This is a genomic window from Paraglaciecola chathamensis S18K6, from assembly GCA_000314955.1.
In the GTDB taxonomy this organism is placed as follows: Bacteria; Pseudomonadota; Gammaproteobacteria; order Enterobacterales; family Alteromonadaceae; genus Paraglaciecola; species Paraglaciecola chathamensis.
The window spans coordinates 1-57,671 of sequence record BAEM01000020.1 but is presented as its reverse complement, the minus strand read 5'-3'; the positions used below and the strand labels follow the sequence as shown (position 1 = coordinate 57,671).

At 43.7% G+C, this 57,671-nt stretch carries 57 protein-coding genes and 2 pseudogenes (1 of these 59 running past the window's edge); 37 read left to right on the top strand and 22 right to left on the bottom strand.

Annotation, left to right across the window (positions count from 1 at the left end; all coding sequences use genetic code 11):
* Nucleotides 1–712: the start of an anthranilate synthase component 1 gene (locus GCHA_RS05840; RefSeq protein WP_007986095.1), read on the bottom strand. 923 nt of this gene lie to the left of the window's left edge; only the first 712 of its 1,635 coding nucleotides appear in the window; it begins with the start codon at nucleotides 710–712; its stop codon lies off the left edge, out of view.
* Between the two features lie 440 nt (nucleotides 713–1,152).
* On the opposite strand from GCHA_RS05840, the gene GCHA_RS05835 reads away from it, so the two are divergent.
* From GCHA_RS05835 to rluB, 5 genes are read left to right on the top strand one after another with little or no spacing between them, the layout of a single operon-like run.
* Nucleotides 1,153–2,019 (top strand): PHP domain-containing protein, encoded by an 867-nt coding sequence (locus GCHA_RS05835; RefSeq protein WP_007986092.1) that lies wholly within the window; start codon nucleotides 1,153–1,155, stop codon nucleotides 2,017–2,019.
* 32 nt (nucleotides 2,020–2,051) lie between these two features.
* On the top strand, nucleotides 2,052–2,672 hold the full coding sequence (locus tag GCHA_RS05830) for an L-threonylcarbamoyladenylate synthase (protein ID WP_007986090.1): 621 nt from the start codon (nucleotides 2,052–2,054) through the stop codon (nucleotides 2,670–2,672).
* Between the two features lie 18 nt (nucleotides 2,673–2,690).
* A complete protein-coding gene (locus GCHA_RS05825; protein WP_007986088.1) occupies nucleotides 2,691–3,548 on the top strand; it encodes a segregation and condensation protein A in 858 nt (285 codons plus the stop codon).
* A complete protein-coding gene (gene scpB / locus GCHA_RS05820) occupies nucleotides 3,549–4,298 on the top strand; it encodes an SMC-Scp complex subunit ScpB (RefSeq protein ID WP_007986086.1) in 750 nt (249 codons plus the stop codon).
* A complete protein-coding gene (gene rluB, locus GCHA_RS05815) occupies nucleotides 4,298–5,167 on the top strand; it encodes a 23S rRNA pseudouridine(2605) synthase RluB (RefSeq protein WP_007986084.1) in 870 nt (289 codons plus the stop codon). Before scpB ends, rluB begins: the two co-directional genes overlap by 1 nt.
* Nucleotides 5,168–5,223: 56 nt before the next feature.
* Here rluB and GCHA_RS05810 read toward each other — a convergent pair whose 3' ends face one another.
* Complete coding sequence (locus tag GCHA_RS05810) at nucleotides 5,224–5,826, bottom strand: LysE/ArgO family amino acid transporter (RefSeq protein ID WP_039992158.1); 603 nt, start codon at nucleotides 5,824–5,826, stop codon at nucleotides 5,224–5,226.
* Between the two features lie 94 nt (nucleotides 5,827–5,920).
* On the opposite strand from GCHA_RS05810, the gene GCHA_RS05805 reads away from it, so the two are divergent.
* Complete coding sequence (locus GCHA_RS05805; RefSeq protein WP_039992156.1) at nucleotides 5,921–6,805, top strand: ArgP/LysG family DNA-binding transcriptional regulator; 885 nt, start codon at nucleotides 5,921–5,923, stop codon at nucleotides 6,803–6,805.
* 295 nt (nucleotides 6,806–7,100) lie between these two features.
* Here the strand turns inward: GCHA_RS05805 and GCHA_RS05800 are convergent, their stop codons facing one another.
* The 4 genes and pseudogenes from GCHA_RS05800 to GCHA_RS05785 form a co-directional block, all read right to left on the bottom strand.
* Nucleotides 7,101–8,084 (bottom strand): hypothetical protein, encoded by a 984-nt coding sequence (locus tag GCHA_RS05800; RefSeq protein WP_007986076.1) that lies wholly within the window; start codon nucleotides 8,082–8,084, stop codon nucleotides 7,101–7,103.
* An 82-nt stretch (nucleotides 8,085–8,166) separates the two neighbouring features.
* Nucleotides 8,167–9,063 (bottom strand): annotated as a pseudogene (locus GCHA_RS05795) (nucleotidyltransferase family protein).
* 56 nt (nucleotides 9,064–9,119) lie between these two features.
* Nucleotides 9,120–9,509: a hypothetical protein gene (locus GCHA_RS05790; protein ID WP_318248940.1), complete on the bottom strand. Its 390-nt coding sequence runs from the start codon at nucleotides 9,507–9,509 to the stop codon at nucleotides 9,120–9,122.
* 245 nt (nucleotides 9,510–9,754) lie between these two features.
* Nucleotides 9,755–10,402 (bottom strand): annotated as a pseudogene (locus tag GCHA_RS05785) (heparin lyase I family protein); the annotation flags it as partial.
* A 273-nt stretch (nucleotides 10,403–10,675) separates the two neighbouring features.
* Between GCHA_RS05785 and GCHA_RS05780 the strand changes: the two are divergent.
* The 3 genes from GCHA_RS05780 (at nucleotide 10,676) to GCHA_RS05770 (ending at nucleotide 11,839) form a co-directional block, all read left to right on the top strand.
* On the top strand, nucleotides 10,676–11,044 hold the full coding sequence (locus tag GCHA_RS05780; protein WP_007986069.1) for a SpoIIAA family protein: 369 nt from the start codon (nucleotides 10,676–10,678) through the stop codon (nucleotides 11,042–11,044).
* Nucleotides 11,045–11,126: 82 nt separating this feature from the next.
* A complete protein-coding gene (locus tag GCHA_RS05775; RefSeq protein ID WP_007986067.1) occupies nucleotides 11,127–11,372 on the top strand; it encodes a DUF6868 family protein in 246 nt (81 codons plus the stop codon).
* Nucleotides 11,373–11,503: 131 nt separating this feature from the next.
* On the top strand, nucleotides 11,504–11,839 hold the full coding sequence (locus tag GCHA_RS05770) for a YceK/YidQ family lipoprotein (protein ID WP_039986872.1): 336 nt from the start codon (nucleotides 11,504–11,506) through the stop codon (nucleotides 11,837–11,839).
* A gap of 55 nt (nucleotides 11,840–11,894) precedes the next feature.
* On the opposite strand, the gene GCHA_RS05765 is transcribed toward GCHA_RS05770, so the two are convergent.
* The gene (locus tag GCHA_RS05765) at nucleotides 11,895–12,368 is read right to left on the bottom strand and encodes a DUF6491 family protein (protein ID WP_007986064.1); all 474 of its coding nucleotides are present in this window, start codon (nucleotides 12,366–12,368) and stop codon (nucleotides 11,895–11,897) included.
* Between the two features lie 211 nt (nucleotides 12,369–12,579).
* On the opposite strand from GCHA_RS05765, the gene GCHA_RS05760 reads away from it, so the two are divergent.
* Nucleotides 12,580–13,164: an outer membrane beta-barrel protein gene (locus GCHA_RS05760; RefSeq protein WP_007986062.1), complete on the top strand. Its 585-nt coding sequence runs from the start codon at nucleotides 12,580–12,582 to the stop codon at nucleotides 13,162–13,164.
* 96 nt (nucleotides 13,165–13,260) lie between these two features.
* Here the strand turns inward: GCHA_RS05760 and GCHA_RS05755 are convergent, their stop codons facing one another.
* Both GCHA_RS05755 and GCHA_RS05750 read right to left on the bottom strand, forming a co-directional pair.
* Complete coding sequence (locus GCHA_RS05755) at nucleotides 13,261–15,423, bottom strand: response regulator (protein ID WP_007986060.1); 2,163 nt, start codon at nucleotides 15,421–15,423, stop codon at nucleotides 13,261–13,263.
* Nucleotides 15,424–15,979: 556 nt separating this feature from the next.
* A complete protein-coding gene (locus GCHA_RS05750; RefSeq protein WP_039992152.1) occupies nucleotides 15,980–18,076 on the bottom strand; it encodes a collagen-like protein in 2,097 nt (698 codons plus the stop codon).
* 528 nt (nucleotides 18,077–18,604) lie between these two features.
* Between GCHA_RS05750 and GCHA_RS05745 the strand changes: the two genes are divergently transcribed.
* Complete coding sequence (locus tag GCHA_RS05745) at nucleotides 18,605–18,964, top strand: cysteine-rich CWC family protein (RefSeq protein WP_007986055.1); 360 nt, start codon at nucleotides 18,605–18,607, stop codon at nucleotides 18,962–18,964.
* 91 nt (nucleotides 18,965–19,055) lie between these two features.
* On the opposite strand, the gene GCHA_RS05740 is transcribed toward GCHA_RS05745, so the two are convergent.
* The gene (locus GCHA_RS05740; RefSeq protein ID WP_039992151.1) at nucleotides 19,056–19,946 is read right to left on the bottom strand and encodes a homocysteine S-methyltransferase family protein; all 891 of its coding nucleotides are present in this window, start codon (nucleotides 19,944–19,946) and stop codon (nucleotides 19,056–19,058) included.
* Between the two features lie 324 nt (nucleotides 19,947–20,270).
* Here GCHA_RS05740 and GCHA_RS05735 point away from each other — a divergent pair, with 324 nt between their 5' ends.
* The 4 genes from GCHA_RS05735 (at nucleotide 20,271) to GCHA_RS05725 (ending at nucleotide 22,919) form a co-directional block, all read left to right on the top strand.
* Nucleotides 20,271–20,477 carry a ParD-like family protein gene (locus GCHA_RS05735; protein ID WP_007986053.1) on the top strand — a complete coding sequence of 69 codons (207 nt, stop codon included), beginning with the start codon at nucleotides 20,271–20,273 and terminating at the stop codon, nucleotides 20,475–20,477.
* A 1-nt stretch (nucleotide 20,478) separates the two neighbouring features.
* Nucleotides 20,479–21,255, top strand: coding sequence for a type I methionyl aminopeptidase (gene map, locus GCHA_RS05730; protein WP_007986052.1), 777 nt, complete (start codon nucleotides 20,479–20,481; stop codon nucleotides 21,253–21,255).
* 527 nt (nucleotides 21,256–21,782) lie between these two features.
* Nucleotides 21,783–21,959, top strand: a complete 177-nt coding sequence (locus GCHA_RS23005; RefSeq protein ID WP_007986050.1) for a hypothetical protein — start codon at nucleotides 21,783–21,785, stop codon at nucleotides 21,957–21,959.
* Between the two features lie 60 nt (nucleotides 21,960–22,019).
* Nucleotides 22,020–22,919 carry an SDR family oxidoreductase gene (locus GCHA_RS05725; RefSeq protein ID WP_007986049.1) on the top strand — a complete coding sequence of 300 codons (900 nt, stop codon included), beginning with the start codon at nucleotides 22,020–22,022 and terminating at the stop codon, nucleotides 22,917–22,919.
* 156 nt (nucleotides 22,920–23,075) lie between these two features.
* On the opposite strand, the gene GCHA_RS23000 is transcribed toward GCHA_RS05725, so the two are convergent.
* From GCHA_RS23000 to GCHA_RS05685, 8 genes are all read right to left on the bottom strand, one after another.
* Nucleotides 23,076–23,279 carry a hypothetical protein gene (locus tag GCHA_RS23000; protein ID WP_013754194.1) on the bottom strand — a complete coding sequence of 68 codons (204 nt, stop codon included), beginning with the start codon at nucleotides 23,277–23,279 and terminating at the stop codon, nucleotides 23,076–23,078.
* 169 nt (nucleotides 23,280–23,448) lie between these two features.
* On the bottom strand, nucleotides 23,449–23,640 hold the full coding sequence (locus GCHA_RS05715; protein WP_007986047.1) for a hypothetical protein: 192 nt from the start codon (nucleotides 23,638–23,640) through the stop codon (nucleotides 23,449–23,451).
* A gap of 100 nt (nucleotides 23,641–23,740) precedes the next feature.
* A complete protein-coding gene (locus GCHA_RS05710) occupies nucleotides 23,741–24,310 on the bottom strand; it encodes a hypothetical protein (RefSeq protein WP_007986045.1) in 570 nt (189 codons plus the stop codon).
* A gap of 65 nt (nucleotides 24,311–24,375) precedes the next feature.
* Complete coding sequence (locus GCHA_RS05705; protein ID WP_007986043.1) at nucleotides 24,376–24,957, bottom strand: DUF1989 domain-containing protein; 582 nt, start codon at nucleotides 24,955–24,957, stop codon at nucleotides 24,376–24,378.
* Nucleotides 24,954–25,622, bottom strand: coding sequence for a guanitoxin biosynthesis heme-dependent pre-guanitoxin N-hydroxylase GntA (gntA, locus tag GCHA_RS05700; protein WP_007986041.1), 669 nt, complete (start codon nucleotides 25,620–25,622; stop codon nucleotides 24,954–24,956). The genes GCHA_RS05705 and gntA overlap by 4 nt, the downstream gene beginning before the upstream one ends.
* 611 nt (nucleotides 25,623–26,233) lie before the next feature.
* Nucleotides 26,234–26,437, bottom strand: a complete 204-nt coding sequence (locus GCHA_RS05695) for a hypothetical protein (RefSeq protein WP_007986039.1) — start codon at nucleotides 26,435–26,437, stop codon at nucleotides 26,234–26,236.
* 188 nt (nucleotides 26,438–26,625) lie between these two features.
* Nucleotides 26,626–27,816, bottom strand: coding sequence for a flagellar assembly protein T N-terminal domain-containing protein (locus GCHA_RS05690; RefSeq protein ID WP_007986037.1), 1,191 nt, complete (start codon nucleotides 27,814–27,816; stop codon nucleotides 26,626–26,628).
* Nucleotides 27,817–28,560: a flagellar basal body L-ring protein FlgH gene (locus tag GCHA_RS05685; protein ID WP_007986035.1), complete on the bottom strand. Its 744-nt coding sequence runs from the start codon at nucleotides 28,558–28,560 to the stop codon at nucleotides 27,817–27,819.
* Between the two features lie 195 nt (nucleotides 28,561–28,755).
* On the opposite strand from GCHA_RS05685, the gene GCHA_RS05680 reads away from it, so the two are divergent.
* The 15 genes from GCHA_RS05680 (at nucleotide 28,756) to GCHA_RS05610 (ending at nucleotide 43,361) form a co-directional block, all read left to right on the top strand.
* Entirely contained in the window at nucleotides 28,756–29,832 is a 1,077-nt protein-coding gene (locus tag GCHA_RS05680) for a hypothetical protein (protein WP_007986033.1), read from the top strand.
* A gap of 105 nt (nucleotides 29,833–29,937) precedes the next feature.
* Nucleotides 29,938–31,278: an alpha-amylase family glycosyl hydrolase gene (locus GCHA_RS05675; RefSeq protein ID WP_007986031.1), complete on the top strand. Its 1,341-nt coding sequence runs from the start codon at nucleotides 29,938–29,940 to the stop codon at nucleotides 31,276–31,278.
* 628 nt (nucleotides 31,279–31,906) lie between these two features.
* Nucleotides 31,907–33,982, top strand: a complete 2,076-nt coding sequence (yoaA, locus tag GCHA_RS05670; RefSeq protein ID WP_007986029.1) for a DNA repair helicase YoaA — start codon at nucleotides 31,907–31,909, stop codon at nucleotides 33,980–33,982.
* Nucleotides 33,979–34,683, top strand: a complete 705-nt coding sequence (tsaB, locus tag GCHA_RS05665; RefSeq protein WP_007986027.1) for a tRNA (adenosine(37)-N6)-threonylcarbamoyltransferase complex dimerization subunit type 1 TsaB — start codon at nucleotides 33,979–33,981, stop codon at nucleotides 34,681–34,683. The genes yoaA and tsaB overlap by 4 nt, the downstream gene beginning before the upstream one ends.
* A 144-nt stretch (nucleotides 34,684–34,827) precedes the next feature.
* Nucleotides 34,828–35,139, top strand: a complete 312-nt coding sequence (locus tag GCHA_RS05660) for a hypothetical protein (RefSeq protein WP_007986025.1) — start codon at nucleotides 34,828–34,830, stop codon at nucleotides 35,137–35,139.
* Between the two features lie 187 nt (nucleotides 35,140–35,326).
* Nucleotides 35,327–35,923 (top strand): Slp family lipoprotein, encoded by a 597-nt coding sequence (locus GCHA_RS05655; protein WP_007986024.1) that lies wholly within the window; start codon nucleotides 35,327–35,329, stop codon nucleotides 35,921–35,923.
* Between the two features lie 94 nt (nucleotides 35,924–36,017).
* Entirely contained in the window at nucleotides 36,018–36,890 is an 873-nt protein-coding gene (locus GCHA_RS05650) for an alpha/beta fold hydrolase (protein WP_007986022.1), read from the top strand.
* Between the two features lie 151 nt (nucleotides 36,891–37,041).
* Nucleotides 37,042–38,700: a long-chain-fatty-acid--CoA ligase FadD gene (gene fadD / locus GCHA_RS05645; protein ID WP_007986020.1), complete on the top strand. Its 1,659-nt coding sequence runs from the start codon at nucleotides 37,042–37,044 to the stop codon at nucleotides 38,698–38,700.
* A 79-nt stretch (nucleotides 38,701–38,779) separates the two neighbouring features.
* Nucleotides 38,780–39,955: a ribonuclease D gene (gene rnd, locus GCHA_RS05640; RefSeq protein WP_007986016.1), complete on the top strand. Its 1,176-nt coding sequence runs from the start codon at nucleotides 38,780–38,782 to the stop codon at nucleotides 39,953–39,955.
* Nucleotides 39,948–40,235 carry a YcgL domain-containing protein gene (locus GCHA_RS05635; RefSeq protein WP_007986015.1) on the top strand — a complete coding sequence of 96 codons (288 nt, stop codon included), beginning with the start codon at nucleotides 39,948–39,950 and terminating at the stop codon, nucleotides 40,233–40,235. Before rnd ends, GCHA_RS05635 begins: the two co-directional genes overlap by 8 nt.
* A 68-nt stretch (nucleotides 40,236–40,303) precedes the next feature.
* Nucleotides 40,304–41,299, top strand: coding sequence for a lytic murein transglycosylase (locus tag GCHA_RS05630; protein WP_007986013.1), 996 nt, complete (start codon nucleotides 40,304–40,306; stop codon nucleotides 41,297–41,299).
* On the top strand, nucleotides 41,300–41,959 hold the full coding sequence (locus tag GCHA_RS05625; protein ID WP_007986011.1) for a fumarylacetoacetate hydrolase family protein: 660 nt from the start codon (nucleotides 41,300–41,302) through the stop codon (nucleotides 41,957–41,959).
* Nucleotides 41,960–42,023: 64 nt separating this feature from the next.
* Nucleotides 42,024–42,410, top strand: a complete 387-nt coding sequence (locus GCHA_RS05620) for a hypothetical protein (RefSeq protein WP_007986009.1) — start codon at nucleotides 42,024–42,026, stop codon at nucleotides 42,408–42,410.
* Nucleotides 42,403–42,897, top strand: a complete 495-nt coding sequence (locus tag GCHA_RS05615) for a YcgN family cysteine cluster protein (protein WP_007986007.1) — start codon at nucleotides 42,403–42,405, stop codon at nucleotides 42,895–42,897. Before GCHA_RS05620 ends, GCHA_RS05615 begins: the two co-directional genes overlap by 8 nt.
* 56 nt (nucleotides 42,898–42,953) lie before the next feature.
* Nucleotides 42,954–43,361 carry a hypothetical protein gene (locus GCHA_RS05610; RefSeq protein ID WP_007986006.1) on the top strand — a complete coding sequence of 136 codons (408 nt, stop codon included), beginning with the start codon at nucleotides 42,954–42,956 and terminating at the stop codon, nucleotides 43,359–43,361.
* Nucleotides 43,362–43,379: 18 nt separating this feature from the next.
* Here the strand turns inward: GCHA_RS05610 and GCHA_RS05605 are convergent, their stop codons facing one another.
* Together GCHA_RS05605 and GCHA_RS05600 are read right to left on the bottom strand one after the other, a co-directional pair.
* Nucleotides 43,380–44,870, bottom strand: coding sequence for a cryptochrome/photolyase family protein (locus GCHA_RS05605; protein WP_007986004.1), 1,491 nt, complete (start codon nucleotides 44,868–44,870; stop codon nucleotides 43,380–43,382).
* Nucleotides 44,871–45,008: 138 nt separating this feature from the next.
* Entirely contained in the window at nucleotides 45,009–45,443 is a 435-nt protein-coding gene (locus GCHA_RS05600; RefSeq protein ID WP_007986002.1) for an Lrp/AsnC family transcriptional regulator, read from the bottom strand.
* A gap of 174 nt (nucleotides 45,444–45,617) precedes the next feature.
* On the opposite strand from GCHA_RS05600, the gene ocd reads away from it, so the two are divergent.
* Nucleotides 45,618–46,709 (top strand): ornithine cyclodeaminase, encoded by a 1,092-nt coding sequence (gene ocd / locus GCHA_RS05595; protein ID WP_007986000.1) that lies wholly within the window; start codon nucleotides 45,618–45,620, stop codon nucleotides 46,707–46,709.
* A 4-nt stretch (nucleotides 46,710–46,713) separates the two neighbouring features.
* Nucleotides 46,714–47,682, top strand: a complete 969-nt coding sequence (gene ctlX, locus GCHA_RS05590; protein WP_007985998.1) for a citrulline utilization hydrolase CtlX — start codon at nucleotides 46,714–46,716, stop codon at nucleotides 47,680–47,682.
* Between the two features lie 506 nt (nucleotides 47,683–48,188).
* On the opposite strand, the gene dsbB is transcribed toward ctlX, so the two are convergent.
* A complete protein-coding gene (dsbB, locus tag GCHA_RS05585; protein WP_007985996.1) occupies nucleotides 48,189–48,704 on the bottom strand; it encodes a disulfide bond formation protein DsbB in 516 nt (171 codons plus the stop codon).
* 72 nt (nucleotides 48,705–48,776) lie between these two features.
* Nucleotides 48,777–50,357: a sodium/proton antiporter NhaB gene (gene nhaB / locus GCHA_RS05580; RefSeq protein ID WP_007985994.1), complete on the bottom strand. Its 1,581-nt coding sequence runs from the start codon at nucleotides 50,355–50,357 to the stop codon at nucleotides 48,777–48,779.
* A 248-nt stretch (nucleotides 50,358–50,605) separates the two neighbouring features.
* On the opposite strand from nhaB, the gene fadR reads away from it, so the two are divergent.
* From fadR to GCHA_RS05555, 5 genes are all read left to right on the top strand, one after another.
* Nucleotides 50,606–51,316 carry a fatty acid metabolism transcriptional regulator FadR gene (gene fadR / locus GCHA_RS05575; protein ID WP_013754172.1) on the top strand — a complete coding sequence of 237 codons (711 nt, stop codon included), beginning with the start codon at nucleotides 50,606–50,608 and terminating at the stop codon, nucleotides 51,314–51,316.
* Nucleotides 51,317–52,139: 823 nt separating this feature from the next.
* The gene (locus GCHA_RS05570) at nucleotides 52,140–53,900 is read left to right on the top strand and encodes an OpgD/OpgG family glucan biosynthesis protein (RefSeq protein ID WP_007985991.1); all 1,761 of its coding nucleotides are present in this window, start codon (nucleotides 52,140–52,142) and stop codon (nucleotides 53,898–53,900) included.
* A 43-nt stretch (nucleotides 53,901–53,943) separates the two neighbouring features.
* On the top strand, nucleotides 53,944–55,869 hold the full coding sequence (mdoH, locus tag GCHA_RS05565; RefSeq protein WP_083881832.1) for a glucans biosynthesis glucosyltransferase MdoH: 1,926 nt from the start codon (nucleotides 53,944–53,946) through the stop codon (nucleotides 55,867–55,869).
* Between the two features lie 480 nt (nucleotides 55,870–56,349).
* Nucleotides 56,350–56,880 (top strand): sigma-70 family RNA polymerase sigma factor, encoded by a 531-nt coding sequence (locus tag GCHA_RS05560; RefSeq protein WP_013754169.1) that lies wholly within the window; start codon nucleotides 56,350–56,352, stop codon nucleotides 56,878–56,880.
* On the top strand, nucleotides 56,877–57,617 hold the full coding sequence (locus GCHA_RS05555; protein WP_007985986.1) for an anti-sigma factor: 741 nt from the start codon (nucleotides 56,877–56,879) through the stop codon (nucleotides 57,615–57,617). The genes GCHA_RS05560 and GCHA_RS05555 overlap by 4 nt, the downstream gene beginning before the upstream one ends.
* Nucleotides 57,618–57,671: the final 54 nt, after the last annotated feature.

Genomic DNA, 57,671 nt, shown 5'->3' with positions numbered 1-57,671 from the left:
GCTCTGGCACGGGCATGTCTTTACCCAGCTTGTGTTTTATTTGCTCTAAACGCTGGCTGATGGCGAAATAGTTATTACCAACATTTTTACCGCTAAATACGCTACCAATTAATTCTGTTTTCTTGGCTTGATGGTCAATTAGCAATAACGTTTCGGCCAAATAGAAAACAAAGTCAGGGCAGGTATTCTCGCTGTCGCCCACTTGAGGCAATTGCTCAAAGGTGGCGAGTAAGTCATAAGCAAATGCGCCGCCTAAGAACAGCGCTTCAGGATGCGGTCGAATAGCCACAACTTGGTTGATCAGTAGGCGCAGAGCATCAAATACCGCAGGGGCTTTCAAACGGCTGTCTTCGTCTAATTCGCTGTCGCTGAAGGTAAACGTTAAAGTTACTGTGCGTGCGGCTTCATCAAAAGCGTGCTCGACACCTTGCGGGCAATACTCGATAAACAAGGGTAATGCCGCTGCGCCGTTATCGGTCAGGGCTTGACAGGTAACGACGGGGCCGTCGCACTGCAATTTTATCGCGGCGTCGACCAGTATTAAGCTTTTTAAATCGTCTTTACTGTCAATCTCAGCTGATTCGAGCAGTAAGTTGTGGGGCTTACCCTGACATAAATATTGATACGCTTGGAGTGGATCTGCCACGTAATCAGCACTGAGAAGTAGAGTTTCTACTTTTCCGGCTTGTTCTGTTAATTGCGCTAAGCTCATGATTTTTCTCTATAACCTTGTTTATAACCTGTTCTAGGCGTTGGCTTTGTTGGGCATTAATCGGGTCGTAATTTTCAATCGGGCATAAAAAAAGCCCGTATTATACGGGCTTTTCTTGTTCAATCGCACAAATACATACGCTCACAGCCCGCTAGTTAGGGATGTGCCACCACCAAATTAAGTTAGTTGAAACGCGTAATACTGTATTCATGGGTATAAAATCTCGTTTTGTTGCACGCGTAAATCACTGTCGGGCGTGCGATAATCTATCGTTTGATAACAAACATGGTCTTTTTTCAGGTTTTGTCTGCTATTCATCACCAAATGCGTATAATACACACTTCAGGCGTATAGAAGAAAACAATTTTGCTTCTCTGTCAACAGTCAATTTTGTAAATGTATCTTTCGGGTACATGTTAAAAGGGTTTATTTAGGGTTTCATGAAAATCGATTTGCACTGCCATACATACTACTCTGACGGTCAACTTTCTCCTGTTGAGCTGGTGGATCGCGCGAACAATATGCAAGTAGACGTATTGGCCATTACTGACCACGATACCGTGCAAGCGTTAGATGAAGCTCGGGCCCATCAAGCTAAACAAAAGCGCCTGATGCACATCGTTGACGGCATAGAGCTTTCCACTTCTTGGCATAACTTCGACATTCATATTTTAGGCCTGAATGTGAACAAGGATGATGAGCTGTTTCAACAGCGCTTAGTTGAGCAGAAAAACGAGCGCGGTGAGCGTGCGCAAAAAATGGCAGATAAACTCGCAAAAGCTGGGGTTGAAAATGTGCTAGACGATGCAAAGTTATTAGCAGGGGAAGGGCAGCTAACCCGTGCCCACTTTGCTCGTGTGTTGGTTGAGCGCAAAGAAGTACGTGACTTCGAAAGCGCCTTTAAAAAATATCTAGGTAAGGGCAAACGCGCACACGTTAAGCCACGTTGGATTTCAATTGAAGAGGCCGTACAGTGGATCCATGACGCTGGTGGCAAAGCGGTTATCGCTCATCCTGGTCATTATGATATGACGGCCAAGTGGCTTCGTCGATTAGTGGCACAATTCAAAGAAGCAGGGGGAGATGGAATAGAAACCACTCACGCACGTATTAACCCCGAGAAACGCAAGTTGATTGTTGAATTAGCCACTGAATACAATTTACAAGCATCAGCCGGCTCCGATTTTCATTTTGTGAGTCGTTGGACCGAATTAGGTAGAAACTTGGGGGTGCCAGAACATCTCACCCCTATTTGGCATGACTGGTCATTCATTGACCCGTCAGTTGACGCAACATCTAACGCGTAACATCGCGTTTAACTTACTGGGAAGTAACGATTATGAGCCAATTTTTTTATATTCATCCTGATAACCCGCAAACGCGTTTGATTAAACAAGCGTGTGAGTTAATTCATAGCGGCGAAGTGGTGGTTTACCCAACAGATTCTGGTTATTCCATTGGTTGTCATATGGACGATAAAAACGCCCTCGAACAAATTTGCCGTATTCGTCAAATCGGTAAAGATCACAATTTCACGCTGATGTGCCGTGATATGTCCGAATTGTCTGAATATGCTCGGGTGGATAACGCGGCATTTCGCATGATTAAGAATAACACTCCAGGTCCTTACACCTTTATTTTAAAGGCGACCAAGGAAGTACCTAAGCGTTTGCAGAACCCGAAACGACGCACCATAGGTATTCGTGTTCCTGATAACGCCATTGCGTTGGCATTATTGGAAGAGCTGGGTGAGCCGATGATGTCCACTACGCTTATTTTACCAAATGAGATAGTGGCTGAATCTGATCCTGATGAAATTCGCGATAAACTTGAAAAGCAGGTGGGACTGATCATTCACGGTGGTTTCTTGGGTGAGCAACCCACCACAGTGGTTGATTTATCAGAAGGTGAGCCTGTCATTATTCGCCAGGGCAGCGGCGACGCAAGCCCGTTTAATTAACCGCGCTGTGACTCACAAATGAATATTGATAAAGCGCTTCAAACTGCACAGCAGCAAGAAGCTACAAACCAAGGTCAGGGCGTACAACAGCCTTTGCCCTTGGCGTTTATCAATGGTCAGGCCTTTACAGAGCACCCTGAAGATTTATATATACCACCGGATGCACTAGAGCTGATCTTAGATGCTTTTGAAGGCCCGCTAGATTTGCTGTTGTACTTAATCCGCAAGCAAAAGTTCGACTTAATTAATTTGCCTGTGTATGAAATCACCAAGCAATACATGCTGTACGTTGACATGATGAAAGATTTAAAGCTAGAGCTTGCGGCTGAGTACCTGTTAATGGCTGCAATTTTAGCTGAAATTAAGTCGCGATTATTGCTGCCAAAAAGACCGGATGCAGAAGAAGACGAAGACGACCCAAGAGCAGAGTTGATTAGGCGTTTACAGGAATATGAACTGATAAAAAGTGCCGCGCAAGAAATGGATGCGTTGCCACGCTTAGAGCGAGACGTATTCTGTGCCCAGGCGCAAACCAGTGAGTCTGTTACGCCTATCAAGATTCTGCCAAAGGTGAACTTGCAAGATTTGGTGGTGAGTTTTCAAAATGTCCTGCAACGAGCAAGTGCGTTTGAGCATCATTCCATTGCCCCTGAGGCGTTATCAACTCGGGAGCGTATGGCACTGATTTTAGAGAAGCTCAACAGCCATGACTTTACCGGGTTTGATTGTTTGTTTCAGGCCAGTGAAGGCAGGGCAGGGGTGGTGGTGACATTCCTTGCTGTACTTGAGTTATGCAAAGAGCAGTTAGTTGAGTTGGTGCAAAGTGAGCCAATGGCAAATATTCACGTAAAGCTGCACGCAGGAGAACCCCAGTAAATGGCAAAAATATCCCCAGTGCAGTTAAAGCAGTTAGTTGAAGCGGCGGTGTTTGTATCTGACGCTCCGGTTAGCCAAGAGCAGTTACAAGATACTGTTTTAAGTGGCCTTAAGGTCGGTAAAAAAGCGTTAAAACAAGCCATAGATGAATTGCAGCTTGAGTACCAATCTCGTGGCGTACAGCTGGTTGAAGTCGCAAGCGGTTATCGTTTTCAATCAATGGATAGTTTAGGCCCATGGCTCAGTAAACTGTGGCAGGAGCAAGCGCCTAGGTATTCAAGAGCACTTTTGGAAACCTTGTCTATGGTGGCCTATCGTCAACCCATCACCCGTGGGGAAATTGAGGATGTGCGAGGTGTTGCAGTGAGTAGCAACATCATGAAGACCCTAATCGAAAGAGATTGGGTTAAAGTGGTCGGGCACAAAGAAGTACCGGGTCGTCCAGCTTTATATGCAACAACCAAAGGATTTTTAAACTATTTTTCGTTAAAGAGCCTGAAAGACTTACCCAGTCAAGATGCCTTTGATGCGAGTAATAGCCAAGATGAGCGCCGAGTCATTACTGAGTCAGCCCAAACGACTGAGCAAAAGACTGAGCAAAAGACTGAGCAAAATGACGGACCAATAAAAGCAGGCGAGCAATCATCCGATAAAAATGTATCGGCAGAAGAGCAAATACCGTCAGAGCAAGCACAAGAGACTAAGCTTGATAATACTGACAACCCTAATCAAAGAGAGCAGTTACACTAATGAGTGAAAAATTACAAAAAGTTCTAGCCAATGCTGGTGTGGGCTCCCGTCGTGAGATGGAAAAATGGATAGCCTCTGGGCGCATTTCGGTTAACGGAAAAGTCGCCACCTTGGGTGATCGCGTTGAGCCTGTGGATCAACTTCGTGTCGACGGAAACCTGATTACTTCGGCAGCGAAAAGCGCCATGTGCCGGGTGTTGATGTACAACAAACCCGAAGGCGAACTATGTAGCCGTAAAGATCCTCAGGGTCGCCCCACTGTGTTTGACCGGTTACCTAAAATTCAAAATGGCCGTTGGATTGCCGTAGGGCGTTTAGACATCAACACCAGCGGTTTACTATTGTTTACCAATGATGGTGAATTAGCTAATCGCTTAATGCATCCCAAGCACGAAATTGAGCGTGAATACGCGGTACGTGTATTCGGTGAAGTGGAAGACGACATGATAAAACGCCTGAAAAAAGGTGTTGAACTTGAAGATGGTGTGTCGAAATTTACCGAAATTCGTAAGCGTCCTGGTGATGACGAAAGTTTGAACTCTTGGTACAACGTGAGCCTATCTGAAGGTAAAAACCGTGAAGTTCGCCGATTATGGGAGTCTCAGGGTTTACAAGTAAGCCGCCTAATTCGTGTACGTTATGGCACGCTGAATTTGCAAAACCGCTTGCCGCAAGGTGGCTGGATTGAGTTGCCACTGACTGATTTGAATACCTTGCGTAAAAGTGTGCAACTAGACTTAGAGCAAGAATCATTAGTTGAAGATAAACAAACCAAGCTCGATCACGTGCGCCTAAGTCGCATGCGCCGCTCTGTGCAAAAGCACAAGGTAAATCAAGGTCGCGCTAAGCCAAGACCGAAAAAGAAATAACCTCATGTTATAGGTCGTAAGCTATGACTTACGACCTGCTTCTTAAAAAACATGTATTACAAAGTGGCGAGCTGCACGCCAATTGCACCTAAAACCAAGGCATTGATACGATTGAACCAGCGCCAAAATTTAGGTCGCTCCATCCACTTGGCGCACTTCGACGTTAAGCCACTTAACCCTATGAACCATACCACAGAGGCTAAAATTCCCCCGATAACAAACCACCACTTCTCTTGTTGCCATTGCCCAGCGAGATTACCCATGAGTAATACTGTGTCGATGTAAAAATGTGGGTTTAACCATGTCACACCTAACGCGGTTAACAAAGCACGATGAAACGGTATTTTGTTATTAGAAAGCGCGACGATCATTGCATCATTCGCCATTGACGCTTTGAGTTTATTAAATGCAAGCCACAGTAAAAAAATGACCCCAGACCATTTTGTTACAGATACCAGCGTAGGCTGCTGCTGTAACAAAAGGCCAAACCCCATCGCACCAAAACTTATCGCGATAGCGTCGCTGAGGATAAACAGGGCCACAAATAACCCCGCCCACTGGCGCTTTAACGATTGCTCGATGAGAAAACTATTTTGTGCTCCTACTGCAATGATGAGAGTGCCGCCCATCAAAAATCCACTTATTGCCGCTGTCATCATTGTTTTATCGCTTCATGTTTTGAATAACCTTGATATTAACGAAGTAAGCGGTTTAAATTAAATTAATAATATTTTTTACTGATTAATTTTATTTATGTTGGATTATGACGCGCTACATTGTTTAAGCGAGGTACTCCTTTATGGTAGCTTCGATAAGGGCGCCCAAGCTTTGCACCTTACTCAGTCCGCCGTGTCTCAAAAAATTAAGCGGCTTGAGTTGCACCTCGGCAGCCCTGTATTGGTGCGCACAAAACCACTAAAAGCTACGCCCTTAGGTCAACAGTTGCTTGCTCATATACAAAGAGTCAATGTATTGGAAGACGAGCTTAGTGCTCGTACAGGCATCTCTGATGAAGCATCACCCCTTAGCATAGCGATTAACAATGACGTGCTGGCTACTTGGTTTAGTGATGTTATGGCGCGCTTTAGTTTTAGGCGCTCAAACCCAGTGCATATATTTAATGCGGATCAAACTCAGACGCGAACCCTACTTCAACAGGGAAAGGTGATGGGCTGCATTAGCCAAACGGGCACGCCGATAACAGGTGGCGAGTCTGCTCGATTAGGAAATATGAATTATCAGCTTTACGCGTCTCCTGCGTACATAGCGCGATACCTGACCAAGGGCCTATCGCCAAATGAAGTGTTTTCGGCTCCTGGATTACTCTATGACGAATTCGACGTTGCGCTATTGACGCAATACCAGAGTGAGTGCCTAGGCGTTGCCCCGACACTTAAGCATTGCCATTGGTATCCGTCTTCCTATGGCTTTTTGCAAATGGCCGTAGCAGGTGTTGCGTGGGCATTATTGCCTGTACTGCAAGTGAAACATGAAGTCGCTTCAGGGCAGTTGGTGCCCCTCTTTCCAGATAAACACCTTGCTGTCTCGCTGTTTTGGCACTGGATTGAACTTGAATCGGATGCGCTCGGGGAGCTTAGTCAATGCATAAAGGACGTCGCGAAGAAACAATTGTCTTAATAAGCTAGCCGGAATATCTGCACTAAAACTTATAGAGACACCCAAGTTAACTTATAGAGACACCCATGTTTAAAATTTTGATCCGCAATTGAACTAAAATTTATTGAGACAGCCATTCTAAAAATTATATTTGTAAAAACACGCCTCAAGATGTATTGATTCAGGTTTCTGTTATTTGAAAAGGAACTTTTACTTGGATTTCAGGTGTTGATAAGGGAAAACAGCGACGATTGCGCAGCTTTTGACAAGCGCCGGCTTCACAAGCTGTGCATTAAGTGTATTTGTTGAAATTGATTTAAGCGCGCTTTAGCAGCTCTTTTGCTTTGCCCATCCCGCGTATTCGTTGATGATGAGTGTGACGCTTGAACGCATTCATCATTTGCTCTGCACCTGCTGCGTAGCAGAAGTGTTTTTCAAATTCAGTGGTTAAGGCTAACCACTGTGCTGAGTCTAACCCTAGTCTTTCTAGAATAGGGCTTTGAGTGTTATAGATATAGCCAGGCTTGTCATCACGAATACAGCGACCTGTGGTATCGATAAGCTCACAGTAGTCTTTGAGGAAGTAAGCTATTCCTTTGGGCATATTTTCCCTTGAGCTTCCCACAAAGGGCATTAGCGTACTTGGTTGAGCGTGATGATGTTTAGCGGCGTGAAGACGCTTTTTGATGCTGGTGTGTTTTGCTGTTTCAGGTGTTTTGGCTATCTTCGCTCTAATCGGGTTTAAATCCACATAGGCCATACACGCTAGTACTGCACTTTCTTCTAATAGGGCTTGTGATTTAAATCGCCCTTCCCAAAACCGGCCTGTGCAGTCATCTTCTTTATTGGCTTGACGGGCAATGTGCTCATTCAAGTCACGCATGAACCAGCTGATGTCGTATAAACGTTTTCTGTAAATTTCAACGGTGTCATCAAGGGTGATTAACTCTCCTTGGGTTAGGGTATCCCCGTTTATAAATTTTTGAGTCAGTAACGTACCTTTATGAAGCGTGTGATAACGCTTTAGCACCGATTCGGTATCCCATTTATCAGCTAAGGCTTTATCCACACAAAGCACCACATGGGTATGATTACTCATCACTGCGTAAGCGCAGATATCAATTGCGAACACGGTAGATAAAAACAACAAACGCGCTTCTACCCAGCCACGACGATGTTCATAGCTCTGCCCTGTCAGCGTGTTTGTACCACATAAGAAAGACTGGCGAACACAACGGGACACACAGTGATAATAAGGCGTATCAATTAAGCTGACTTGGCTTTTTCGTGACTGAGGCATAACAGTCGACCCAATAATGTAGAACACGCATCAAGTGTAGTTGAGGGATGAAAATTAACCATTTTTAACATGGGTGTCTTCATTATGTTCTGGAGGCTAAGAGGGCTTTTATATGCGGGGAGGAGGGGTGTTTTTCGTAGTGGTGTGGTCCCATTACGAGCATTACAAGAGCTCTATTAAATTTAACCCAAATATGTGGCACTAGCACTTTCAAAGGCTTCTTAAGATAGTGGCCTCGCAAAAACATTATCGTGCGCGCAAAGTTATTCCAAGGTGTATTGATGAGATCGTGATGGGGCATTATTGCGGGCAATATAATATTTTTGATAAAGAAGTTCGTTGTCGTTACGTGAGTATAGCGCGCACTTTGGCCTGTTAAATTCTTCACTCTTTGCGTTTTGAAAATAGCATCAGTTAGCGCGCAGGCATAATATATCTCTTTGCTAAAGCCTAATTCATCCGCTAGTTGACAGATAGAAGTTAGTTGATATTTCTCTTGATAATCAGTTAATAACAGGTGAATATCAAATATATCGCGAAAGCTCTTTTCGTAATCTTTATTGTAGAATAAATGAATGATGCAGTGGATTACCATCATGGGGTCGCTAAGGGTAGTTTTGCCACTCTCAGTGTGTTTAGTGGTACCAAATAGCAAACGTTCACGGATTTCTATGCCTGAAATTGGAGGGATAATCGTATGATGAATATCTAATGTCACGCCACGCTCGGGATGATTGAAAGGGGGGAGTTCATGAGCCTATTTACGATAATATTGTTGGTCGTAATCATCTAATTTCTTTTCAACCCAACCGTAGCGTTTTAAGGTTGTTTCTACCAGAGCTAAATCGTCTTTGTAAACTAATATATCGATGTCAGTCATCACTCTCCCTTCGTGATTGCTGGTTTTATCAAGTACATATGCCGCGCCTTTTAAAAAGGTAGGCTGGCAATTAATAGTTTGTAAATGCTTGTCCTTGATATAGCGTTAAAACAACTTTGATGAGCAATGTTTTCAGGCTCATGGAAGTATTTTATTTAATTTCCAGCAGTGCCTTTTTCTACTACAAAATCAGCAAAACGGACTTGTTCTTCTTCTGAGCGCAAACTGTCGCCATCTGCTAACGAGCGATAAATTCCCCATTTAGGTCTCACAAAGTCTTCACTTGATACACCGCGCCACATATCGATAACGGGCTCATTAATATCAACTAAAATAGCATTGTCTTGCATGCGAGATATTTGCATGTAAAAAGCACCTTCTTCGGCAAAGGTCGCTTGTACTGTGATATTTAGCCACTCGTCAGTGATGGATGACCAGTCGGCTTTTATTAAGTAAATGTCGCTGGTACTTGTGCCATCAGCGTTAAACCCTTTGCTGTAGCGAACTTGTAGTTCATTGCCGGTACTGTCTTTATACCATTCCACGTTAATAAGTGATCACTCAGCGAGAGTTTAAAAGGGCTTAAACAAGGCGCATGACTGAATGAATAGTTGTTCTCTTTCGAAGTCATGCAACGCAGTGTAAGCCCTTTTAAAACTCGCCTGAAAGGAATGCCCCAGCAGCTTTTGCTCTGCGTTCTCACTACTCGAAAGGGAACAACCATTACTTTATAGCGACGCCTTAATCAAAAACCGCTGGACGCATTCTGAGGGGGCACTTATTAATGCGGATTGGTATTATCCACCCCTGAAAGCGTAATCATTGGCTGGTCGTCATTGCCGTTGCTATTGTCTTGGCTAACGTTTTTGGCTTTAAGCTGGAAAAAGTGGCTGAATTTTTTCGATAATTCTAGTTCATTTGATATTTTAAATTTCCAACTAAACTGCATCGTTTCGCCTTGGTAACCTTTGAGTGCGGTAGGCGACTTGTCATAGGTTTTTATTTCATTGCGTTGTCGGTCAGACTCAACGCCTTTATTGAAATCTAATGCTTTGTGCGCCAGAAACACGAAGTGAGGACCCACCATGTTATCGCTATCTTCAACAATATGCGCAACCTCTGTGTGGTCGGTCGGGTACATATCAGGCGCCTCTATCGACCCTGCAGCAAAAACATTCTCAATTAGGTCATAAGCACTCAAGCCTGCGTTTGGCCCATCAGCAGATAGGGTGACACTCGATACGCTGTCAAAGGAATTAAACGGCGAGGTGACGCTTTGATCATCAGGTGAGCCTTCCTCGTTTGTGTTGCTGGTTATGGTTTGATCTTGTGTTGTAGCAGTTGTTGTGGAAAGTGAGTCCCCAGAGCCACCGCAACCCCATAACGCAGACGCGCATACCGCGCTTAAACATAAGTGAACTAAGTGCTTTGTTATCATTATTTTCCACATAGTAGAGTAATACCGTGCTGTTGTTTATTTCGTCAAGACAGTATGTTATTTAAGCACGAAGAGCGCAACATGACGCTCGAGCCATACAGGGATACTTGGTCGCAGCTCGCAGCCGTATAGGGCAAATAACGCTGGGCCGTTTGGCGCCCAGCTTGGTTAATGCTATGGTGCAAATCATCAGAATTGGGCAGCAAGGGGCTTGAATTAGCTGGGTTACTCCGCATGTTTATTGTAGGCGAAAATATAAACGGGAGGGGCTTTATGATAACGCAGTTACCTGAGAGCGAAGGTGCCACCATTGGGATTATGGTGACAGGTAAAGTTGATCAGGCTGAAGAGGAAAAGTGGATCAGCACTTTTAATGCATTGATCGCGCAGCACGATAAAATCAATGTCTTAGTCTTAATTGATGATAACTTTGATATAGGTTTAAAGGCCGCTTATGAAGACCTTAAGTGGACGTTCGGTCATCTTAAGCATATAGATAAACTTGCCATTGTATCAACTCGTAGAGTGATAAAGTGGCTGGTAGAAATTGACAGCCCTTTTGCCAAAGTGGTTAATATCGAGGAAAAGTATTTCGATGTAAACGAGCTAAACAAAGCATGGGCTTGGGTTAAAAGTGAATAGGGCTAACACGCCATATGTATCGGTAGTGGGGTCGAAAGGCCAAGTATTATGCAATAAAACAGGGTAAATAAAGGAAATCAATATGCAAAATTCCATACTGTTAAGTGAAATATTTGGCTGGATGTCATTGATCAATGTTGGTGTGTTGAGTGCAGCCTCGTTGGCTTTGATATGGTGGGGAGACAAAATCACTTCCATTCATAGCAGGCTGTTTGGCGTTCCGGTACCTCGATTAAAAAGCATGTACATGAATTATTTGGCACAGTATAAATTGCTTATTTTTGTCTTTAACTTGATTCCTTATATTGCATTAAAAATCATATATTGAACAAACATGCGCTACAAAGGTACGGGGCATGTTTTATATGAGTGAAATACCAGCCAACCTGAAGGTAAGAAATGTTCGCTTTTACATTCACTGTATGGTAAAAAAATCTTTTACTAAGAATAGATTCACTCATGAGTAATAAAAGGACGCTGGCTGTATTATTTTTACTTTTCCTATGCCACGCATGCGCTACGGTGAAAACGCTCGCCCCCAAAGGAAATCACGTCGACATCGCCTACTATGATAAAAAGAGCTACTGTAATAGTATTCCGCGGGTATACAGCGGGCTCAGCCACAACGTTTGTTTAATGTACGGCGAGCCAAGTCAAACGCTAAATATGGGGGATTCCTTTAATGGGGTGCCTTATTTACTGATTGATAGCGCATTTTCTGCCGCTACAGACACACTTTTACTGCCCTACACCATCTACTCCCAAGCTACAAAAGGCTCGATTAAGGTTAATTAAACACTTTTGATTGCTACCAAATTTTAGGCTATTGAGCGTTCGATTTTTCTTGTTCTTATTCTTTGCTGTCTTCTGCCTCTTCCTGGGCTTTTTGTAATGATTTGTGTTTTCCTTTTGGATTTACAGCTGAAATTAGGCTTTTATTTTGTGCTTTGCTAAGCGGATAAATTCGGCTGATATTACATTTGAATCTGTGGTTATCTGGGGTAAATACGCTATCAAACCCAGTACTTAAGGTATTAGGGATGCGGGAATAAACCAGAAGAGCAGGTGAGTAGTTTATATCGTTACAACGCATAGTGAGTTTGACCAGATACGAGCGAAACGGAGATGTCCTCAATATGAGGTATTGATCGCTTAATGATGTCCAACTGTCTAAATCGAATGCGCTGATGGTATTGCGCGCTTCAAGCTGTTCCGTGGTAATGAATTTTTCGATAATGGCAGTCTTTTCAGGATCAGATAATCGATTCGATGCACAGCCGGCTAATGCTAGCAACATAGCCATCAGGATCACGACACGTTTCATAGCAGCTCCTTTTCTATTGAAGTTAATTACTCCAATTAAGAGTGTCAGATTAATCTTAAGTTTCAGGTAAAACGCTTAAATTACAAGTTGTTACACTTTATGGTGACGAGCCTTTATTAAAAGTAAGGGTTAAAAATTTGACCTTTCTGTGTGCGGATTGTAGGCTGGCTAAGGTTAAAAAAGTGTCAGTATTAATTTAAGGAAAAATAAAATGAAAACAAAGGCAGTTACACTTATCTGTGCATTATTCTCGACAAGTTCAGCGCTCGCTGCTTCTCCTAACTGGGATTATATTCAAGGGGGATATTACATTGTTAATATTTCCGATATTGATGGCTTAGATCCTCATGGCTTTGGGATCGGCGGGGCAAAATCACTTGGCAAAAATGTATTTGTCAGAGGTAGTTATAGCATGACAAATGACGACATATTTGACGGTGATGTCGATTTTGACCAAGGTAGCGCAGAAGTGGGTTATCGTTACAAGATGACGGGATCAACTGATATATATGGCACGCTTGCTTATCAGTATGCTGAAATCTCTGCTAATGGGTCAAGTGGGAATTTAACTTCTGATACCGACGGTTTTGGCGCAAATATAGGTATTCGCTCTATGCTAACCAATAAAATTGATTTAGAAGCATCAGCAGGTTTTCTTCGTTTTGATGGAGACAGTGAAGCAGTCGCGATGCTGGCGGCAAACTACCACTTTCACCCAAATGTATCCGTTGGGTTAAACTTCACCAACATAGCAGATGTTAGCACCTTAGGTGCGCTTGTCCGGTATTCGTTTTAGCTTTGAGCAGCTTTCGCTGTTCAGTGCGTGAACAGCGATTTATTTCATCTCAACTTAGCCAGTGAATCAAATTTATTTAGCCAATCTATCAGTAGGTTAGGCTAGTTGGCGTTTGATCGTCGTTAGCAATGCATGCTTATCGATAGGTTTAGATAAAAAGTCATTCATACCCACATTTAAACAGTTATCCCTGTCTTCGATAAAGGCATTGGCAGAAAGGGCGACAATTGGCTGAGTAAAGTTCATTTCTGTTCTAAGTTTAATAGTTGCAGTGATGCCGTCCATGACGGGCATGTGCATGTCCATTAATATCAAGTCATATTGCTCAAAGATACAAGCTTGAATTGCTTTTTCTCCGTCGGTAGCGATGGCAACCTGGTAGCCAGCACCTTCCAGCATGACTTTTACGACCTCAGCGTTTATTTCGTTATCTTCAACAATGAGGATCTTATGAGCTGAGGTCGATTCAACGGGGTTTTCTTCCCGTTTTTGATGAAGGTTATGCAGTTCTCTTAGGTCTGCTTCCAATTCTTGTCTGAGCACAGGCTTAGCATGTGTTCGCCAAATAAGGCGTCTTATGTCTTGGGTGCACTCAAGATGTTCAATAACAGCAGATACCAAAATAATATGTGGTCTTTTGGACAGCTGTTGTGTTTGCATGGTGTTGATGACATCAATTCCATTGATGTCGGGCATGGATAAATCGAGCAGTAAGGCGTCAAATTGGCTGATGTCGCTCGCTAGAAACTCTGCGGCATGTGCAAACACTGTGGTTTTGTAACCTTGCGCTTTCACCACATGCTCTAAATACTCACGGCTGGTTTGCAAGTCATCTACGATAGCGCAGTGCAGAGGAATACTAGGGTGAATATTCTCGATGCGCTTATTATCAACCTCAATGGGAAGCGTCAGTACAAAGCAGCTACCTTCATTTTCAGTACTTTGAGCGGTTAACGTACCATGCATCAATTCGGTGAGTTGTTTCGCTATCGATAAGCCCAGCCCCGTTCCACCATGTAATCGGGTGGTGCTATGGTCTGCTTGCTCAAACTTATTAAAAATCGATTTTAGTTTTTCAGGTTTAATCCCAATACCTGTGTCTTGAACCGAAATATTTAACCAAAAACGTTTGTCTTTAACCTGTACTCCCACGTCTAAATTCACCTCGCCTTGGTGGGTAAACTTGATCGCATTGCTGAGTAAGTTATGCATAATTTGCGCTATTCGAGTGGGGTCTCCAAATATGTGCGAAGGTAGGGTGGTATTTTTGTTGTAGTTAAAATTAAGTTTCTTTAAGCGCGCATTGGCAGACTGTACCGATGTGACATCATCAAGTAATTGCAAAAGATCTAGTGATGTTCGCTCTATGCGTAACTTACCCGCTTCAATTTTTGAAAGGTCGAGCACGTCGTTAATCAGAACTAATAATTGTTTGCCGGAATTTTTTGCTTTCTTTAGGTACTCGCCGCTTTTATGCGGGTTATCTAAGGCTAATTCCATCATGCCAAAAAGGCCATTCATTGGTGTACGCAATTCGTGACTCATGCTGGCAAGAAATTCAGATTTTGCTTTGTTTGCCTCTATTGCTTGCTGCTCGGCTTCTTCCGCTTTTTGTATGGCGTCTTTAAGGGATGAAAGTGCATCACGCACTTTGTTTTCCATTGGACGAAAGATAAACAAGGCTTCGCAGAGCAACAGAATCAAGGTGAAAATCCACAAGAATATTTCGACTTTTTCAACGCGTTCAACTCTGCTTGTTGCTGCAAGTTCAAATGCATGCACGGCGCTGTCGAGGTTTTTCAGTAAGGCGTCACTGTTTTGCGCATTAAACCGAGAGGGCGGGGTAGTACAAGTATTACCTGATGCTAAAAATGCTCTGGCATCAGCGACATAATCTTGACTGGCCTTATCTAAGCCGTGTTCGCCATAATATAAAGAACTTACCGCTGGAGGGATATTGTTTAAGCTGGTCAAGTACTTTCGATTACCACTAAATGTGCTGAGGGCGCTTTCTAGGGCTTGTTTAAATTGATGCGTAGATTGAGGGGAGAGTTGGCAAGCGGATAACCTAGAAATCGATAGAGCGATACGTTGCGACAACATGCGTTGCTGCCCCGCAATATTAATCACATTTGCGTCATTTGCTTGAGCGCTGAATATGTACTTCAGAATAAGCGTAGAACCTGTAACGGTTACCGCCACTAGCGTCAACGCCAATATATAACGTGCACGAATCGATAAACCTGCCCTTGCTGCCAAAGTTCTTTCTCCTGTGCTCGTAGTTGTCATCGGTTGCCGACACTAACCTTGAACCTTGTGATAAACATCAAGTTAACCGTTTTTTGCGTCTTTTTTAGCGCGCGTACTAAAGTCTTAAACGAATCAATGTCCTAAACGAATCAAAGTTCTAAACGAGTCAAAGTTCTAAACGAATTAACGTCTTAAACGGATCAAACTAAAGCTTAGTCGATAATGGAGCGTTATTTTACCCAGTCTACCGTTTGATGCCTCCTGTGAGCAACTTACTATAATGCAGTAGAGCTGTCTTCATCGCAGGTTCTGCAAAATGGGTGGATGCTTTCCCTCTTTAGCATGAGATAAAGCAGCTGCTAACGACCACACTTTTTACCTTAATATTGGCGAAAAATAGGTTAAGAAAGGTGACATGTAGCCTTATTCAAAAGGGAACGATATTTAAAGGGGATCGATGCAAAAGCGCCACTTAGCAAATTGCTCTGCTACGTGGCGTAGGTTTTAGTACAAAGTGTAGCTTGCATAAAGTGAATAACTTTATGCAGTGGCTTTATTTTGATATTTATTCAGAAATATAATGCGGAATAAGAGCGACCGATTCAGGCGCATTAAAGCTGATGGATGCATTGGCAGCGATGTCTCCTCCTTCGCTGGCTAAGATGTTGTCAAAACGCATGATCACGTTATTTGACTTCTCTGCTACGAATAGATCACTGCCCGAATACATAATATCAACAGGGTTGCCTAAATTGGAGTTTGCACCGCCAATATTAACTTGTATTTCGGTTAGACCATCTGCTGAATCAGCGGCCGATAATACGTATAGCTTGCCATCAGTTGCATCAGCTGCGCTGCCTACATCGGATAGAATTAAGTTACCTGACGCTGGGTCAAAATCAATGCCGTGGATATTTGATGGTGCGAGTAATGCGGTGCCGCCTACAGCTGGAATGATCGTACGATCTTGTGCTGTTAACGTCGTCATGCCGCTATTCATACGCGCGGTAACTTCATCAAATACGGCAACCGTACCATTGGTTAGCGCTACATATGCTCGGTCTGTACTCGCATCATAATCAACGTCCCACGGACGGGCATTGTCGGCAAGATTTAAGGTTAGTACTGGAGCAGCATCGCCTGAGGCGCACAAAGAAAATACCAATATTCCTGGGGTGGTGGCGTTATTTTCGGCCACAAACAGTAAGCCACTATTTGACGCCACGTCTAAGCCTTTGGGAGTGACGAGTCCTGTGTTTTCACCGGCAATAACTCTGTCTCTGGCGGTATCGAATGATTCCGTATCGCGAGACTTAGCAACGCGGTTACCCACGAGTATACCGGCTGTACCTGTATCTGGATCATCAAAGGTTGCGTAGGCATCGCCTGCGATGTCAAATGCAACGCTTTCTATGCTTTGACTGTAATCGTACCCGCTGAGCTGAGTATTCAATGACGTGTTAAGTTTAGCAATCATACCAAAAGTATCAGCGCCTGCTGCTGGGTTTCCACTTACCGCGATACCATTAAAACTGACGTTGGTAGTGGCAATGTCCGATGCGTCTGCATTGTTGTTTGCTTCAGTGACTTGCACTAATGACTCAGGTTTTATACTGCTGGTTGTTAACGTCGGAGCGATATCTCCACTTGGACCAGAAAATATATTCGAAAACACCAGTATGGCGTCGTTAGATTTCTCCGCTACACGTAAATCTGTCCCACTAAGTACGATATCGACTGGATTACCCAATAATGTCAGCGGACCAGAAATAGAGCGTGCAACACTGACATTTCCATCGGCACTAGCGGCATTATCGATGACAAAAATAGCGCCGTCAGTGGCAGATGCTGCATCACCAACATCACTGACAACCAGTTTGTTTGTCTCACGGTCGTACACAATACCGTGAATATTTACTGAAATCGTACTTTGAGTATCGTCACTAGGGGTGATCACGCGGGCAGGCATGGCAGCAAACCCACCTGATACATAGTCGTCATAAACCGCAATAGTACCGTCGGTTAGCGCCACGAATAAACGATCGTTGACTTCATCGTAATCCAAGTCCCATGGTTTGGCGTCCGTTAAGGTTTCTGCTAGAGGGGCGACGTCGCCCGCAGCGGCTGAGCCAAATACACTGATACGCATACCGTTGAAGTCAGCGACCAAAACCAAGCCAGCACTATGTGCTATGTCGATACCTTTAGGGTTAACTAAACCAGTGTTGGCGCCGGTAATTTCTCGGTCTTCAATCGTATTAAATGCGTTATCTTCGGCGCGTTGTCCAATTCCACAAAGAAAACGCAAACTGCCTGTGGTGGCATCGCCAGCGTGTACAAGGTTATTAAGTGGATCAAGGGCGATGCCTTCATTGTTGCCGCTAGAAAGGGTTTTTAGTTTGGCCGCATTTTGATCGACTAAATCAACGGTTCCTGCATTGTCAGGGCCGTTATTTGATATTAAGAATTGCGCTGCTGCGAAACCGGGCGTGCCTGGTTGGCCGTCATTACCTGGGGTACCCATTTCCCCTTGCTCGCCTTGTGGACCTTGGGCGCCATCATCGCCATCACAGGCTGTAAGCGATAAAGCGACGGATAGACCAATCAATGTAGTTACAAATTTCCGGGTTGACGTATTCTTTGTTTGTGTATTCCTGATCATGATATTAGCTCCTTAAAGTAGCATGATTGCCATATTGCAAAGCGCCGAAAACGCGCGGTACATATAAAGGAACGATTCACTAAGCGCATTGGATGCAAATTAATGCAAAATTGTGCAAACAAAAATGTGCAAACAAAAAACTGTGCAAAAAATATTTAAAATGATAAAAATCAGTTACATCATTCCACTGTAACAAGTGAGGAGGGCAATTAATAATGCGGATTGGTATTAGAGCGGAGGGCTGGCAAAAGAGAAAACAACTACATAATCAACACGGCTGGTTTGCTCGAACAACCAATTAGCTTAGGGGGCTACTTCAGTGGGTTTTGAGCTAAGTTCTTGGTATGTTAAAAGAATTAAACAACTTAATAAGTACGCATTAGCGCACAGCGGCGCTTTGTACTTAATACGCTGGTTGAGTTTTAAAAGGCAATGATTTACTGGAATTGGTATAAAATAGCATGGCCCTCACATGTAATAATAAACACCTCATTTATTTTAACTATTAAAAAGTTTCGAGAAATAACAATGCGTAAAGAGGAAGAACTCTCTATTGTTGATGACATGCGTTGCCCATTTTGCCACCAAGGTAATCAGTGTAATAATGCTCGAGTTGCTCAAAATACGTCAAAGCGAGCAAATGCAGACGTACAGACCTTCAGCCCTGAGCCAATTAACAGCCCTAAGCCAATTAACGCCGCAGCTAATAATCAACAACAGTTAAAAACACAAAATACGCTTGATTGCTGGTGTTTTGTGGCTTCTATTCCTCAAGCACTTATTGATTTAGTGCCTGCAAATAGCCAGCACAAACAGTGTATCTGCCAACGATGCGTCAATGCTTTCAGCCACGATCCATGTGCATTTAAGCGCAAGTATTGCTGCTGACAATTGCTACTGACGAAAGAGTAGTCGTCGGTTCCTAAATGCCTGCAGGTTATTAGCTGCGGTTTTAAGCCGCGTTAGCTGCCTAATGGTTTTACAACAATCCCTTACTTTGCAGTTTTAATGCTAGCGCTTTGATGTGGGCAGGGCCTATTTCACAGCAACCTCCAATAATGGATGCGCCATTTTCTACCCAATTCATAGCGTGCGCCGCGTAATGTGCTGGGCTCAAATCGTTGCGCATTTCTAGCGCTTCTACTGTGTCTCCTGGATACAGCGCTTCGATAGACACAAAGCCATTCGCGTAGGCACCTAATTTCGCCTTTGATGCTTGCATTAATGGCCAGCAGGCGCTGATCGCTTCAGGCTGACTACAATTGAGTAATATCGCCTCTGGTGCCAGTGTTTCAAGCGCAGCTAACGCCTCTTTAAGCGATTCGCCACTGCGAAGTTGCTCGGGGTGACTGTCACTTACAGAAAATGCCACCCATACAGGTTTGCCACTTTCTTTGGCGGCGGTACAGGCTGCTTTGGCTTCATTAACAGATGACATGGTTTCACAAATAAAGATATCGCTGGCAGGTGACTGTAATTGCACCAGTTGGCGATAAGTTTCAAGGGAGTCCTCGAATGATAGAGACACTTCAGGGTGGTAGCTCGCAACGAGCGGTGGCAGGCTGCCGGCGATGGCCACATCGTTACGCTGCGATAGTTTAATTGCGTCTTGAGCTGCGCGCATCGCTGCATGGTGCAAGTGCTCAAGTTGCGCAAGTTCATTTTCACGCTTAAGGCGTTGCGGGGTCGCAGTGTAGGTATTAAGCGTAATGACACGAGCGCCACTTTCGATAAATTCGCAGTGTAAATCTCTGACTAGAGTCGGCTCATTCAGCATAATATCTGCCGACCACATCGGAGTGACCTCGCGGGAGCTTCGGCGCAGTAATTCTTGGCCCATGCCGCCGTCTAATAGGGTAATTTTGCTCATCGTTGTTGCCACTTCTTATCAGTTCCTGCTTTGCTAAAATTCGCGGCTATGATGCCTTAATTTCGCGGTTGATTCACTGCAACTATGGGCTGTTTTATTCATGAAGTGTGTATATTTTCATGAATTGACAAAAATAGCGGCAGAGACAGTAGAAATGGAAAGTAAGTGTGAGGGCACTGGAGTCAATTACAGCCAGTAATAGTATTTGCAACCCTTCGTCCGCTAAGCCTTAGTGACATGTGTACTAATGGTTCCAGCGATAACTTGTAAAATTTAGCTTGAGAATATACGATTGATAAACGTTTTATATATGGAGTGTTTATTATGGGGATTATAAAAATATCTGATGAAGTGCATGACGAAGTACGAAAAAGCTGTCAGGTCATGTCTCGTTCTATTAATGCGCAGGCCGAATTTTGGATAAAAATGGGGCGTTTAGCCGAGCTAAATCCGACCATGACGTTCTCAGAACTGATTGTGAACGAACTCGAAAACGCAAACGCCGATACCGTTTTAAAAGTCGTGAAGTAATATGCACGTCAATATTAAAAGTACTGAAGAAATTGAGCTAATGCGGGAGTCAGGCAAACTCCTAGCGCAAGTATTTCACATGTTAGATGACTTTGTGAAAGAGGGAGTCTCGACCTTAGAAATTAACGATCAAGTTGACGAATTTATTCGAAATACCTTAAATGCTAGGCCCGCAAGTGTGGGGCAATACGGTTATCAGTTCGCCTTAAATTCATCCGTAAACGAAGTGGTTTGTCATGGTGTACCGCGAGATAGCTACAGGCTTAAATCACGGGATATTATCAACTTAGACATCACACTTGAGAAGAATGGCTTTATCGCTGACTCTAGCAAAATGTACGTGATGAAGGAAGCTAACCCATTGGCCAAACGGCTGGTTAAAACGACCTACGAGGCTATGTGGGCAGGTATTAAAAAAGTAAAGCCAGGAGCCACGTTAGGAGATTTAGGCGCAGCAATTCAAACCTTAGCCGAGCGTAGTGGTTATTCTGTGGTGAAAGAGTTTTGCGGACATGGCATCGGCAAAGAAATGCATGAAAAGCCTCAAGTACTTCACTATGGAAAGCCCGGAAAAGGCTTAAGTTTACAACCTGGAATGACCTTTACTATTGAGCCCATGATTAACCAAGGCAAGGCGAAAACAAAGACCAAAAAAGACGGCTGGACGGTCATTACGGCTGATAGAAAACTTTCTGCTCAGTGGGAGCACACTATTTTGGTAACCCAGTCCGGTTACGAAGTTTTAACGCTTCGACAGGAGGAAGCTGACCTCGTTTAAACATGGTACAGCGCAAAACCCTGCGTAATAAAGCGGCTTTACCCATCGAATGCGTACAATGAGGTGAGCTAGGCTAGCATTGGCGTAGTAAAATACAAGCTCATGGCCACTATCTGTACCTGCACAGGGAGTTACCCCGTCAAATCGTCAAACGACGAGTCGCTAAGTGGTCGTGTTGAGCACGAAACGACATTCTCCCCCGTTCTTTTGCTGATTCTGCTCGATGTATTCTTTTTCTGCTGTTCTTTGTGTATTGGCTCTTCATTCAGTAGCGGCGTTATTCCTATAAAGCGCCAATGTGGACGCTAAATGTGTAATTTTTTCCTCTTCATATTCAGCCAATGTCAAAATTTCACTCACCATCACTGCTATCTTCGTCATTTGCAGCGTAAACAATCGCGTCGAGGATAGGGACCATAAGGTTTGCACTTAAAAATACTTCATTTGGCATATCTATTGCTGTTTTAAAGTCGGAGTACATAGAAAACCAACAGTTGTAGATCTTAAAATGAAACAGGAGATGCAAAGTGAAAACATTCCAAGATAGATATAACCTTCACGTTGATGTTGAAGCCATCGAAAATTATGTAGATGGAACGTTCCGCAAGCTCAATCGTACGACTCGCTCGTTACATAAACCGACTCCCCACCACCGCAAAGACAAATGGCAAGAACGCGACACGAAGCATTTATCCAGCCATTAATCACTTTTAATTAAATTTGATTTATTCAACGCAGATTAACGTTTGAAGGAGTCTTTGAGAATGAAAACCAATCAATTTACGATGCAGGATCCCAGAAGCCAATATCAGATGGGGCAAACCGAGAAAGACAGCGAACAGCCTGATCCTGGTTTGGATGAGATACTGGAGCCTACAGCAGATCATGGTGAAAACACCTATGTAGGGAGTGACCGATTGAAGGGCCGTAAGGCATTAGTCACAGGTGGAGACTCTGGGATTGGCAGAGCAGTAGCCATCGCATTTGCTAGGGAAGGGGCCGATGTTGTTATTAATTACTTAGCCAGTGAAGAAACCGATGCGCAAGAAACTCTAGATATATTAAAGGCCAGCGGCAGTAATGCGTGGGGTATTGCAGGGGATGTATCTGATGAAGAATTCTGTAACAGCCTAGTGAGTCACAGCGTAGAGAAATTAGGCTCAATTGATATATTGGTTAACAATGCAGGTAAACAGCAGTTTGTCGCCGACCTAGAAGATTTATCTACTGAGCAATTCTGTCAAACGTACGCAACGAATGTATTCGGTATGTTTTGGATAACAAAAGCTGCAGTAAAACATATGCCGCCTGGGGCCAGCATTATCAATACTACCTCTATTCAGAGTTATCAGCCCTCAGCTGGGCTTCTAGACTACGCCTCGACTAAGGGGGCTATTACTAGTTTTACCAAAAGTTTAGCTAAAATGGTGATAGATAAAGGCATAAGGGTCAATGGTGTCGCGCCTGGACCTATTTGGACACCACTACAGCAAAGCGGTGGCCAACCAGCGAAAAAGTTACCGAAATTCGGTGAAAATGTGCCAATTGGCAGACCAGGGCAGCCCGCTGAATTAGCACCGGTTTATGTCTATTTAGCGTCGCAAGAGTCCAGCTATGTAACGGCAGAGATAATGGGCATAACGGGCGGACAACACCTTCCTTAGACAGTTTACACTGCTGATGCAGAACAATAGCTTACGCGAATAAGTAGCTTAAGATTAAGTAGAAAAATAGCGGCACGAGATAGTGATTGGTAGTCGAAGTGAGCAGTAACAGAGCCGCTATCTCTTCATCCGCTTTTTAGGCAAACTCTTTATCAGTTATGCAGACAAGCCACCGATAAGCAACCACTGATCACCCGAAACGCCAACCGGCTTATTATCATTATTCAGCGTGCATTGCATTTTCACCATCGACTCGGTTAATAACACATCTTCAGCCATCATTGACGTATACCCAACGTTAGTAACAATATCTACGTTTTTATGTTCCAGTAAAAGTTTTGCTAACTCATGTGTTGTCATACGGTTAATAACGTCCTGCTGTCTTAATATCATCCGATTTTAGTCGAGTGAAAAATGTTTCTCGACACAAATATATTATTAGATAACGTGTTGATTATCATCAGCTAAGCGGTTAGCTGTTTAAAATATTAATATACTCGGTCAAACTTGTTAAGAATAAAAGACAGCGTTACTTCTTTTCTTGATCCTCATCAACTTTCTGATCTTTCATGAATTCTTCAAGGGCAGAACCTGGATCTTCTTCTCCTGCTATCGATTCCGCAATCGGGCTTCCTGCTTCTGCTTCTGAATCTTGTAATGCATCATCTTTATCTATGGTGTCATCGTCTTTTTTTACTGAATCTTGATCTTTATTGTTCATCTGGATACCTATTTTGTTTGGGTTGATATTTCCGAGCTTTACTATTTTCCAACTAGATAAATTGCGTCATTGAATTTGAATCGAGTACAACACCTTATCTTTATATATTGGATTGTCGACTAGCCTGCTCATTCTTAGCTTTTATACCTCGAATAAACTCCTCTACATAGGGTGCAAACTCTAAGGTTAACGCTATTAGTAACACAATTACCAAGTAAGTCGTCGGCAGTGGAGACGCTTTCAATTGAAGTGACAAGTCTGGGGGAAAGCCGCTAGGCGTAAATAAAGCGACAAATTGCTGCCAGTGGCGCGCGATAATAAGCACGAGTGCTAAAAGGGGGATCATCTCTAAGAAACTATGAACATGCTGTTCTATTGGCCCCACGCGGCGTCTGCTCACGGCGTAAGATACATCCCATAGGGCAGTAAGTTCATGGAGCAAAAAGAATAGGATACTGATAGCAATAATCAGACTATTTACTTCAAAGAGTAAAATAAGAACTAGCGGGACCCCCACCTCAGCAAACATTAATAAATGGATGAAGGACTCTTTAGCGCCGCTTGTTTTAGCTATATTACTTTGTCGATGGCAAAACCAATCGACAATACCGGCTAAAAGCCATATAGGTATCACAAAGTACATTAAAATAACTAACGTTGGGTCAATCATATCCTCTGAGTCCTTAACATTAATCTTTTGAAATCCTCACAATAACGATGAGTAATGGAGTTAACTCACTGTAATATTTCGTAATTGATCGGTTTATATTTGAAATTATTTGATTCGCCAGCAGAGCAAGCCGTTAACCCAACGATTAAATCCATGGTCGCTTCAAAGATAATATAATCGCCCGCTTTACTCTTAGGAGGGAGCACTTTTAATTTTCCGTCAGGGCTGACTCCCACATGCATAAAGGTGTTAAATGTCGTTCCTATTAAATGCTCAGGAATATCATATTTGGCTAGTGCATTGACTAGATTCCCATGGCAACCAGGTACGGGATCCTCATGTGGATAAAAATGTGTAAACGTATCGACACTGCATGGCGTTAAAAGAAAATCATGCTCTTCAACCAAATCCTCAATGATTTCCATCATGACATTGCTTTGGTTTGAATAAAGTTTGCTTCCTGACTTAAATGTCAGTGATTCGTTGTAATCTAGTGAGCGACCAGAAGACAAAAACTCCTTAATATCATGCTCGTTGAAGCAATATAGATCAGCCACCTGTTCACCCAGAGGATCTGTTACTTTTAACCGCTCTCCTTTTTTCATTTTAAATGCGGTTCCGCTTCTGGGTTTGATTACGTTACTCATTTTTTACTCCTCGTTGAGAATGGACATTGCCAATGGTTGTCGACACTTCTGCCGCTATACTGACGTGCTTCAGATACAACACCATGGTCATATAAATTAGGATTTGGAGAGCCAGAAAAGGCTTCTTCATTTTTTCGAATTCTTTCTCTTAATGCATTAAATTTGTTTGTTTCTTTCAACACTTGAAATTGGCTATGTAAATTGAAAACGATAGCGGGGTATTTGAAACGTCTAGCCTTTCGCTGCGCATAAGGGGACAAACCTATGATGAAAAACGCTTCTCCACCTAGGCTGAAACTGAACTGACTATCGTTAGGGTCGCAGCTTACGCGTTTATCCCAAGAATAAAGTTTCGAATCTAGATTATGCAGTTTCTGTAGTTTGTCCCACATGACTAATTCAAAATCTTTTTCATCCTTAAGTGAAGAATGTTTAAAAGTACAGACAAGGCTAGAATAGAGTTTTTTATCTTTATTAAAATTTTTAATGAAGCGATATATGTCACTGAGGATATCTTGGTTATGACTATCAGAGCGTATGTCTTTGAAATTAAGGGTTGTAATTTGGCTTTTATTTAGCGCAATTTTAGCGCCAACGCAGGGAAATCCATCTTGGTTAATAAAACTTTCAATCGAAGAAGGCAGGGGGAACTGAGGGTTATTCATGCCTAGTTCCTCGAGCCTCAACTACTATTTTCTTAATAAAGCATCGCGCTTTTTTGTTAACGCAATTTATTGTATTAATTAACGGCATATTCATTGGCTACTTGTCTCCGTATTCGCAGTTACCGCCTCGTTATTTCAATAGTGGTTTCAATTGACATGCCAAATATTTGAGAGAAGTCGATACCCTTGAGATGTAAGGAATAGAGAAGAGTGCAGGGCGTCTAAGAAATTTCCCACCCGTTTTTTAGTGATTTATAAGGAAAATATATACCCCGACATTGTAAGTTTTTCATTTCTCGAGAATTGATGTGGCTACTCTTATTTGTAGAGAAAATGAAATTGGAGTTATCCCGTGGTGTTGTCACCAATAAATTCGTATAGGAAATGCAAAAACAGTGCTTTGATTGAGAAGTGAAGGTCAACTAGGCAATTATTGAAGTAATTAGAGGCCAGTGCTCGCTAAGTATGCGCGCAAGTCACGAATGTGGTTTTGACTCATTTTAAACCATTTGGCTCAGACTGAAAGTGTAGCCCGTGCCGCACAATATCGAATCGCTGCACAATCATATGGGCTCTAAGCTACTCAATGATTGGTCATGTACAGCGAAAGGCTATCTGAAATATAGATAAAGGAATGACGCTACTAGTATTAAAATCGTGGTGCTAGCTTTGCCCGCTATAATGCTTTTGGTTTTCGAAACACCATTTGCAATTAAGACTTTAGCGACAAAGAAGTAGCTGAACAGCACTGATAAAATTGCGATGGCAAGCAGAACTAAAACGGTTTCTGGGACTGATACGACTGATTGTTCCATTGTCTTCCTCACTAAATTCTATGCCACAAAACACGCAGCATCTAACACCTAACAGAATGATTATTTATAACAGTTTGCTCAGCGACTTCAAATAATCCGTTGATCTTGCACGCACTTGCACAGCATGGATATTATTTTGAAAGCCTGAATAAACTAGCTCGCTGTTACGCCAGCAAGCGGGCTTGTTCTTAATAGCCAGCAAGCGGGCTTACGAGGTCAAACAAATTACTATTGGCGAACAAGCTTGCATCTGTGCTGGTGAGTGTTGCGGTTTGTGCATCGGCATTTACTACGGTAAGTACATGCGTTTCTTCATTGGTCAGGATATTGAACACGTTTCCATTTTGGCCGGGTAAGGCTTCGCTTTTTATCAGTTGAAACCTATCGCCTTTTGCAACACCCATTTCACTGCCAATATTAATGACAATGTGTTGGTTGTTTTTATAAATAATTTGCCCGAGTGATTTCTGACAGGTCAGGGTATTGCTGATATCAATCACCGCGCTATTGATCGTATTCAAAACGACTCGGCCGTAGTCGCTACGCCAGAATAAGCTGTTATAGGTATCGACGGGGTAAGTGGCATTAAAATTCCAGTCGGCTTCGCCATGATAACTTTGGTTAACCAGCATTTTGTTTTTGAAGGCATCAAACAAATACAACTGCATGGTGAAATTGCGCCTTAAGGCAACATCATCACTGATAAGTCCTTTGGTCGTCTGTTCGAACAGGCTAATGTCTCTAATGTAGCCAAAAAGAACAAATTGGCTGTGATACTGATTCGCTAAGTGGCGTGCAGTGTCCGAAATGTAACCAAAGGTAGGCTCTTGCAGCACACTTTTAGGAATGAATACCTGATTAATCAGTTGAACTTTGGCCACCAACTCATCTGAGAATAACTGTTGCTCTACGCGTTTACTGACCTGGGGGCCTAAGTCAAAAATAGCACCATAACTGGCCTGGGCGGGTTTAAGTACGGGGAGTTGAGTGACAAGTAGGGCGCGCATGTAGTTGTCATGGCTACAATCAAATAACGGCTCGATATCCACTTTTACGTATACATGTAAAATATCGTCGACAACCTCTTCACTAAGAATTTCGACCCGTCTAATTTTCCCTTCACTGCGCAATTCGGTTTTACTGCTTTGCAGCAGGCCATCTAAAGAAATGTCTTTGGCGGTGATCATTATCCCGTGCTGGAATGATGCATCAGCGATGGCATTTTTGATCGCAGCAGCGCGAATGATGTTTAAGTCAGCTCCGTCAACCGCGAGCTGAGCGTTGCCTTGATACCATACCGCTAGCGCGGGCTGACTAAATAAACTAACAGCGAATAAGGGGAGAAAAAATCCACATAGGGCGCGGCGTATAGTGTTCATCTACTCAAGAATACCAAATAGTTTACCTAGCAAGGATGACTCTTGGTTATCTTGCTGTTCCCCTTTTCCGCTAAATTCGATGCGCGAGTTACCTACTTTAACTGAACTGACGGTGTTGTCGTTATCGATATCGCTGGGGCGGATCTCTCCAGAGAATCGAATAAACTCTTCACCCTTGTTAAGCGTCATCCATTTCTCACCGGCCACCAATAAGTTACCGTTTGGCATGATTTCTAGCACATAAACCGTAACATCTCCTTCTAAAGAATTGTCTTGTTTGGTTTCAGCAGAGCTATCAAACTCGTTTTCTTGTTCGAAATCAGCATTCAGTTTGTCGCCGTTAATTTGTAAAGGCCCTGCGTTTACGGTGACAGGGTCGAGGGTAAAATTACCACTTTTGTCTCGGCTGTAATTCAGGGTTTTCTTTGACGACGTTTTTTCCGCTAACTCCACTAAAATCATGTCGCCCACACGATATCGATTATTCCGTTGATACAAACCGACCAAATTGTCTGGGTCAAACAGAGAGCCTGTAGGCACTTTTACCGCAGGAAAAGGGTCGACTCTGACTGGACGAAACTCTGGATCACCACGCTCAATGTCTGTTTTTGTTGGTTGGATAGCACGTTGTTTTACATTGGGGTTGGTAGGGCTACTGGCTATTACCTGTTCATCATTGGTGATAGGCGTACTACAAGCGGTAACAACAAGTACCAAAAGTAGCGTTAAGATTCTGATTAACATGACATTAAACTACATATAGAGAACGAATAAATATGTTCGCACATTCATTTGAAGCTTGTCTGTATGGCGAGTGTCAAGGTTGTGTAATGAAGCGTCAACTTTGCAAAGATAGGTAAATAAGCTGACTGGTGAAGTTCTATTTTGTTATGACTGATATCAAAATCACGTTTACATTTATGTTAATCAGGGGACAGGGTGAGCATCATTGATCAATTCTCGTTAAGTCAATTTAGCGAGACAGACACGGCAGTATTAACCAATGTACCAAATGCTACTCACACTACATCAGCGGCGACCTCATCGCTTGAAAGTAGCACAGGAGTAGGCGCGTATTTCGCGGATATTCTCGCCAGCCTCCAGGGGGCCTCCGGTGAATTCATGGAGAATGAGACGCTTACCTCGTCGTTGCAAACCTCAAGCTTAAGTACTGCCGAAAATGATACATCGGCCGCATCTACGCTTGCTACTGGAGCTGCGGCAAGTAGTTTGTTTGCATCGCTTTTATCGATGGATGACGCCACAGATAACAACGAGACAAGTCTAGCAAACGCTTCACCCGAAACGATAATAAGCGATGTGTTAAGTGCTGATGAAAGCATCGCGCAAATTCAGCAGCAATTAATGGCTTCTCTGAACGCTAATTTATTCGGCGGGTTGTTAGGAGATAGCGTAGGTGTGGATAGCGCCAGTGGTTTAATGGCTGGGCTTGGCTCATCATTTTCTGACGAGTCGATATCCACCATGCAATCAAACTTACTCACGAGCCTACATTCGAGCTTATTCAGTGGTCTTGCAAATGATAGTGCTGTGCAAACAAGCGGTGCACAGCAAGGCGTGTCTGCAGCATCAAAAAGTGTTGTGGATGAAGCACAGTCAAGCTATTCGTTTTTACAGGACATAAGCAAGGTCTCCTTTGGTGAAGACGGTTTTGGTTTGAATGAACTGTTTGATACGGTCAATATTGCTCAGCACATTCCTATTATGTCGAGTCTCTATCAAGATATGACAGGGGAGGGGATGAGTGCTGCTGCAAGTCTAGCAGGGGGCTTTTTATACGGTGGACCAACCGGGCTTGCTTTATCAGCGGCCGACTTGATGGTTAAAGGCGTTACTGGTACCACTGTTAGCGATGCGATAGTCGATTTTGACTACGCTGGTACGTTCTTTGGTGATCTCCCGGAGGCGGCAGCTGCGCAAGAAGCCTTAAAATCCAGTGACGCACCAATTGAAGAATCCACTAACGCATATCAGTTCGTCTCGCGACTTTTCTAACTGATTGTATGACTCGACTAGCATTACGTTTAGCATAATTTAAGCATGATGATTGCATGAGGTATCGGACGAAATAGTTTATTCGTTGCAACCATAGGAGCCTCAATGCCCGTAATCGAACCCGCTACCGGTGTTTCAACTGACGTTGATCTTTACCAACCTCAGTCATTGGTGAGTATTCAAACGCCAGACTGGAGCAAAGATGCAGTTATTTATGAAATTAACCTTCGACAATTTACCAAAGAAGGTACGTTTCGCGCAGCCGAAGCGCATTTACCTCGATTAAAGCAGCTTGGCGTGAGTATTTTATGGCTGATGCCTATCCATCCCATCGGTAACAAAAACCGAAAAGGCTCCTTGGGTAGCCCATATGCTGTGCGAGACTACTTCTCCCTAAACCCAGAATTCGGATGTGTTGAGGACATGCGTCATTTCGTGGATTATGCCCATGAACTAGGGCTTTACGTCATCATAGATTGGGTAGCTAACCATAGTGCTTGGGACAATGTGTTAGTTGAGCAACACCCACACTGGTACGCCAAAAATCATCAGGGTGACTTTACGCCTACGCCTTGGTGGGACTGGGACGATATAATTGACTTTGATTACAGCCAGCCCGATCTGCGAGCCTATATGGCCAGTGCTATGCGTTATTGGGTTAATGAAACAGACATTGATGGTTATCGCTGTGATGTGGCAGGGTTTGTACCACAGGACTTTTGGGCACTGGTGCGCAGGCAATTAGACGCAATAAAACCCGTATTTATGCTCGCGGAATGGGAAGCGCGCGATTTGCACTACAACGCATTTGACATGAGTTATGCGTGGTCATGGAATGAAGCGATGCACGGCATTGCGATGGGAAAATTGCCTCTGAGTAAACTTTACAAATATTATTCATGGAATGAGAAATCCTTTCCCAAAGCTTCTATGCGTATGACCTTTGTCAGTAATCACGATAAAAACGCTTGGGACGGCACTCAGTTTGAGCAGTTCGGTGATGCTTTAGAATGCGCCATTGTACTGTCCGTGCTTGGGGAGGGCATGCCGTTAATTTATAACGGGCAAGAGGCTGGTAACCCAAAACGCTTGGCTTTTTTCGAACGAGACCCTATTGACTGGCGAGGTCATCGCATTGGCGACTTGTACACAGATTTAATCGCCCTTAAAAAAGCACATAGCGCTTTGCATAACGGACAGTGGGGGGCGCGAATGATCCCCGTCACTAACTCTCATCCCGACAAGGTGTTCAGCTTCATGCGTCAAGATAAAGCCAGTAAGGTCATTGTCATGCTCAATCTCAGTGGTGAGCAACTCCCTTTATCGTTGACATCAAACGCTGTATTTGGGCCAGTAGAGGATTGGCATACAGGGGAGCGAATTGAGTTGACGAACAAATGCGAATTTAACCTAGCGCCTTGGCAATGGCTGGTTTTTACCGCGTAACGCATGGGTAAATGCGAGACGAAACTACGGCGAAAATCACGCCGTCATAAACGCAGTACGCCGTTATATAGACACCCATGATAGTAATGAGCGGTTCGGGGGCTAAATATTCTAGTGTTGTGGCTTTCGTTGCACCGAAATCAGCGAAAAGGCTTCTTGTTTATTCCCGATAAACCAGCAGTGAGCTGAAATTTATAAAGCGGCGCCATCAAAAATTAAAGATGGGTGTCCATGTAATGTTTGTGATTTTTTAACATGGGTGTCCATGTAACGTTGGGGGCCAAGTAACGTTTGTGATTTGTAGCATGGGTGTCCACTTAACGCTTGTGGTTTTTAACATGGGTGTCCATGTAAAACTTTTAGAAAAGTTATAACGATACGCACGATAGCAATGACCAACTTTACAGTTGAGCTAGTCGAGTGTTTTGTCTTAGGTAGCATCGGCATTGTTGGGCTAGATAACTTGCTAGGGATATATCCTCAGATCTGGGAACGAGGGATATTGCAATGAATTCGGTTTAGGTGGCGATAATAATTTTATCGTTTAAAGGCGATTAAACTCTGAAAATCTAGCGATTATTTGGCATAATCCTCCTCTTTTTATGTATAGGTATGTGCGCCGTTCGTTATGTCCAAGTCTTCTAAACTGTTTGCCCCTGAGGGTATTTTATCTCAAGCGATACCCGGATTCACGGTGCGCCAAGCGCAAACCGATATGGCGAATGCAGTAGAAGAAGCAATCGATCACAAGTCGGCCTTGATTGTTGAGGCGGGTACTGGCACAGGCAAAACCTTCGCGTATTTAGCTCCCGCGCTGCAAGCGAAAAAGAAGACGATCGTCTCAACGGGCACCAAAAACCTGCAAGAGCAGCTCTATCATCGCGATTTACCTCTGATTAAAAAAGCCATTGGAGTAAATGGCAAAATAGCCTTGCTCAAAGGGCGTTCTAACTATTTATGTTTGCACCGCCTTCGTCAGCATGGTGGCAGTAGCACTTTGCTCGACAAGACCACCATGGTTGAATTGTCCGATGTGCGCCGCTGGGCCACATCGACTAAAACCGGTGATATGGGAGAGATGAAAAGTCTCGCTGAGGACGCAAAAGTGCTGCCGTTTGTTACCTCCACGGTAGATAACTGCTTAGGTAAAGACTGCCCAGACTACGAAGATTGCTACATGATCAAGGCCAGACGCAAAGCCCTCGATGCAGATTTGGTAGTGGTGAATCATCATTTGTTTTTCGCTGATATGGCCCTAAAGGATACCGGATTTGGTGAGCTAATACCCGAAGCTGACGTGGTGATATTTGATGAGGCTCATCAAATTCCTGATATCGCCAGTGAATACTTTGGTGAAGCGTTATCTAGCCGCCAATTGCATGACTTAAGCCGTGATTTAGAGATGGTGTACCGCACATCACTAAAAGATGCCAAGCAGTTACATACGGCCGGCGAAAAATGCAAAATGATTTCTGCTGACTTGCGTTTGTTGTTTCCTGAACAAGCACAAAAGGGCAACTGGCGAGAAATGTTGTCACGCAGTGATGTGCAAACTCAAATCAGCAAGTTAACTGATTCGCTGAATGTGTTGTATGAAGTGATCAAACTACATTTGAGCCGAGACAAAGACCTAGACAGCATTTTTGAGCGTGTCAGTGACGCCAGAATGAAGCTAACGCGCCTGACCGATGCCAACCAAAAGGGTGTCAGTTTGTGGTACGAAACCACCATGCGTCATATTGTGCTGCATCTAACTCCTTTGAGCATCGCAGCGAAATTCTCTAAAATCGTGTCATCACCAGAGCGCACTTGGGTATTTACCTCAGCGACGTTAATGGTCGGGGATGGATTTGAGCACTTCCAGCGCCAAATGGGCTTGCAGCACGCAAATACACTTTCCCTTGATAGTCCGTTTAATTATCAGAAACAGGCCATGCTTTGTGTTCCGCGTTTTTTACCTGAGCCTAACGCCAGAGAAATGCGGCAAACCTTATTGGATATTTCGCTTAAATTGATTGCTGCCAGCGGTGGGCGCTGTTTCTTACTGTTCACTAGCCATGCTACATTGCGAGCGATTGCTGCCATGTTAGAAGACAAGGTTGATAATCAAATTTTAGTTCAGGGCACCACCACAAAACGTGCATTGCTGGAATCCTATGTAAATAGCGATAATGCAGTTTTGCTCGGCACCGGTGCGTTTTGGGAAGGCGTGGACGTAAGAGGGAATGATTTAACCTGTGTGTTAATTGATAAATTGCCTTTTGCCTCACCGGATGATCCATTGTTGCAGGCGCGAATTGAAGATTGTCGCAAAGCGGGTGGCAATCCATTTGCACAGTTACAAATTCCTCAAGCTGCCATTGCGTTAAAGCAAGGGGCAGGACGTTTGATACGCGACGAAACTGACAGAGGTGTTTTGGTTATTTGTGATAACCGCTTAGTTACGAAAGACTACGCAAAGACGTTTTTACGCAGTTTGCCGGATATGCAACGAACGCGACACTTGCCGAATGCGCTGGCATTCCTTGAAGAGATCCATGAGGATGCCCAGCAAGCAAAAAAAGCGCTTAAGGCCAATAAACAATCAGCAGATGAACAAAATTTGCAAGCTGTAAAAGCCGCAGCTAAACAGGCAGAAGAAGGCCAACCAGCACCAGCGAACACAGCGGATACAAGCGACATTTTAAAGAAGGAAACACAGTGAATCTTTTGATCATTGATACCGCAACAGAGGCGTGCTCTGTTGCGCTTAGTATAAACGGCCAACACCTTGACCAATTTGAAATATGTCCTCAGCAACATAGCCAGCGTATTTTACCCATGATTGAAGGCTTACTTAATCAAGCTGGCGCGACACTCGCGCAACTCGATTATTTAGGGTTTGGGCAAGGCCCTGGCAGTTTTACCGGAGTACGTATTGCTACTGGTATTTTGCAAGGCTTAGCCCTAGGTACTGAATTGCCAGTGGTCGGGGTATCTACATTAGCGGCGATGGCGCAGCAAGCGATAGATGAACACCAAGCGCAAGATATATTTTGCGCCATAGATGCCCGCATGGGGGAAGTATATTTCGCCCATTATCAAGCTGCAGACGGCATTGCTACGTTGGTTGGCCATGAGCATGTTTTACCCCCAGAGGAAGCTGCTGACATTCTTATGCAAAAGTCCACAACTTCCTCGTTTGGGGTTGGCACAGGCTGGGCAGCTTATGATGCTTTGCTAGGAAAACTCGACGCTGAGCGTCAACCCAAGGTGTTAGATGCAGTGCTCTATCCGGATGCAAAATACATGTTGTCTCTGGTTGAAAACGCCGCCAAAGCCGGACTCGCCAAAGAGATAGAAGAGGTTGAACCCGTGTATTTGCGCGATAAAGTAACCTGGAAAAAGCTACCAGGACGAGAGTAATAACATTATCGCCTAGCCATTTGGAGAATAGCAAAGCTGGGTAAACCTGTGCTATAAGTAAACAATGATGTGTTAAATCTGTGTGGTTTCTACCCTGTCATTAATACATCATTATCTGTTTAACGAAGTGAATAAGAGGGTCACGTGAGAGTCGAATCGTCCGTTAGCGCATTGCAACGCCCATTGCACGACAATGCAATTAAGCGCAACAAGCAAGAAGACAATGCCAAGCAAGATGTGGCTTCGGCGTTTGACGGTGCTAAAAATGTACAGGACATTATTCGCAGTGGCTCGGTAGAAGCGTTTAGCCAAGCAGAAACATTTCGTCAGCCAGCCAGTGCTGACGATACATCCACCTTTAGCTCGCAAAACGCGATTGATACCTACCAGAGTGTATCTAAAGAAGAGCGACGCAGTGAGATCCAGCAAATGTTAGGCGTTGATACCTTCGCTTAAGTGCCAGCAAACAACGCTTTCTTGTTGTTTAGATAACCCTTTGTAGGTCGCTACCTTAGTAAAATTACCTCCCAATATTTGTCATGCCTGTAACGTTTTGATACAAGCCATTTAAAGATTGTTAAGTTCTGATTTTGTCAGATCTGTAGTATCGTTAGTTCCATGATGTATTTTTGTCGAGGTGGTTATGTACACTAAAATAGGTTTCCTATTCGTTACTATGTGGTTAGCAGGTTGTTCAACACTTCCAGAACAAATTCAGTTACCTGAAGAGACAAACTTGATTACGTATCAAGAAGCGGCGTCTAAATCTAAAGACGTTTTAGGCCAGAAGGCACGTTGGGGCGGGGTGATAGCACGGGTGGAAAATAAACCCAATGATACCCTAATTGAAATGGTGTATTACCCGCTGCGCAGCTACGGACGTCCACTGCAAAGTGACGAGAGCATTGGTCGTTTTCGGGTTTATGTAAATGGTTTCTTAGATCCTATGGTGTATAAGAAAGGCCGAACCATGACGTTTACCGGTGATTTCGTGCGTTTAGAGAAAGGCATGGTAGGCGAACATGAATATGTGTTTCCGACACTTGCTTCAAGTGGCTATTACTTATGGAAAGAGATTCAGCAAGTTGATGTGAATATGATAAGCGTTTGGCCTTATGATTACTGGCGATATGGTTGGTACAATCGCCCGTTCCACAACCGGCTGATTATACGTAATACGCATCGCACAAGAAGTAGCCCAGCAAAATCGAAATCGTCAGCTAAAGCGAAAAGCAATTAATTTAGCGAGTATTGCTGTAAAAAGCAGATGAAACGGCTACTCATGTCATACCTTTTTTGGGTATCTCTGATAGCCGTTTTTTTATGGATAAATCATGCAAGAAATGAGTATAAAAGGCGTTCGTAAACAAGAAGTTGAATTTCCCCTACGCAATATCACGCTCCGTGGCCTAGGTTTTGGCGACTCCTCTAAGCCCCTTATTGTGGCGCTACATGGTTGGCTCGACAATGCCGCCACGTTTGAACCTCTGGCTGGCTACTTAACCGACTATTATTTGGTCGCGCTGGATCTTGCGGGTCATGGTAAGTCCGATCACCGCAGTAAAGACGCGCACTATCATCTAGTCGATTTTGTTTACGATGTACATGAAGTGGTTGAATCCCAAGGTTGGAGTGATTTCATTTTACTTGGGCATTCTATGGGCGGCATTATCGGCTCTATGTATACCAGTTGCTTCCCAGAGAAGGTGAGTAAATATATAACGATCGAATCCTTAGGGCCGTTTACCAAAGACAGTGAAAGTAGCCCTACACAATTACGTGAATCTATTGAGAGTCGTTTAGCTGGGGCGGCGAGTACGGGCAAGCATCCATCTAACAAGCAAAGTGTTATTCGCGCGCGCGCAATTGCAGGTGGTTTTTCAGATGATTGTGCAGCGATATTAGTCGAGCGTAACCTCACAGAGGTAAACGGGCAACTTGAATTCACCACAGATAGACGACTTCGAACGTTTTCGTCGTTGCGTATCACAGAAGACCAAGCACAGGCCTTTTTAGAAGCCATTACTTGTCCGACCATTGTAATCATTGCAGATAACGGTTACGAAATAGTGAAAAAAACGGCCGAACTACGGAAAAACTGGATAAAGCAGGTTAAATTGCTTCAATCCCCAGGGTCACATCATCCGCAGCTGGATAATCCGCAAGCAGTTTCTGCGCATATATTGCACTTTGTACACGAAAATTAACTATTTATAGGCAAAATGTTAATTATTTGTAGGGAACTGCGTTTATCTTTCTATGGGCTTTGGGTATTATGCGGCGCAATAAGTAGTATAATACCGTCGACCATCGCATTTGTGCACTTTTCTGTGGTCGAGGTGGCGCCGAGGAGGCAATGTGGAAAAGTCCTGGTTAAAGAGTTATGACGCTCGAGTACCTCATGAAATCAATCCTGATAGTTACGCTTCTATAAACGATATATTTGAACAGGCTGTATCAACTTACGCTGACAGTGTGAGCTATATCAATTTAGGTAAGTCGATCACCTTTAAAGAGCTTGAACAAAAATCTAAGCAATTCGCCGCATACCTCCAGCATTCTGGCTTAAAAAAAGGCGATGCGGTCGCTATTATGATGCCCAACTTGCTGCAATATCCTATTGCTTTATTTGGCGTGCTGCGAGCTGGAATGGTCGTTGTCAACGTTAACCCTCAATACACTGCGCGGGAACTTAAGCATCAACTAAATGACGCTGACGCAAAAGCCATTATCATTGTTGAAAACTTTGCCTGTACTTTAAGTGAAGTGATTGATGACACCCCGATCCAATCTGTTTTACTCACACAAATAGGCGATATGTTAGGAGTGCCTAAAAAATGGCTGACTAACTTTGTGGTCAAATATGTGAAAAAAATGGTGCCTGCTTATACCTTACCCTCTGCTATGCAGTTTATGGATGCAGTGAAAGAAGGGGCAAGCAAATCCTATGAGCGCCCAAATGTAAGTGGCGATGATATTGCCTTCTTGCAATACACTGGGGGAACCACGGGCGTATCGAAGGGCGCTATGCTCTCTCACCGAAATATGGTCGCTAACTTAGAACAAGCCTCGGCTATTTTAAATACAGTAACCGTGCCGAATAAAGAATTGGTAGTAACCGCACTGCCGCTTTACCATATCTTCGCATTGCAGGCGAACTGCTTGTTGTTCCTAAAATTAGGCTGTGCCAATTTACTGATCACAAACCCCAGAGATATGACCGCGTTTGTCAATGAATTAGGTAAATACCCTTTTACCGTTTTGACGGGTGTGAACACGTTATTCAATGGCTTACTTAATACCCCAAGTTTTGCTGAACTTGATTTTTCGAATGTGAAGTTCTCTCTCGGCGGTGGTATGGCCGTGCAGCGCTCTGTAGCTGAGCGTTGGTATAAATTAACCGGCCATGTGCTACTTGAAGGCTATGGGCTGACAGAATGTAGCCCTATTGTTAGCGTTAACCCGCCTCAGTTAGAGCAATATAACGGTTCAATTGGTTTGCCAGTGCCTTCGACAGATATTCGTTTAGTTGACGACAACGGGGAAGATGTAGGCATAGGCGAGCCAGGAGAAATGCTAGTTAAGGGACCTCAAGTGATGTTAGGTTATTTAAATAGACCTGATGCGACAGATGAGATAATCCAAGACGGCTGGCTGGCCACAGGGGATATTGCCCGCTGTGATGAGGATGGCTATTTCTATATAGTAGATCGTAAAAAAGACATGATTTTGGTGTCAGGTTTTAATGTATTTCCGAATGAAATAGAAGAAGTCGTCGCTATGCACGATGGAATTGTTGAAGTTGCTGCGGTTGGCATCCCCAATGAAGCATCGGGCGAAGTAGTGAAACTATTCGTGGTACGCCATGATGAAAGCTTATCAGAACAAGACGTGATTGAGCATTGTCGCAAAAACTTAACCGGATATAAGGTTCCGAAAAAAGTTGAGTTTAGAGACGAGCTTCCAAAATCGAATGTTGGTAAGATACTGCGCAGAGAACTTCGCGACGAGAAATAATGGCAGCGTTTAACACGCTTGTGATTGTTTTATTGATAAACGCCGGCTTTTGCTGGCTTTTTTATGTGTTTGGAAAGACGTGCAATATATATCAATTACCACAAATGAGACGTTGAACGCCTATTGCGCTCAATTGGCAAAAGCCGAAGCGATTGCCGTGGATACTGAGTTTGTGCGCACCCGCACTTTGTACCCGAAACTTGGCTTGATTCAAATATACGATGGGCAGCAAATCGCGCTCATTGACCCTCTAGAAATTTCTGACTTTAGTGCCCTAAAAGCCATTTTGACTGATGAAAATATCGTCAAAGTTTTGCACTCCTGTTCTGAAGATATTGAAACCTTTATCTGCGCACTGGACATTGTGCCTAAACCTATTTTTGATAGTCAGTTCGCTGCGGCCATCGTCGGTATGGGAGCGTCATTAGGCTATGCTAAGCTGGTTGAAGTGATGCTTGATATCCAAGTAGATAAAGGTGAATCGCGCACCGATTGGTTAGCTAGGCCTTTATCCCCTGAGCAGTGCCGATATGCTGCCTATGATGTACTGTACTTGTACCAGCTGTACCCCACATTGCGTGATAAAGCCCGCGCTCAAGGTCGTCAAACTTGGGTGTTTGCTGAAATGGATAATTTGTCACGTAAAAAACTAAGTCAAATCCCTTACGAACTGCTGTACCTGAATATAAAAAACAATTGGCATGTAAAGGGTAAATCTTTGTATGTATTGCAGCAGCTTGCCGCGTGGCGAGCTAAAGAAGCACAACAGCGCGATTTGGCACTGAATTTTGTCGTACGGGAAACCAATTTAGTTGAAGTAGCGAAAAAACTGCCAACGAGTAAAAATGCTCTACATCAAATATCTGGCCTTACCCCACAAGAAATTCGCATCAACGGGCAAGCAATGCTTGATATTGTTGCTGCTGCTGAGCAAGTGGATGCCGCGCAATATCCGCAACCTGTTGAGCGGCTGGTGGACTTCTCCCGCTTTAAAAAAGTCGCTGCAGCAGTGCGCCAAGTGTGTTTGCAAACTGCGGAAAAACTTGATGTACCAGTAGAGCTAATTGGTTCGAAAAAGCAAATCAATCAGCTTATAAAGTGGAGTTGGTTTAACGAAGATGACACTCGTGCACAAGGGTTGCTGCCTGATTTGTTAGAAGGGTGGCGTGGCGAGCATTTACGCGACGCTTTATCGAATGTTGACGGTTTAAATATTGTGGCCGCAACCAAAGTAGGGGAGTCAACAGATGCTTAATTTATTATGCGCCGTTTATAAAAGTACAAAGAAAGCAGATACTTATTTGTATGTGCCGGGGCGTGATGATTTTTCTCGCGTTCCAGAACCATTGATGAAAATGTTTGGTAAGCCGCATTTTATTATGATCATGCCTATCAAGAAAGATAGAGCGTTGGGGCAGGTTGATATTCAGACTTTACGAGACGAATTGACAAAAAACGGTTTTTATCTACAGCTACCACCCCCAGAAGAAAATTTACTTAAGCAACACTTGGCGGCCCAAACACCCAAGGAATAATGCCTTGGGTGGACGCAGCTTTTCCTATTTATCCGACTTTCCATTTTTTACTCTTTAAGGAGCGTGTAATGTCTCGTTTGGCTTTTTTCATCTTAATCATAACGAGTGTTTTATTGTTACTCGAACCGGCCAATGCACAAGCTGATAAAAGCCAAGAAGGGTTTGAGCGTTATATTCAGAGCTTTAAAGAAGAAGCCATTGTTAAAGGCTACGACGCGTCATTTCTTGATCGGGTCTTTACTGATGCCACATTTCGCCAACGAGTGGTAACGGCAGATAAAAATCAACCTGAACGAAAACTAACCTTAGATACTTACCTAGCAACACGGGTACCTGACTGGAAAGTGCAGCAAGCCGTTGATTTACTTCGCAAGCATAAAGATGTTCTAGATAAAGTAGAGAAAAAATTTGGCGTACAAGCACGGTTTATCGTGGCGTTGTGGGGAAATGAAAGTAACTTCGGTAAAATCATGGGCGAGTATCCGGTCATTTCGTCCCTGACCACCATGGCATATGAGGGACGCCGTGAAAGCATGTTTAAAAAGCAACTTTATGCCGCGTTAGATATTTTACAACAAGGCCATATTAACCAAGAACAGTTCTTAGGGTCTTGGGCGGGCGCTATGGGGCAAAGCCAATTCATGCCGACTTCTTTCTTACATTATGCCTATGATTTTGACGGTGATGATAAAAAAGATATTTGGAACAATCCTGCTGATGTATTTGCCTCTATCGCCAATTTCCTGAAAACAGAAGGCTGGAGCGATAGCGCAACATGGGGACGACAAGTGACCTTAATCCCCGGCTTTGATTTATCGTTAGCTGGCCTAGACAAATCAAAAATGCGCACATTACAACAGTGGCAAGCTCTAGGTGTGCGCAAATATGATGGCAGTGCACTACCTGCTGTGAATGTGAAGGCCTCTCTCATTATGCCGGATGGTGAAAAAGGGCGTATCTATTTGGTTTACAATAATTTTCATACACTGATGGGCTGGAATCGTTCTAGTTACTTCGGTGTATCTGTGGGATATTTGTCAGATCGCATCAAAAAGGGCAGTTAAATGTATCAGCATCATTATGACGATGGTCGGCTTATCGATCTACCCGTAGGCAAGGTCGTTTGTGTAGGGCGTAATTATCTTGAACATATTCAAGAGTTAAATAATGAAGTACCCGAACAGCCATTGTTGTTCATTAAGCCCAACACGGCCTTGTGTGATGTGCAGAAGCCAATTGCCATTCCGAAAGATAAAGGTAGTTGCCATAACGAACTAGAAATCGCTATTTTAATCGGTAAGCAGCTTACCGATTGCGATGATGATACGGCTAAGCGCAGTATCCACGGCGTGGGGCTAGGGCTAGATCTCACATTACGTGAAGTACAGGATGCCTTAAAAGCAAAAGGCCAGCCTTGGGAGCGAGCGAAAGGATTTGACGCAAGTTGCCCTATCTCTCCTTTTGTTCCCATCGATAAAATTGCTATCGAGCGAAATATTGAGTTCAGTTTATCGGTCAATAATAAAGTAAGGCAGCAAGGAAATAGTGCGAATATGATGCACAAGATATCGTCTTTAATAGTGGATATATCAAAGAACTTTACCTTGCTACCAGGAGACATAGTGCTAACGGGCACACCTAAGGGGGTCGGTCCACTCAAGGACGGGGACGAATTGAGCCTATTGTTAAAAGATCATCTATCGATTAAGACTAAAGTTACTTGAAGCAAAATTCACCCTTAGCTAGGATTTAAATAGGCGACATGCCGATGAATAAGAGTAGTAAACCATGGTTTTCACACAGCAACACCGATTGGATTTAGTCAATCGATTGGTTATTTTTGAAGCTGTGGGTCACGTAGATCATGTTGATAAAATGGAAGTGGTCATCAAAAAAGCGATCAATTTGGCTCACATACATAATCTAAAAGGGATCTTACTCGATCTCAGCGGGCTAAAAGTGACCTATGATAACGTCCTGATGATAGATGCATTTGTTCGTATGCGAGACGAAGACTGGTTTGGTATACTCAGGTTGGCAAGGCTTGTTCCTAACGCTACACATTCCCACACCCATGGTTTAATTGCCGAGATTACCAAAAAATTCAATCTACCAATTAAAACATTTGATACAAAAAGTAAGGCAATTGCCTGGTTATTATACGATTATGAATGAGAGATTTTGGCTTGATACGCCGCTAGAAAAAATGAATGAAGCCCAATGGGAGTCAATATGTGATGGTTGTGCTAAGTGCTGCTTACACAAATTTATCGATGATGATGAAGCTGAAACGGCGGCGCCAACAGCGCATATTCAAACCGGTGAACAAATTCATTATACCAATATTGCCTGTGGCTTATTGAACACTAAGACTTGTAATTGCACCCGTTATGAAGAGCGTACGGTATTGGTGCCTGATTGTGTAAAATTGACCAAAGAGAACATTGACGACATATTTTTTATGCCTACCAGTTGTAGTTATCGGCGTTTGCATGAAGGGCGAGGTTTACCTTCGTGGCATCCTCTTTTAAATAAAGGCAAAAAAGCTAAAATGCACAAAGTAGGTATGTCAGTGCGCGGGAAAACGGTTTTCGATCATGATGTTGAATTAGAAGACTTTGAAGATTATATCGCCCTATGGCCGATAGAGGACACGGATTAACAAGGATATTTTAATCACAAACGAGTGTTACCTTAAGGGCACAGAGAGGCAGTAGAATGATTTTTACCCAGCATCACAGATTAGACATTGTTAATAAACTGGTTATCTTCGAAGCATCTGGTGACACGGACCACGTGGACAAAATGGGTATTGTTATCCAAAAGGCAGTTGCCTTGGCGGTCGAGCACAAATTGAAAGGTGTCTTACTCGATCTTACTGAGCTAGGCATGAATTACGACCCGGTGCCCTTGGTCGAAGTATTTGAAAAAATGAAAAAAGAGAATTGGCTAGCGTCGATTAAAATTGCCAGATTAATTGCTCCTGGCCAATATACCAACGAGTTTATTAACCATATCTGCCATGAGCTTGAACTGCCTATTCGAACCTACGAATCCAAAAGCAAAGCGATTAGTTGGTTGTTGTACAATTTTGAAGGCCTGAGCCCCGCAGCGAACGGAGAATAGCTCCCATTCTATGGGCAATTAGAGGTCTGACAAAAATTGGTTAGCAGTCTTTAAGTACCCTTGTTTTTTACTTTCCGCCATTTTATCCACTTGGCTGCACATCATAGCCCAGCGGTGATTTTTTCGAAGTTCAGTGTGGTTTTTTATTATCCAGCGCCAATACAAAGCGTCCCAGATATCTGACCATGGTCCTTTTTCATAGTGACTCATTTTGATAATGTAATTTGATCCGCAGAAATAGGGTTTAGTTGTGATTTGTCCGCCGTCAGCGTGTTGACTCATTGCATACACATTTGGCACCATCACCCAATCGTAGCTATCCACAAACATATCCATAAACCAGCGATATATTTCATTTGGTTCGAATTCACATAGAAAAAAGAACCCTCCTAGTACCATTAACCGCTCAATGTGGTGGCAATAGCCAGTTTGCAAAATACGCTTTATGGTGTCATCGACGGGGTCTATTCCTGTGTCGCCTCGATAAAACGACGCTGAAATTGTGCGATGGTGCTGCCAATGATTAGCGGTACGCATTGACACCCCTAAATCGTTGTAGGTCGCACGCATGAACTCACGCCAACCAATAATTTGGCGTATAAATCCTTCCACGCTAGCGAGCGAAATGTCATGCTGCTTGGCGTAACGCAGGGCGTGGCTTATCACTTGTTTAGGTGTTAACAAACCAATGTTGAGCATAGGGGTAAGAATACTGTGGTACAGCCAACTTTGGCCTTCGACTATGGCATCTTCATAGGGGCCAAATTGACGAAAGCGTTGCTCAAAAAAGCTATCTAACCATTGCTGGGCATCTTGATGAGTAACCGGATATAGTATTTTCTGCCCGTTACCAGGGTGATGCGAAAACTGTTTTTGCAAGCGGGCTATCGCTGCTACGTGATAGGAGGTTTTACTTGCAAATTCCATGGTTGGGATTTTGTCTAAATCGCGCTTAGGAATTTTTTTGCGATTTTCATGATCGTAGCTCCAGCGCCCGCCGACAGGTTGATCATTTTCAACGAGGATGTTCATACGTTTACGCTGAAATTGATAAAAGTCTGCCATGTACCATCGGTTTTTATGTTCTCGATAAGCACTGTTTTGGCGCTGCGTGTTTAAGAAACCGGGTGTCTTGTGCCACGTGATCTGAAGGTCGGCGCGGTGCGCATTGGTTTCAAGTCGTTTTTTCAACAGGTAATCGACAGGATCTAGCGTATGAATATGCCTGACACCGTGTTCGATAAGTAAAGTAAACAGTCGAGTTTGACTGGCGCTACCTTCATGGTATTTCAGACTGAGGCAGCTTAGCCCTTTTGAGCGCAAATAATCTTCATAGTACGCCATCGACGCAATATGCAATTGCAGCTTTTGTTGGTGAAAGCGCTGGGGATAGATGCTATCAACAAAAAATAGATCGTCTTCAACCAAGTACACCTGCTTGCGTTCATCTTTAATACAGGGATGCGCTGCAAATAATTGCTGAGGGAAAATAATCCAAGCTGAGTGCACAACAATGCCTCGTTTATATGACCTTGCGACTTGTACGACAGAGGGGGCGGGTGGGATCGATTTACCCCTTCAAGCGTGCATACTTACCTGTGTTTTTTGTCCTTTTATACCTCTTCGTACCTCTTTATTCCTCTTTTCCTATATCGAGCTAAGCAAGATACTGGTTTCACTGTTAAGAACACCCGGGGTCATTCGCATCCTTCTCAGCACTCGATCAAACTCGGTAAGAGTAGTGGTTTGAATATTGGCGATTAAATCCCATGCGCCATTTGTGGTGTGCATATGGGTAAGTTCGGGGAGTCCTCGTAGTTTTTGGATCACTTGTGAAGTGGATTTTCCCGCTACCTCAATCATCATAATGGCTTTAATCAAGTTTTGCTCAACCTCGTGATGCGCGCGGATTGTGAACCCCAAAATCGCACCAGAGCTGAGTAACCTATCTAATCGATTCTGCACGGTTCCACGCGATACCCCGAGGATTTGCGATAGTTTAGCTACCGGGGCACGCCCGTCTTTACGCAAAATCGCAATCAAATTAATATCTAAATCATCGAGAATTTGGGTTTCTTTCATGCTTTGGGACCCTAGATTGTGTTGGTGCTGAACATATCCTATTCAACTTATCATATTGTATAGTTATGCCTGACTATATGTATTAAATCTAAGCAATAATTGCAATTTTTTGACATTTAACTTGGCTCGCCCGCTAATTACACTGAGCTCACTGTAAATATTAGTGAGGCTGTTATGCAATCTTCTTCTGTAAAAACTGAGTCCACCCCTGTGCATGCAAATGTATCTCAAGTGGCATTTTTAAGTGTTCAAGATTTACTCGATTTAGTGACAAAAGTAGGAATAGAGTCGTTTATTAAAGGGTTAGCAAAAAGCATCGAAACTGATTTTAAACGCTGGTCTTTGTTCGATAAATCTCCGCGATTTGCCGCCCATTCCCCAGACGGGGTGATTGAGCTCATGCCAACCAGCGACGGACACAACTTTAGTTTTAAGTACGTTAATGGCCATCCTAAAAATACCCATAAAGGCCTGCAAACAGTGACCGCTTTTGGCATATTGGCTGATGTCGATTCTGGTTATCCTCTTTTGTTATCTGAAATGACCGTGTTAACTGCGCTGCGTACAGGTGCTACTTCAGCGTTAATGGCAAGCTATTTAGCGCCTGCAAATAGCCAATGTATGGCGCTTATCGGCAATGGCGCACAATCCGAATTTCAAGCATTTTCATTTCGCACTTTATTAGGCGTGAATACCTTGCGACTTTATGATGTGGATCCCATGGCCAGTCAAAAGTGCTGCGCGAATCTTATTCACCATGGTTTTAACGTCACAATATGCTCCAGTGCCGAAGAAGCGATTCAGGGGGCTGACATTATCACTACTTGCACAGCAGATAAGCGCAATGCGACGATCCTTACCTCAGATATGATTAAAGATGGGGTTTATATCAATGCTATTGGTGGCGACTGCCCCGGCAAAACCGAATTAGATAAAGCCTTGCTGTTACGCGCTGATGTGTTTGTGGAATTTGAGGAGCAAACGCGTATTGAAGGCGATATTCAGCAACTGAGTCATGAATTTAGCGTCACTGAAATGCACAAGGTGATGAACGAACAAGCTAATGGGCGCACCTCAGATTCCCAGTTAACGATTTTTGATGGTGTGGGGTTTGCCGTCGAGGATTTTTCTGCTTTACGTTATGTTTACCAGCTTATGAAGCAGCATATGCCTACTAAAGAGCTAGAGTTGATAGCGACGCCAGAAAACCCGCGTGATTTATTTAGCTTGTTCTGTGCTAACAACATCATGCGCAAAGCAGGGTAGTGGTATGCAAAAACTAATTCCAACAAAACGTAATCCGCAGGCTCCCTCTGCTGTTATTATGATCCGTCCTCATCACTTTTATGCGAATCCACAGACCGAGGGTGATAATGCTTTTCAGCGTTTAGCAAGCGAGCCAATGAAAACAGCAGACTTAACCGGCGGTGGTAATCTAAGAAAACAAGCCTATGAGCAAGTCACTAATGCCGCTAAGATTCTGACTGCGCACGGGATCCAGGTACATATTTTTGAAGACGAAACACAAGATAAGCCAGATTCCGTTTTTCCGAATAATTGGTTTTCTACGCACAGCGGCGGGCATATTGCGATTTATCCCATGTTTGCTGAAAATCGGCGCAAAGAGAGACGCAGCGATATAATCGACATGCTTAAACAGAAATACAGAGTACAAGATGTGCTCGACTATTCAGGGCTTGAGCATGACGGACTGTATTTAGAAGGCACTGGCGCCATGGTACTTGATCATATTGAGCGAGTCGCTTACGCAGTGCAGTCTAACCGGACAAACCCTTTGGCGTTAGAGCGCTTTTGCAGCCACTTTAACTATGAACCAATGCTATTTGACGCAGCTGATGAAAATGGAACAGCGGTGTATCACACCAATGTATTGATGTGTATTGGCACTGATTTTGTCATGCTGGGTAGCGATATGGTGAGTGATGAAACGCGACGCAACGAGATCATCACACGCTTTGAAGCGTCAGGCCGGGAAGTGATCACACTTACACCTGAACAGATTGCTGAATTTTGTGGTAATGCCCTAGAGCTGCAAAGTGCACAGCAGCGTTTGCTGGCGATGTCACAACGGGCTTACGATGCGCTAACTAGTGCACAGCGAGATAGACTTGAAAAGAGTGTGGCGCTAGTGCCACTGGATGTATCGGCAATTGAAACCGCAGGAGGTTCCATTCGTTGTATGCTGGCAGGCATACACTTAGCAGCGCGTTCAATTTGATTTAGAAGGTACACATAGCCATCAAGAGCGAGAAAACGCTCTTTTGTGCCTATCGGGGTTGGATTGTCTAGCAATAACACGTTATACCATTCCACGTTAATAAGTGATGACTCAGCGAGAGTTTAAAAGGGCTTAAACAAGGCGCATGACTGAATGAATAGTTGTTCTCTTTCGAAGTGATGCAACGCAGTGTAAGCCCTTTTAAAACTCGCCTACAAGGAATGCCCCAGCGGCTTTTGCTCTGCGTTCTCACTATTTGAAAGGGAACAACCATTACTACATAGCGACGCCTTAATCAAAAACCGCTGGACGCATTCTGAGGCGGTCACTTATTAATGCGGATTGGTATTATTACTTTCGACAATCCGCCTTGCTATCCACGAAAAATTTCGTCATCGAGTGCGCATTCAAATTGGGTATTTGCTTGAATGTGACTACGCCATTGTACTGTGAGAATTAAGCTTACACGATTCTTCTTATTCAGAGCTCAGGCTAAATAGCTCAGGCTAAATAGCGCGCTTCGTTACTAGTCGGGCGGCGAGAACAACAAACCAGATAGCGCTATAGATGCCAAATACCACCATCATCCATTGGGGCATGCTCATCTGCATAAATACCCAGTCTATATCGCCGCAATCTCCTGTTGCAGCGAACAGGTTGGGCAACCATTCGTGTAACGGCAACCAGCTGGGAAAGTTTGGCACGATTTCACAAGTGGCAAAGAAAGGGTTAGATGCCGTTTGAAGGTCGTAATGCTCCCACGCAATCAACCCACCCCAAATAGCCGATATTCCCCAAATCGCATACGCAAATAAGCGCGTTAGTATGTTGTTAGCAACAAGAACCGGGAGACAGGCGAACATAATGCCGAAGACCGCTGTACGTTGGTAAATACACATAATACAAGGGCGCAAGTCCATCGCATGTTGGGTATATAAGGCGTAGGCCTCTAACAGCAATGTGGATAAAAATAACAGACCCCAAGCAAGGCGAGTGTCAGAAAGATTAGAAATAAAAGTCATGGTTTTACTCGTCAGATAACTAAAACAAAAAAGCACCGCAATATAGGCGGTGCTTTGTTAAATCTAGCAGTGCTAGTGTGCGGCGGGTTCAACACCTATTGTTGCACTGTGATGCTCTATTAGATGCATATCGTACAACCAATTGGTTAAATCGCCTAAGCCAAAGTACGTAATTGCTAAGCCAACTAAGGTTAGCACCACTGTGTAGGGCAGCGCCATGTACACCATGGTGCCATAAGACAAGCGCAATAGCGGTGCAATAGCAGAAGTTAATAAGAATAAGAATGCGGCTTGTCCGTTTGGCGTAGCAACGCTTGGCAGGTTAGTACCTGTGTTGATGGCTACAGCAAGCATATCGAATTCGTCGCGAGTTATGTGGCCATGCTTAAGTGCTGCGGTCACCTCGGTAATATATACCGAGCCAACGAATACGTTATCACTGACCATAGAGAGCGCGCCATTGGCTAAATAGAACATCACAAGCTGTGAGCGACCTTCAAAGGTGAGTACCCAGTCGATAACCGGGGTGAATAAGCCTTGGTCAATAATAACGGCAACTATACCAAAGAAGACGCATAATAAGGCAGTAAAGGGGAGTGCCTCTTCAAACGCTTTACCGATGGAATGTTCATCAATGATGCCGTTCATAGAGGTTGCCAATACGATAATTGACAAACCAATTAAGCCCACGGCAGCAAAATGGCCCGCCAGCCCGATGACAAGCCATACGCCGATGAACCCTTGGATCCACAGTTTAGCGCTATCTTGCTTGGTGCGTGTGGCTTCTTGCTTTTCACTGTAGGCGGTCAAAATATCGCGCACTACTTTAGGCAACTGAGCGCCATAACTGAATACTTTGAACTTCTCTAAGAAAAAGGTCGTGGCGATGCCGGCGAAAAATACTGGGATGGTGACAGGCGACATACGCAGGAAGAACTCAACGAAATTCCATCCCGCTTTATCGGCAATGATTAAATTTTGTGGCTCACCTACCATGGTCATTACACCGCCTAATGCGGTGCCGATAGCGGCGTGCATCATTAGGTTACGTAAAAACGCCCTGAAATCTTCTAGATCTTGGCGTTTCGGATGGTCTACATGATCATCACTGGTGTGATCGTGATCCGAATGGAAATCTTTGCCTGAAGCCACTTTATGATAAATCGAGTAAAAGCCCATACCGACGGCAATAATAACGGCGACAACCGTTAAAGCATCTAAGAAAGCTGATAAGAAGGCTGATGCTGCGACAAAGGACATCGACAAGGCTATTTTATTTTTTAGCTTTAGCAACAACTTAGTGAACATGAAGAGCAACATGTCTTTCATGAAATAAATGCCCGCGACCATAAACACCAGCAGCAAGACAACTTCAATATTCACCACAATTTCATGTTTCATGTGTTCAGGGGAAGTCATACCGATGAACAAAGCTTCGATTAACAGAAGACCCCCCGGTTGCAATGGGTAACACTTTAATGCCATTGCAAGGGTAAAAATAAACTCTGCCACTAAAGCCCAGCCCGCTAAATACGGGTCGGCCATAAATAAAAGAGGATTTATGACGAGGAATGCGAGAATAGATTTTTTATACCAATCAGGGGCTTGCCCCAAGAAATTGCTATAAACTGCTCCGACGGTTGATTGTTGCATATATACAAACCTTTAAATTTTTCTAGCTTTTATAACTTCTTTTTAAATTCTGTAACGGAAAAATGCAAGGTAAATCGCATGCTTAGCTACATTTTACTTAAAATTAAGTGGTCAAAAGTTTATTCGATGAATGTGACAGCCAGACTATAACTTAACATCTTGTTAAAGATTCATTGTTCCCGAGAAAAATCATCTGGTACAATCAGTTAATAGCAAAAAATAATATTGATAACCTTGCGAGCAACGAAATGATTTATAAGGCACAGAGTCCAGCTGGATTTGCCGAAGAATATATAGTTGAGTCTATATGGAGTGGGCGTTTCCCTCCCGGTACCATTCTTCCTGCAGAACGTGAACTATCAGAATTAATCGGGGTAACCCGAACCACTTTACGTGAAGTTTTACAGCGCTTGGCGCGAGATGGCTGGTTGACCATCCAACATGGTAAGCCTACTAAGGTCAATAATTTTTGGGAAACATCAGGTCTCAATATTTTAGAGACGTTAGCACGATTAGATGAAGACGGTATTTCTGAACTGGTTGATCACTTATTAGCAGCGCGTACTAATTTAAGTGCGGTGTTTATTCGAGGAGCTATTCGTAACAATCGCGAAAAGGCCATCGAAATATTGCAAAAGTATCGAGAGCCAGAAGTGGATGGGACTGCATTCGCGGTTGAAGATTACCAATTGAACCATGATTTAGCGTTTGCATCTGGTAATCCCGTGTACGTGTTAATGATGAATGGTTTTAAGGGGCTTTACTCTCGTATCGGTGGCTACTATTTCTCAAGCGAGAAATCGCGAGCTCTAACCCATGATTACTATCAGCAATTACTTGAGCTTGCGGAAAAAGGTGATTACGAAAGTGTTCCCTTAGTTATCCGTAAATATGGTATTGCCAGTGGTAAATTATGGCAAGAAATGCGCGATGAAATGCCTAAAGGGCTAGTAGACTAATATAGCGAATACGCGTATTCGTAGGAGTCTCTCGAATGAAGCCACATTTAACATGTGGCTTTTTGCTTTGTCGGGGCCATTAGGAAAAAATTACAAACTCAGGATAAATATTCCTAGTGCAACGTTAACCGATAGTAGCGCTGTTTAGGGCCAGAATTTGCGGTTTTTCTACCACAAAATAGGTTTACTGGAATTAGCATCTAATAGCTAACCTTATGTTTTATATACATTACTCTTGATTTCCTGAAGTACTGTCTCAAATAAGTTACATATTTTCCCCATATCTTTACTTACTCAATTTCAAATACCTGTAAGAGAATCAATTTATTCTCCGATAAATGATTTCTAGGTTTTTGCTTACTTAATATACCTCATGTTTTGTCTTGGTCGTTAGTCTGTTAAGTGACTATTTTTATTACCCTTAGGGTGTCTGATTTATCTCTTCCTTTTCGTATTATCGAGAAGCGATAACATCCCGTATCGCTCTGTTTTTCTGGCTTTCAAGAAGATAATCGATTTATCCAAAGGCTGTTTTAATGTCTTCTGAGCAATAGAGAGCAGTCGTTTTAGCAGACAAAAATAATAAAATTTGCATGCTGAGCCCTGTTACTTCTTTAGTCTAAAAGAAGACCCGTTTGGCACGTTTTTGATTTTTGGTGCAAAAGTTGCAATTTCTTTGTGTAGTCATTTTATAAAGCGAACAAAGTTCTACCGAAAGTGTTCACCAAAAAAGTGTTCACCAAAAAAGTGTTCACCAAAAAGTATTCGCTAAAAAAGTATTCGCAAAAAAGTACGCCAAAACATCAAAGGAACCCGAAGCCAAATGAAATCTCAAAATGCCTTCAACCAATCGCACGCCAATAGCGCGCAGCGGAAACGGAATACCTTGTCACGTCTTGTGGGTCTAGTGTGTTTAACGGTCAGCGTAGGTGCTTTTACTCAAGTTAAAACAACTGAAAAAGCGCCTCAAGTGAGTGAGAAAAAGCAACCAGAGAAAACAGTGCAAACTGAGGAAGCAGAGAAAAAGCAACAACAACAACAAAAAAGCACCGAGGTAGAAGTTCAACAGCAAGAAGCTCCAGTACCTGCGCCTATTGCGCCAAAAACAAGTGAAGAAAGAGTATTTGACCTAGTCACTGAGCAAGCGAAAGAGTTGGCTGCTCAGCCCTATGTGCAACCTGAACAAAATTTACCCGCCGAACTGGCGGACATGAATTATCAACAATATCGCGCAATTCGTTTTAATCCCGAACAAGCCCAATGGAAAGACAAAGCAAAATTTGAGATGCAGTTGTTTCACCCAGGATTTTTGTATCGCTCACCTGTTGAAATTAAAGTCGTGGATGATAACAGCGGTATTAAAAACATGTTGTTTGAAACAGACCGGTTCATTTACGAAAAAGACGCAGCGCCATTGAAAGGCTCTGTGCCAAAAGATGCAGGTTTTGCGGGCTTTAGAGTGCATTACCCTTTAAAAACCAACCACTATAAAGATGAAGTCGCGGTGTTCTTGGGCGCGTCTTATTTCCGCTTAATTGGCCCGGGTCAAATATTTGGTATTTCTGCTCGCGGATTAGCCATTGATACCGCTGAAGCGAGTGGGGAAGAGTTTCCAGCATTTACCAAATTTTGGATGTTAGAGCCAAAAGCAGAAGATACCAAACTGGTCTTTTTTGCCTTACTTGATAGCCAGTCTGTTACGGGCGCTTATCGCTTTGAGCTTGAACCTGGGTTAAATACAGTGATGCATGTGCAAAGCACTATTTTTGCGCGTGAAGATGTGAAGAAACTCGGTGTTGCACCGTTAACCAGCATGTATTTAAGTGGTGAAAATGATACCCGAAACTTCGATGATTTCAGGCCTGAGGTGCATGACTCAGATGGATTATCAATGCACACTTCTCGTGGTGAATGGATTTGGCGTACCTTGAATAACCCCAAGGGATTGCGCGTTACCTCTCTTCAAGATGAACAACCAAAAGGATTTGGCTTATTACAGCGCGACCAAAGTTTCGTGAGCTACCAAGACACAGAAGCGCATTACCATGAACGTCCAGGCATGTGGATCACGCCGAACAACCAATGGGGTAAAGGACGAGTCGAATTGGTAGAAATTCCTACCAACTCAGAAACTAACGACAACATCGTGAGTTACTGGGTGCCAGCACAGCCGTTTAAAAAAGGTGAAATGCGCGAATTTGATTACACCATAAGATCAGTAAACGGTTCACTCAATAAAGCCGCGGCGGCGCGAGTTAGTCAAGTTTTCAATAGTTGGGCAGCATTGCCTGGTCAAGATGACGCACCTGAGAAAAATGTGCGTCAGATGGTGGTTGATTTTAACGCCGAAGAGTTTGCTCATTTAAGTGACTCTATCCGCTTGATACCGCATTTAAGTTTATCTTCGGGCTCATATAAAGACCTAGAAGTCGTGCAATTACCCGACAAGAAGACTTGGCGGGCGCAGTTCAAATTGCAGCCTGAAAATGACAATGCCATCGACATGCGCCTGTACTTAACGCTTGGTGGTAAGCAAGTGAGTGAAGTGTGGAATTACGTCTGGAGCGCGAATGAAGTCGAGTAACTCGCATTATCAGAGCAATCTAAATAATACAGAGGGCAAAACCATGTTTATTGACATTAAAGGTAAGGCCGTCCGCAAATGGATATACGCTGTAATGGTATTTATTACCTCGATTACAGGTAGCTGGATGATGTACGAGATCTTTTCAGAAAGTGGTATCACAACATTAGAAGTTGTGTTGTTGATATTATTTAGCATTACTTTCTTGTGGATCTCTGCAGCCTTTTGGAGCGCGTGTATCGGTTTTATTCTGCAAATTTTCGATATTGATCCGTTAAAACTGAGCCGCAACAAACATTTTGTTGGGCAAACAGAAAACGTGGTGCTTAAAGACAGGCACGCCGTGGTGATGCCCGTCTATAACGAAGACACTAATCGAATAATGGCTGGGTTTGAAGCCTGTTTACTTGATATGGAACGAACAGGGCAACTAGAGCATTTCGATTTCTATATGTTAAGTGATACGCAAGACCCAGATATGGCCCAAGCAGAATTAACCGCATGGAATGCGCTTTGCCAGCGAGTTGGTGTGTTATCTGAAAATATTTACTACCGTCGCCGTGAAAAAAACCTGCATCGAAAAGTCGGAAACTTAGCTGACTTTTGTCAGCGCTGGGGCTACCAGTATGAATCGATGATCGTATTAGACGCCGATAGTATTATGACGGGCGAATGCATGTTGACCTTAGTCAAAGCCATGCAGCAAAACCCTATGTCGGCACTAATTCAAACTGTGCCTATCCCTGTGCGTTCACAAACTCTGTTTGGTCGTTTTTTACAATTTGCATCGTGCCTATATTGTCCGATGTTGGCAACAGGACAGGCTTTTTGGCAGACCGATAGTGCTAACTATTGGGGGCACAATGCCATCATCCGAGTGGATGCCTTTATCCAACATTGTGGTTTGCCCACTCTAAAAGGCAAAGCGCCTTTTGGCGGAGACATTCTCAGTCATGATTTTGTTGAAGCTGCGCTGCTTAGGCGCGCCGGTTGGGACGTGCTATTACTAGCAGACCTAGAAGGTAGCTATGAGGAAATACCCAGTAATATTATCGATTACGCCACCCGTGATCGCCGCTGGGTACAAGGTAACATTCAGCATTTAGGCATCATCAATGGCAAAGGTTTACACACAGTAAATCGTCTGCATTTCCTATTTGGTGCGCTCGCTTATATGTCATCGCTTGTGTGGCTAGTGATGCTAGTGCTAAGCACGATAGATGCGGTGGTACGGGCAACAACTGACACTGTATTTTTCGCATCGAATTATTCGCTATTTCCTTCTTGGCCTGTGGTAAAGACTGAGTATATTATTACTCTTATTAGTGCGACCGTTATTATGTTGTTAGGGCCAAAGTTACTGGGTGCGATAGTGGCCTTGGTAAGACGCAGAGAGCAATTCGGTGGCGGGCTCGCCTTGATGTCAGGCGCCTTAATTGAGGCGGTTATTGCCATTATTATTGCGCCGTTAATGATGTTTTATCACGCCTATTTCGTGCTTAACGTATTGGTAGGCAAAAACGTTAGTTGGGATGCTCAGGGCCGTGAAGGTCGAATGGTTCCATGGAAAGAGGCTTTCAAGCGTACGTGGGCCGCAAGTGCAATTGCTATTATTTGGGGAGGGATCACCCTTTCTTTAACGCCCATACTATTTTGGTGGTTAGCGCCTGTGTTGCTTGGGTTACTCATGGCTGCGCCTATTATTCGATTCTCCAGTAGTTTGTATTTAGGTAAGTTAAGCCGCAGTTTAGGCATGTTTGTTAGCCCAAGTGAGGTAGAAGAAGTACCTGCATTGAGCCGCCTTAGAATACGCTTAGCGAATATGCAGCCACAAGATGAAGTGCTGTTATCCTGTCCTCCTATGCCTGCACAACAATGGCAAGATATGCCACAGCAGAGCTTTGCCTATTTATCTTCGAGTGTTGATATACCAAGTCAACGATTGGCAAGTGAAAACAAGCAACAGTAGCGCGACTTGGTGGTATGTCACCGATGACCGTCTTTTAGATGGAGTACATGAGCAAAATTAGTTTTTTAACGCTGCACTTTTGCCGACCCTAAGGTCGGCTTTTTTTTAATTGTATGGGTGTATCGAAAATAATTTTCGCACAAGTGAATCCAAATGGCTTCTTTGTGCGTTTAAACGTATTACCTGACTTTTAATACCAATCCGCATTAATGAGTGACCGTCTCAGAATGCGTCCAGCGGTTTTTGATTAAGGCGTCGCTATGTAGTAATGGTTGTTCCCTTCCAAATAGTGAGAACGCAGAGCAAAAGCCGCTGGGGCATTCCTTTCAGGCGAGTTTTAAAAGGGCTTACACATGCGTTGCATGACTTCGAAAGAGAACAACTATTCATTCAGTCATGCGCCTTGTTTAAGCCCTTTTAAACTCTCGCTGAGTGAACACTTATTAACGTGGAATGGTATAACCAATGCGAGAGGACACTATGGAACAAGATCCGATGTTGAGTTTACTCAGTGCTACAGCTCAAGGAGATAAAAAAGCGTTTGCTGAACTTTATCAAGCTTCGAGTAAGCAACTGTATGCTGTTAGCTTGAAAATGTTAAAACGTAAAGAGCTGGCAGAAGAAGCGTTACAAGAAGCTTATGTGAGAATTTGGCATAATGCGTCGCAGTACCGGGCTGGGAAAGGCACAGTATTGACCTGGATGATCAGTATTGCCCGCTATCGAGCGCTAGACATATTACGCTATCACTCAGTGCGCAAGGAAGAAGCCTTGAGTGATAACCAAGTCGCAGTAACACCGTCTAGCGAGCCGATGACAGAAACTCAACAAGGTTTATTGGAAAAGTGTATGGGGTCGTTGGACGTGCAACAACGCCAAGCGATACATTTAGCCTATTTTAATGGCATGTCGCATCACGAGGTGACAGCCCATTTAGAGCTGCCTCTTGGTACGATTAAAAGCTGGATCCGCCGAGGTTTACAATCATTACAAAGGTGTTTGAAATTATGAATTATTTGAACCCTGATTTATATAATGCGCTGGCAGCGCAATATGTGTTGGGCACACTTAGGGGCCCAGCGCGACGACGTTTTAGCAAGCTTATTATGCAAAACAGCGAAATCAGCGAAGCCGTTAATCGTTGGGAGCTTTATCTCAATTCATTGGGTGAGCAATTGCCGGATGTCGCTCCAGACGCAGATGTTTGGCGTAAAATTGAGGACCGCCTGGGTTTTAGCCAAATCCAAAAAGCGTCACCTAAAATAGAAGCGACACCAGAGCCTTCAACTAAATCGTCTCGTGTGGTTCCGTTACCAACCAAGAAGCCTCGCTTATGGCAAGGGCTTACTGCACTTGCTTCTGCTGCGGCTGTGGTGCTCGCAGTGCTCTTAGTGCAAATGCAGCCTGCGCCTGTTTCAGAGGTGAAACAAATCGCGGTTATCAATAATCAGCAAACGGACCTGTTGTGGAGTATAGAAATAACCGACCAAGAGATAGCCGTCAGAGCGACTAAAGCTTTGCAGGCTAAGGCGGATGCTGACTATGAACTGTGGATTGTGCCAGAAGATGGCAGCGCCCCTGTATCCTTAGGTTTGTTACCAAAAGTTGGGGCCAGTACCTTGGTTAAACCTGTGGTATTTGAGCAAATTAATATTGCTGCCCTAGCTGTCAGTCTAGAACCTCTAGGCGGTTCGCCAAATGGCTCTCCGACAGAAGTGTTATTTACCGGAAAACTCGTCATCCTGTAAAAAGCGCCATGTAAAAAATGGAATCGAAAAAAAAAGCGAAACTCAGGTTACGTC

Excerpts from the sequence above, each read along its gene's own strand:
- GCHA_RS05835 (WP_007986092.1), top strand. The coding sequence starts at position 1,153 with ATGAAAATCGATTTGCACTGCCATACATACTACTCTGACGGTCAACTT.
- GCHA_RS05830 (WP_007986090.1), top strand. The coding sequence starts at position 2,052 with ATGAGCCAATTTTTTTATATTCATCCTGATAACCCGCAAACGCGTTTG.
- GCHA_RS05825 (WP_007986088.1), top strand. The coding sequence starts at position 2,691 with ATGAATATTGATAAAGCGCTTCAAACTGCACAGCAGCAAGAAGCTACA.
- scpB (WP_007986086.1), top strand. The coding sequence starts at position 3,549 with ATGGCAAAAATATCCCCAGTGCAGTTAAAGCAGTTAGTTGAAGCGGCG.
- rluB (WP_007986084.1), top strand. The coding sequence starts at position 4,298 with ATGAGTGAAAAATTACAAAAAGTTCTAGCCAATGCTGGTGTGGGCTCC.
- GCHA_RS05810 (WP_039992158.1), bottom strand. The coding sequence starts at position 5,826 with ATGATGACAGCGGCAATAAGTGGATTTTTGATGGGCGGCACTCTCATC.
- GCHA_RS05805 (WP_039992156.1), top strand. The coding sequence starts at position 5,921 with ATGTTGGATTATGACGCGCTACATTGTTTAAGCGAGGTACTCCTTTAT.
- GCHA_RS05800 (WP_007986076.1), bottom strand. The coding sequence starts at position 8,084 with ATGCCTCAGTCACGAAAAAGCCAAGTCAGCTTAATTGATACGCCTTAT.
- GCHA_RS05780 (WP_007986069.1), top strand. The coding sequence starts at position 10,676 with ATGATAACGCAGTTACCTGAGAGCGAAGGTGCCACCATTGGGATTATG.
- GCHA_RS05775 (WP_007986067.1), top strand. The coding sequence starts at position 11,127 with ATGCAAAATTCCATACTGTTAAGTGAAATATTTGGCTGGATGTCATTG.
- GCHA_RS05770 (WP_039986872.1), top strand. The coding sequence starts at position 11,504 with ATGAGTAATAAAAGGACGCTGGCTGTATTATTTTTACTTTTCCTATGC.
- GCHA_RS05765 (WP_007986064.1), bottom strand. The coding sequence starts at position 12,368 with ATGAAACGTGTCGTGATCCTGATGGCTATGTTGCTAGCATTAGCCGGC.
- GCHA_RS05760 (WP_007986062.1), top strand. The coding sequence starts at position 12,580 with ATGAAAACAAAGGCAGTTACACTTATCTGTGCATTATTCTCGACAAGT.
- GCHA_RS05750 (WP_039992152.1), bottom strand. The coding sequence starts at position 18,076 with ATGATCAGGAATACACAAACAAAGAATACGTCAACCCGGAAATTTGTA.
- GCHA_RS05745 (WP_007986055.1), top strand. The coding sequence starts at position 18,605 with ATGCGTAAAGAGGAAGAACTCTCTATTGTTGATGACATGCGTTGCCCA.
- GCHA_RS05740 (WP_039992151.1), bottom strand. The coding sequence starts at position 19,946 with ATGAGCAAAATTACCCTATTAGACGGCGGCATGGGCCAAGAATTACTG.
- GCHA_RS05735 (WP_007986053.1), top strand. The coding sequence starts at position 20,271 with ATGGGGATTATAAAAATATCTGATGAAGTGCATGACGAAGTACGAAAA.
- map (WP_007986052.1), top strand. The coding sequence starts at position 20,479 with ATGCACGTCAATATTAAAAGTACTGAAGAAATTGAGCTAATGCGGGAG.
- GCHA_RS05725 (WP_007986049.1), top strand. The coding sequence starts at position 22,020 with ATGAAAACCAATCAATTTACGATGCAGGATCCCAGAAGCCAATATCAG.
- GCHA_RS23000 (WP_013754194.1), bottom strand. The coding sequence starts at position 23,279 with ATGACAACACATGAGTTAGCAAAACTTTTACTGGAACATAAAAACGTA.
- GCHA_RS05715 (WP_007986047.1), bottom strand. The coding sequence starts at position 23,640 with ATGAACAATAAAGATCAAGATTCAGTAAAAAAAGACGATGACACCATA.
- GCHA_RS05710 (WP_007986045.1), bottom strand. The coding sequence starts at position 24,310 with ATGATTGACCCAACGTTAGTTATTTTAATGTACTTTGTGATACCTATA.
- GCHA_RS05705 (WP_007986043.1), bottom strand. The coding sequence starts at position 24,957 with ATGAGTAACGTAATCAAACCCAGAAGCGGAACCGCATTTAAAATGAAA.
- gntA (WP_007986041.1), bottom strand. The coding sequence starts at position 25,622 with ATGAATAACCCTCAGTTCCCCCTGCCTTCTTCGATTGAAAGTTTTATT.
- GCHA_RS05695 (WP_007986039.1), bottom strand. The coding sequence starts at position 26,437 with ATGGAACAATCAGTCGTATCAGTCCCAGAAACCGTTTTAGTTCTGCTT.
- GCHA_RS05690 (WP_007986037.1), bottom strand. The coding sequence starts at position 27,816 with ATGAACACTATACGCCGCGCCCTATGTGGATTTTTTCTCCCCTTATTC.
- GCHA_RS05685 (WP_007986035.1), bottom strand. The coding sequence starts at position 28,560 with ATGTTAATCAGAATCTTAACGCTACTTTTGGTACTTGTTGTTACCGCT.
- GCHA_RS05675 (WP_007986031.1), top strand. The coding sequence starts at position 29,938 with ATGCCCGTAATCGAACCCGCTACCGGTGTTTCAACTGACGTTGATCTT.
- yoaA (WP_007986029.1), top strand. The coding sequence starts at position 31,907 with ATGTCCAAGTCTTCTAAACTGTTTGCCCCTGAGGGTATTTTATCTCAA.
- GCHA_RS05655 (WP_007986024.1), top strand. The coding sequence starts at position 35,327 with ATGTACACTAAAATAGGTTTCCTATTCGTTACTATGTGGTTAGCAGGT.
- GCHA_RS05650 (WP_007986022.1), top strand. The coding sequence starts at position 36,018 with ATGCAAGAAATGAGTATAAAAGGCGTTCGTAAACAAGAAGTTGAATTT.
- GCHA_RS05635 (WP_007986015.1), top strand. The coding sequence starts at position 39,948 with ATGCTTAATTTATTATGCGCCGTTTATAAAAGTACAAAGAAAGCAGAT.
- GCHA_RS05630 (WP_007986013.1), top strand. The coding sequence starts at position 40,304 with ATGTCTCGTTTGGCTTTTTTCATCTTAATCATAACGAGTGTTTTATTG.
- GCHA_RS05625 (WP_007986011.1), top strand. The coding sequence starts at position 41,300 with ATGTATCAGCATCATTATGACGATGGTCGGCTTATCGATCTACCCGTA.
- GCHA_RS05620 (WP_007986009.1), top strand. The coding sequence starts at position 42,024 with ATGGTTTTCACACAGCAACACCGATTGGATTTAGTCAATCGATTGGTT.
- GCHA_RS05615 (WP_007986007.1), top strand. The coding sequence starts at position 42,403 with ATGAATGAGAGATTTTGGCTTGATACGCCGCTAGAAAAAATGAATGAA.
- GCHA_RS05610 (WP_007986006.1), top strand. The coding sequence starts at position 42,954 with ATGATTTTTACCCAGCATCACAGATTAGACATTGTTAATAAACTGGTT.
- GCHA_RS05600 (WP_007986002.1), bottom strand. The coding sequence starts at position 45,443 with ATGAAAGAAACCCAAATTCTCGATGATTTAGATATTAATTTGATTGCG.
- ocd (WP_007986000.1), top strand. The coding sequence starts at position 45,618 with ATGCAATCTTCTTCTGTAAAAACTGAGTCCACCCCTGTGCATGCAAAT.
- ctlX (WP_007985998.1), top strand. The coding sequence starts at position 46,714 with ATGCAAAAACTAATTCCAACAAAACGTAATCCGCAGGCTCCCTCTGCT.
- dsbB (WP_007985996.1), bottom strand. The coding sequence starts at position 48,704 with ATGACTTTTATTTCTAATCTTTCTGACACTCGCCTTGCTTGGGGTCTG.
- nhaB (WP_007985994.1), bottom strand. The coding sequence starts at position 50,357 with ATGCAACAATCAACCGTCGGAGCAGTTTATAGCAATTTCTTGGGGCAA.
- fadR (WP_013754172.1), top strand. The coding sequence starts at position 50,606 with ATGATTTATAAGGCACAGAGTCCAGCTGGATTTGCCGAAGAATATATA.
- GCHA_RS05570 (WP_007985991.1), top strand. The coding sequence starts at position 52,140 with ATGAAATCTCAAAATGCCTTCAACCAATCGCACGCCAATAGCGCGCAG.
- mdoH (WP_083881832.1), top strand. The coding sequence starts at position 53,944 with ATGTTTATTGACATTAAAGGTAAGGCCGTCCGCAAATGGATATACGCT.
- GCHA_RS05560 (WP_013754169.1), top strand. The coding sequence starts at position 56,350 with ATGGAACAAGATCCGATGTTGAGTTTACTCAGTGCTACAGCTCAAGGA.
- GCHA_RS05555 (WP_007985986.1), top strand. The coding sequence starts at position 56,877 with ATGAATTATTTGAACCCTGATTTATATAATGCGCTGGCAGCGCAATAT.